Origin of the sequence: Hymenobacter sp. GOD-10R, assembly GCF_035609205.1 — a bacterium.
Taxonomy (GTDB): Bacteria; Bacteroidota; Bacteroidia; order Cytophagales; family Hymenobacteraceae; genus Hymenobacter.
The window spans coordinates 2682916-2740586 of sequence record NZ_CP141184.1; the positions used below are offsets into that span (position 1 = coordinate 2682916).

Annotated in this window: 45 protein-coding genes (2 of these 45 only partly in view); 9 read left to right on the forward strand and 36 right to left on the reverse strand. The window is 56.9% G+C overall.

The window, feature by feature from the left end:
• The 7 genes from SD425_RS10795 to SD425_RS10825 form a co-directional block, all read right to left on the reverse strand.
• On the reverse strand, positions 1-272 hold the 5' portion of the coding sequence (locus tag SD425_RS10795; RefSeq protein WP_324678343.1) for a hypothetical protein. 139 nt of this gene lie to the left of the window's left edge; only the first 272 of its 411 coding nucleotides appear in the window; its start codon is at positions 270-272; its stop codon lies off the left edge, out of view.
• 437 nt (positions 273-709) lie between these two features.
• Entirely contained in the window at positions 710-2230 is a 1521-nt protein-coding gene (locus tag SD425_RS10800; RefSeq protein ID WP_324678345.1) for a glycoside hydrolase family 32 protein, read from the reverse strand.
• 105 nt (positions 2231-2335) lie between these two features.
• The gene (locus tag SD425_RS10805) at positions 2336-3232 is read right to left on the reverse strand and encodes a carbohydrate kinase (protein ID WP_324678347.1); all 897 of its coding nucleotides are present in this window, start codon (positions 3230-3232) and stop codon (positions 2336-2338) included.
• A gap of 83 nt (positions 3233-3315) precedes the next feature.
• Positions 3316-4653 carry a sugar porter family MFS transporter gene (locus SD425_RS10810; protein WP_324678349.1) on the reverse strand — a complete coding sequence of 446 codons (1338 nt, stop codon included), beginning with the start codon at positions 4651-4653 and terminating at the stop codon, positions 3316-3318.
• 225 nt (positions 4654-4878) lie between these two features.
• The gene (locus tag SD425_RS10815; protein WP_324678351.1) at positions 4879-6600 is read right to left on the reverse strand and encodes a RagB/SusD family nutrient uptake outer membrane protein; all 1722 of its coding nucleotides are present in this window, start codon (positions 6598-6600) and stop codon (positions 4879-4881) included.
• A gap of 21 nt (positions 6601-6621) precedes the next feature.
• Entirely contained in the window at positions 6622-9798 is a 3177-nt protein-coding gene (locus SD425_RS10820; protein WP_324678353.1) for a TonB-dependent receptor, read from the reverse strand.
• Between the two features lie 700 nt (positions 9799-10498).
• Positions 10499-13288: a substrate-binding domain-containing protein gene (locus SD425_RS10825; protein WP_324678355.1), complete on the reverse strand. Its 2790-nt coding sequence runs from the start codon at positions 13286-13288 to the stop codon at positions 10499-10501.
• A 202-nt stretch (positions 13289-13490) separates the two neighbouring features.
• On the opposite strand from SD425_RS10825, the gene SD425_RS10830 reads away from it, so the two are divergent.
• From SD425_RS10830 to SD425_RS10840, 3 genes are read left to right on the forward strand one after another with little or no spacing between them, the layout of a single operon-like run.
• On the forward strand, positions 13491-14663 hold the full coding sequence (locus tag SD425_RS10830; RefSeq protein WP_324678357.1) for an acyl-CoA dehydrogenase family protein: 1173 nt from the start codon (positions 13491-13493) through the stop codon (positions 14661-14663).
• Complete coding sequence (locus SD425_RS10835; RefSeq protein ID WP_324678359.1) at positions 14656-15411, forward strand: PIG-L deacetylase family protein; 756 nt, start codon at positions 14656-14658, stop codon at positions 15409-15411. The genes SD425_RS10830 and SD425_RS10835 overlap by 8 nt, the downstream gene beginning before the upstream one ends.
• Before the next feature lie 11 nt (positions 15412-15422).
• On the forward strand, positions 15423-16022 hold the full coding sequence (locus tag SD425_RS10840; RefSeq protein WP_324678362.1) for a class I SAM-dependent DNA methyltransferase: 600 nt from the start codon (positions 15423-15425) through the stop codon (positions 16020-16022).
• 38 nt (positions 16023-16060) lie between these two features.
• Here the strand turns inward: SD425_RS10840 and SD425_RS10845 are convergent, their stop codons facing one another.
• From SD425_RS10845 to SD425_RS10880, 8 genes are all read right to left on the reverse strand, one after another.
• Positions 16061-17272 (reverse strand): glycosyltransferase, encoded by a 1212-nt coding sequence (locus tag SD425_RS10845; protein WP_324678363.1) that lies wholly within the window; start codon positions 17270-17272, stop codon positions 16061-16063.
• A gap of 348 nt (positions 17273-17620) precedes the next feature.
• Positions 17621-18067, reverse strand: coding sequence for a nuclear transport factor 2 family protein (locus tag SD425_RS10850; protein ID WP_324678365.1), 447 nt, complete (start codon positions 18065-18067; stop codon positions 17621-17623).
• 667 nt (positions 18068-18734) lie between these two features.
• Positions 18735-19592, reverse strand: coding sequence for a DUF4097 family beta strand repeat-containing protein (locus tag SD425_RS10855; protein ID WP_324678367.1), 858 nt, complete (start codon positions 19590-19592; stop codon positions 18735-18737).
• Positions 19589-20461, reverse strand: a complete 873-nt coding sequence (locus SD425_RS10860) for a hypothetical protein (RefSeq protein ID WP_324678369.1) — start codon at positions 20459-20461, stop codon at positions 19589-19591. The genes SD425_RS10855 and SD425_RS10860 overlap by 4 nt, the downstream gene beginning before the upstream one ends.
• On the reverse strand, positions 20409-21317 hold the full coding sequence (locus SD425_RS10865; protein ID WP_324678371.1) for a HEAT repeat domain-containing protein: 909 nt from the start codon (positions 21315-21317) through the stop codon (positions 20409-20411). The genes SD425_RS10860 and SD425_RS10865 overlap by 53 nt, the downstream gene beginning before the upstream one ends.
• Before the next feature lie 9 nt (positions 21318-21326).
• Positions 21327-21851 carry an RNA polymerase sigma factor gene (locus SD425_RS10870; protein ID WP_324679523.1) on the reverse strand — a complete coding sequence of 175 codons (525 nt, stop codon included), beginning with the start codon at positions 21849-21851 and terminating at the stop codon, positions 21327-21329.
• Between the two features lie 293 nt (positions 21852-22144).
• A complete protein-coding gene (locus SD425_RS10875) occupies positions 22145-22513 on the reverse strand; it encodes a DoxX family protein (protein ID WP_324678373.1) in 369 nt (122 codons plus the stop codon).
• A 161-nt stretch (positions 22514-22674) separates the two neighbouring features.
• Positions 22675-23121: a helix-turn-helix domain-containing protein gene (locus SD425_RS10880; RefSeq protein ID WP_324678375.1), complete on the reverse strand. Its 447-nt coding sequence runs from the start codon at positions 23119-23121 to the stop codon at positions 22675-22677.
• A gap of 273 nt (positions 23122-23394) precedes the next feature.
• On the opposite strand from SD425_RS10880, the gene SD425_RS10885 reads away from it, so the two are divergent.
• Both SD425_RS10885 and SD425_RS10890 read left to right on the forward strand, forming a co-directional pair.
• Entirely contained in the window at positions 23395-24018 is a 624-nt protein-coding gene (locus SD425_RS10885; protein WP_324678377.1) for an FMN-dependent NADH-azoreductase, read from the forward strand.
• A gap of 356 nt (positions 24019-24374) precedes the next feature.
• The gene (locus SD425_RS10890) at positions 24375-24776 is read left to right on the forward strand and encodes a hypothetical protein (protein WP_324678379.1); all 402 of its coding nucleotides are present in this window, start codon (positions 24375-24377) and stop codon (positions 24774-24776) included.
• Positions 24777-24855: 79 nt separating this feature from the next.
• On the opposite strand, the gene fabF is transcribed toward SD425_RS10890, so the two are convergent.
• The 3 genes from fabF to SD425_RS10905 are packed head-to-tail and all read right to left on the reverse strand — an operon-like array spanning position 24856 to position 28348.
• Complete coding sequence (gene fabF / locus SD425_RS10895; RefSeq protein WP_324678381.1) at positions 24856-26109, reverse strand: beta-ketoacyl-ACP synthase II; 1254 nt, start codon at positions 26107-26109, stop codon at positions 24856-24858.
• A 33-nt stretch (positions 26110-26142) separates the two neighbouring features.
• Positions 26143-27702, reverse strand: coding sequence for a DHA2 family efflux MFS transporter permease subunit (locus SD425_RS10900; RefSeq protein WP_324678383.1), 1560 nt, complete (start codon positions 27700-27702; stop codon positions 26143-26145).
• A gap of 49 nt (positions 27703-27751) precedes the next feature.
• A complete protein-coding gene (locus tag SD425_RS10905; RefSeq protein ID WP_324678385.1) occupies positions 27752-28348 on the reverse strand; it encodes a TetR/AcrR family transcriptional regulator in 597 nt (198 codons plus the stop codon).
• A gap of 349 nt (positions 28349-28697) precedes the next feature.
• Between SD425_RS10905 and SD425_RS10910 the strand changes: the two genes are divergently transcribed.
• Both SD425_RS10910 and SD425_RS10915 read left to right on the forward strand, forming a co-directional pair.
• Positions 28698-29510: an SDR family oxidoreductase gene (locus tag SD425_RS10910; RefSeq protein WP_324678387.1), complete on the forward strand. Its 813-nt coding sequence runs from the start codon at positions 28698-28700 to the stop codon at positions 29508-29510.
• 6 nt (positions 29511-29516) lie between these two features.
• Positions 29517-30428: a helix-turn-helix domain-containing protein gene (locus SD425_RS10915; protein ID WP_324678389.1), complete on the forward strand. Its 912-nt coding sequence runs from the start codon at positions 29517-29519 to the stop codon at positions 30426-30428.
• A gap of 138 nt (positions 30429-30566) precedes the next feature.
• Here the strand turns inward: SD425_RS10915 and SD425_RS10920 are convergent, their stop codons facing one another.
• From SD425_RS10920 to SD425_RS10955, 9 genes are all read right to left on the reverse strand, one after another.
• Positions 30567-32426 carry a HAMP domain-containing sensor histidine kinase gene (locus SD425_RS10920; protein WP_324678391.1) on the reverse strand — a complete coding sequence of 620 codons (1860 nt, stop codon included), beginning with the start codon at positions 32424-32426 and terminating at the stop codon, positions 30567-30569.
• 136 nt (positions 32427-32562) lie between these two features.
• The gene (locus tag SD425_RS10925) at positions 32563-33726 is read right to left on the reverse strand and encodes a sensor protein KdpD (protein ID WP_324678393.1); all 1164 of its coding nucleotides are present in this window, start codon (positions 33724-33726) and stop codon (positions 32563-32565) included.
• Between the two features lie 205 nt (positions 33727-33931).
• Entirely contained in the window at positions 33932-35044 is a 1113-nt protein-coding gene (locus tag SD425_RS10930) for a porin (protein ID WP_324678396.1), read from the reverse strand.
• A gap of 7 nt (positions 35045-35051) precedes the next feature.
• On the reverse strand, positions 35052-35618 hold the full coding sequence (gene kdpC, locus SD425_RS10935) for a potassium-transporting ATPase subunit KdpC (RefSeq protein ID WP_324678398.1): 567 nt from the start codon (positions 35616-35618) through the stop codon (positions 35052-35054).
• 225 nt (positions 35619-35843) lie between these two features.
• A complete protein-coding gene (gene kdpB / locus SD425_RS10940) occupies positions 35844-37889 on the reverse strand; it encodes a potassium-transporting ATPase subunit KdpB (RefSeq protein ID WP_324678400.1) in 2046 nt (681 codons plus the stop codon).
• Between the two features lie 195 nt (positions 37890-38084).
• Positions 38085-39785, reverse strand: a complete 1701-nt coding sequence (kdpA, locus tag SD425_RS10945) for a potassium-transporting ATPase subunit KdpA (protein WP_324678402.1) — start codon at positions 39783-39785, stop codon at positions 38085-38087.
• A gap of 37 nt (positions 39786-39822) precedes the next feature.
• Positions 39823-39903, reverse strand: a complete 81-nt coding sequence (gene kdpF, locus SD425_RS29995) for a K(+)-transporting ATPase subunit F (protein ID WP_086595640.1) — start codon at positions 39901-39903, stop codon at positions 39823-39825.
• A 546-nt stretch (positions 39904-40449) separates the two neighbouring features.
• Positions 40450-40803, reverse strand: a complete 354-nt coding sequence (locus tag SD425_RS10950) for a DUF7674 family protein (protein ID WP_324678404.1) — start codon at positions 40801-40803, stop codon at positions 40450-40452.
• A gap of 133 nt (positions 40804-40936) precedes the next feature.
• Entirely contained in the window at positions 40937-41272 is a 336-nt protein-coding gene (locus tag SD425_RS10955; RefSeq protein ID WP_324678405.1) for a DUF7674 family protein, read from the reverse strand.
• Positions 41273-41930: 658 nt separating this feature from the next.
• Between SD425_RS10955 and SD425_RS10960 the strand changes: the two genes are divergently transcribed.
• Entirely contained in the window at positions 41931-42227 is a 297-nt protein-coding gene (locus SD425_RS10960) for a hypothetical protein (protein ID WP_324678407.1), read from the forward strand.
• An 18-nt stretch (positions 42228-42245) separates the two neighbouring features.
• Here the strand turns inward: SD425_RS10960 and SD425_RS10965 are convergent, their stop codons facing one another.
• Positions 42246-43604: a sigma-54 dependent transcriptional regulator gene (locus tag SD425_RS10965; RefSeq protein ID WP_324678408.1), complete on the reverse strand. Its 1359-nt coding sequence runs from the start codon at positions 43602-43604 to the stop codon at positions 42246-42248.
• 341 nt (positions 43605-43945) lie between these two features.
• On the opposite strand from SD425_RS10965, the gene SD425_RS10970 reads away from it, so the two are divergent.
• Positions 43946-45181 (forward strand): cysteine desulfurase-like protein, encoded by a 1236-nt coding sequence (locus tag SD425_RS10970; protein WP_324678410.1) that lies wholly within the window; start codon positions 43946-43948, stop codon positions 45179-45181.
• Positions 45182-45308: 127 nt separating this feature from the next.
• On the opposite strand, the gene SD425_RS10975 is transcribed toward SD425_RS10970, so the two are convergent.
• From SD425_RS10975 to SD425_RS11010, 8 genes are all read right to left on the reverse strand, one after another.
• Positions 45309-46343, reverse strand: a complete 1035-nt coding sequence (locus tag SD425_RS10975; protein ID WP_324678412.1) for an aldo/keto reductase — start codon at positions 46341-46343, stop codon at positions 45309-45311.
• Between the two features lie 153 nt (positions 46344-46496).
• Positions 46497-47603, reverse strand: coding sequence for a serine hydrolase domain-containing protein (locus SD425_RS10980; protein WP_324678414.1), 1107 nt, complete (start codon positions 47601-47603; stop codon positions 46497-46499).
• 136 nt (positions 47604-47739) lie between these two features.
• Positions 47740-49017: a YeiH family protein gene (locus SD425_RS10985; RefSeq protein ID WP_324678416.1), complete on the reverse strand. Its 1278-nt coding sequence runs from the start codon at positions 49015-49017 to the stop codon at positions 47740-47742.
• Between the two features lie 26 nt (positions 49018-49043).
• On the reverse strand, positions 49044-50495 hold the full coding sequence (locus tag SD425_RS10990) for an NAD(P)/FAD-dependent oxidoreductase (RefSeq protein WP_324678419.1): 1452 nt from the start codon (positions 50493-50495) through the stop codon (positions 49044-49046).
• A 204-nt stretch (positions 50496-50699) separates the two neighbouring features.
• Positions 50700-52394, reverse strand: coding sequence for a hypothetical protein (locus SD425_RS10995; RefSeq protein WP_324678422.1), 1695 nt, complete (start codon positions 52392-52394; stop codon positions 50700-50702).
• A gap of 150 nt (positions 52395-52544) precedes the next feature.
• Positions 52545-53945: a DoxX family protein gene (locus tag SD425_RS11000; RefSeq protein ID WP_324678424.1), complete on the reverse strand. Its 1401-nt coding sequence runs from the start codon at positions 53943-53945 to the stop codon at positions 52545-52547.
• A 274-nt stretch (positions 53946-54219) separates the two neighbouring features.
• Complete coding sequence (locus tag SD425_RS11005) at positions 54220-55620, reverse strand: RagB/SusD family nutrient uptake outer membrane protein (protein ID WP_324678426.1); 1401 nt, start codon at positions 55618-55620, stop codon at positions 54220-54222.
• Between the two features lie 54 nt (positions 55621-55674).
• Positions 55675-57671: the 3' portion of a TonB-dependent receptor gene (locus tag SD425_RS11010; RefSeq protein ID WP_324678428.1), read on the reverse strand. 1048 nt of this gene lie beyond the right edge of the window; only the last 1997 of its 3045 coding nucleotides appear in the window; its start codon lies off the right edge, out of view; its stop codon occupies positions 55675-55677.

Genomic DNA, 57671 nt, shown 5'->3' on the forward strand with positions numbered 1-57671 from the left:
TTCAGAAGCCGAGTATAATCGTCGGCAATCTGTACATAGTTGACGCCCGTGTACCGACGCAGCAAAAAGTGGTAGCGTACTTTTACGGCATCGGGGTTCCGGAATATCACTGCTACCGAGTCTTGGGGAGGGCCGTATTTGGAAGGCACAACGAGCTGAAGACGATTGGTAGGCGTTGTGTACCAGGTAGGATCGATCTTAGGGTTGTTGTTGCCTTTCGAGCAGGCACCCAGCAGCGCGCAAAGAAGGAGAGAGGAGAGCAGAAGCTTCATATGAGATTAGTGAGAAATAACCAGGTCGGAGAAACGAAAAAAACAGCGCTTAAGTACGAATGAATGATGCAAACCTTGGTACTTAATGACAAGATAATATAAATATTTTGATTAGAGTGCATCTAATTGATAGGTCATAGAATGATTACTAGACCTTAGCGGGGGTATAGTGAAAAAAATCAGATGTTTATCTTTTGGAAAGAATATCCTACGCTTAAGCTTGCTGTGTGAGAAAATAATCATGCGCTTAGAATCAAAGTGTGCACCGGTGCTAATACGAAGGTATATGAATATAGTTTAAATAAGATTAAATTATTTCAACGCACTGGCTCAAGCAGCTTGAGGCTAAAACAGATTGCCCCACTGCTACGGACCCCGATTCTTAAGAATTGGGGTCCGTAGCAGTGGGGCAAAGTACCAGGAGGAGACCAGTAAGCTTATTTAAGCGGCGGCGTCATGTTGGTATAACCTAGCTCTTGCACCGTGAAGGCGCCAGCCGATTTTAGCTTGAGCGTAGATAATATCTCTGAGGGGAAGAATAGCTCGCTCATCACCGTTAAGCCTTGGTCAGCAAACAATTCCACCGAGCTAGCATCGAAGAGGAGGGTGAGGTCGGTGCCGGGCGTGGTGGCGAGGCGTGGGGCCGTATGACGACCCGCAAACTTGTTGCTGAAGCCGCTTTGTCCGGCCTTGGTGCGGTCGATAAAATACTGGTTCTTCGCCTTGTCGTAGCCGATGGCCAGTTCCTCTCCCTTGCTGTTCGATAGTACCAACGAGAAGCTAGCCAGCTGCTTGGTGCTGAGCTTTAGCTGAAACTTGTCGCCTGTATTCTTGATTTTCGAGGCTAGGTCGTACTCCTTCGATACCGTAACATCCTTCAAGGTAACGCTGGGCTGGGCTAGCTTGCTAAGCTCCTTTACGGGTTGTGAGGTCAGGTAAATATCCTGGCCTACTTGCTGCAAAGCTAGCTCGCGGGGCACGGTGGTGGCGTTGCGCCAGGGTGACGTCGGTACTTGGTTGGCGTACTCCCAATTGCTCATCCACCCCAGAAAAATGCGGCGGTTGCCGGTGTTGTTCCATGTTACGCCGGCGTAGTCGTCGGGACCATAGTCGGCCCACTTGGTTTTGGTGCTGCTCGGAGTGAATGTCTTGCCGTCGAAGTTGCCGACGAAGTACTGCGTAGCCGAGCCACCGTTAGGCCCGCCGGGGTTTAGGTTGACGATGAGTACCCAGTGGGTTTTACCGTTGAGCGTAAGAGGAAATAAATCCGGGCATTCCCACACGCCGCCGTGGGCCCCCAGCTTCTCGCCAAACTCGCTGAGCTTGGTCCAGTCCTTCAGGTTTGGCGAGGCATAGAATGTTATACGGTCCTTCGTGGCAAGGGTCATCACCCACTTTTTACTGGCTTCGTGCCAGCTCACTTTTGGGTCGCGGAAATCCTGAATGCCAGGGTTCTTGAGCACCGGGTTGCCGGCGTATTTCGTCCAAGTTTTGCCCGCGTCGAGGCTGTAGGCTAGGCTCTGGTTTTGGTGTTTGTTGGTGCCCTTCTTCTCCTCCTTCGGGTCGTGGTGGGTGAAGATGGCTACCAGTGGCGTTTGGCCGTTTTTGCCAAAGCCCGAGGTGTTCTTGCTGTCCACCACGGCGCTACCCGAGAAGATGTAGCCTAGGCTATCAGGATAAAGCGCAATAGGTTGTTCCTGCCACTTCACCAAATCGGTGCTGGTGGCGTGGCCCCAGTGCATGGGCCCCCACACCATAGCACCTGGGTAGTACTGAAAGAACAAGTGATAGGTGCCCTGGTAGAATACCATGCCGTTGGGGTCGTTCATCCAGTGCGCGGCCGGGCTGAAATGGTAGGCCGGACGGTATTGGGGCGTAGCAGGAGGCGTGGCGTTTTGCGCGTGACTACGCGACGCCAAGCCTGCGAAGGCCAGCGCCAACAAGATTGTCTTTTTCATGGGTGGGCGGAGTATCGGCGAGTAGCTGTCGATTCGCAGTTGCTATCACCGGCTGTAACCTGTCAGAAAGCACTGCCGCAAGTGGCAGCTGGGACTCAGCAATTATTAGCTATTTATGGTCGATTGAGTCAACAACTGAGTGACGTCGGCTTCGGAAAGGACGGGCGTGGCACCTTGGTAGGTAGCTACTAGTGCGCCCGTAGCGCAGGCGCGGCGCAGACATTCTTCCGGCGCAAGACCAGCTTGCCAGCCCGTAAGCAAAGCCGCTAGAAAGGCGTCGCCGCTGCCAATGGTGTCCTTCACCTCCACGGAGAAGCCGGGGCTGTGGTACAGTTGGCCCTTGGTCCAGAGCTGGGCGCCGTCGGCACCTAGGGTCACGCACACGGCCTGTAAGCCGAAGCGTTGCGCCAGCCACTCCAGTGCCGAGTCGTCATCGGCATTCTTCCCAAACCACGCCAGAATTTCGGCTAGCTCGTGGTGGTTCATCTTTACTAAGTCGCAATGCTCCAATAGGTATTGCACTACTTCGCGGGTGTAATGCGGCGGGCGCATGTTCACGTCGAACACCTTGAACTTAGCTTGCTGCAACAAGCGGTAGAGCGTTTCGCGCGTGGCAGGGGTGCGGGCGGCTAAGCTGCCAAACACGAACATATCGGCCTCGCTGACAAGGTCGCTCAGCGTCTCATCGTACTGAATATAATCCCAGGCGACGGGCTGTACAATTTTGTAAACCACTTCGTTGCGGTCATCCACGTTGGCTTTCACCACGCCCGTGAGGTGGGTATGGCCTTGTTGCATGAAGTTGGTGTGCAGGCCGCGTTCGTGCAGAAAATCTACCAGTTCCTTGCCTAGGTCGTCGTCGCCGATCCGACTGATAAGCTCAACCGACTGGCCAAGCTGGTGCAAATGAATGGCTACGTTGAAGGGCGCGCCGCCGGGCTGCTTGCCGGTGGGGAGCACGTCCCAAAGGGTTTCACCAAAACAGACGATGGTATTAGGCATAAGATCTCAGTTTGTAGAAGGCTTGAACATCACGCTTCGCGGGGCGGACGCCAGATGAAACATGACGTTCAAGTTGTTTTATTCTAATGAATTACCAACGTTTTTTCCAATTGCTCCAGACTAGTGCCTTTCGTTTCGGGCATGATGCGCCACACAAACAGCAACTGGAGCACCATCATCGCGCAGAAAAAGGCGAAAGTGTTGCCGCCGCCTAGCTTCTCGGCAAAGTAGGGGAAGGTAAACGTGATGATGGCCGCCATCACCCAGTGCGTTGAGGAACCTAGGGCCTGACCCTTGGCACGCACGGCATTCGGAAAAATCTCGGAGATGAACACCCAGATAACCGCGCCTTGCGAAAAGGCGAAGAACCCGATGTAGACAAACAGTAGCATCGGCACCAGCATACCGCCAAACTCGCCGAATTCCTTCAGGTAGAACGCTCGAGCCACTAAACCTAGGGTAGCAATCAGGCCAAAGGAGCCCACGAGCATCAGCTTGCGTCGGCCAAACTTGTCGATGATGTTGACGCCAAGCATGGTGAAGATCAGGTTCACCAACCCCACGCCCGCCGACGACAGCAGCGCCGAATCCTTACCGAGCCCAGTCATTTCGAAAATGCGCGGGGCGAAGTAGATGATGGCGTTGATGCCCGACACCTGGTTGAACACTGCGAACAGCACAGCCAGCATCATGGGCTTGCGGTAGGAGCCCGCCAGCAATGATTCGCCGCCACCGTCGGCTTTATCGTTGGCGTTGGAGGTCAGGATGGTCGTCACGTCTTGGTCGGCGGTGGTAGGGTCGATGCGGCGCAGCACGTCGCGGCCTTCCTCCACGCGGCCCTGGCTCAGCAGCCAACGGGGGCTTTCGGGTACTTTAAACAGGAGCAGGAAAAAAGCGAGGGCAGGAGCGGCTTGTACGCCGAGCATCCAGCGCCAAGCATTGTCGCCGAGGTTAACCAACAGATAGTTAGAAAGGTAGGCAATGAGGATACCGAACACCACATTGAATTGGAACATGCCCACCATGCGCCCCCGGTTAGCCGCCGGGGCCACTTCCGAAATGTACACCGGCGCCGTCACCGACGAAGCGCCCACCCCGAGGCCACCTAAGAAGCGGAAAGCCATGAAGGCGTACCAGTTGGAGGTAAGGGCTGCCCCCAAGGCCGATACCAAGTAGAACACGGCAATCCAGATCAGCGTCTGCCGCCGGCCTAGCTTGTCGGAGGGAATACCACCGAACATGGCGCCGAATACCGTCCCGATCAGTGCAACGGCAATGGTAAAACCGTGCTCTAGCAGGTTCAGGCCCCAGAGCTGCTGAATGGCTTTCTCAGCCCCGGAAATAACGGCCGTGTCGAAGCCAAACAAGAAGCCGCCCAGCGCGACGACAATGGACCAGAAGAAGACGTTGCGGTTTTTCATTGTAAAGGGATTCTGAAGTATTGCTTTGGAAGCTAGGATTAGAACCTAGCTCCCCTCCTCAGATGAGGAGGGGCTGGGGGTGGTTGACCACGCGTGAGAACTATTTATTATCTCTAGTATTCTAGCTCTAGTGTTTCAACCACCCCCAACCCCTCCTCATCTGAGGAGGGGAGCTAGACCTAGCTTTTTAGTTTGGGTAGCTGGTAGCAATTGGGAATGAGTTGTTTACCAGCCATGGTTCTGCTTGTAAACGCCTTTGCTGAAGTTGATTTGGTTCAGCGGAATCGGGAGGTACTCGTCGCGGCCCTTGGTGAAGCGGGCATCTTTCAGGTGCGGACGCTTCACTTTCTCCTTGTCGAAGTAGGTGTTCAGATAGTCGCCGGCGATGCCCCAGCGCACCAGGTCGAAAAAGCGGTAACCTTCCAAGGCAAACTCCAAGCGGCGTTCGAAGCGCAGGGCCTCGCGGGCGTACTGCTGATTCCACTGAGCGGCGCTGTAGAGGCCGATTTTATAGTTGGAAATGGGCTGTCCGCTGGTGGTTTTTAGGCGGGCCGTGCTGTTCTGGGCACGCTGCCGGATTTGGTTGATGATGGGCAGGGCTTCCGTTTGGCGACCTAGCTCAATGAGGGCTTCGGCCTTCCACAACAGTACATCGGCGAAGCGGATGATGGTCCAGTTTTTCGAAGTGCTCATGAACGGCGGCGTCTTCTGAAAGCTAGGGTCGGAAGGCAGCACGTTTTCCTTCATCGACATGAACACGCCATAAGTATTCTGGTCGCGCAGCCACGAAGTTTGGAAGATGAACGCGGGGTCGTACTTGTAGGGGTGCGACGGGATGCCCACCGAGTGGTCGAGGCGTGGATCGACGGTATTCCTCTGAAAATCAACGGCGGCGCTTAGGTCCGAGTTGTTGAAAGTGGTGAACAGCGGCAAGCCCTGAGCATCCGTCTTGAAGGCGTTGACTAGATTCTGGCTAGGCTGGTGAAAGCCGCAGCAGCCGTAGTCCGGATTCATGGGGTAGTTCAGCTGATTGCCGCGGTCAGTGCGGCCTTTGGGCGTACCGTCATTGCGCGAAAACTGAATGGCGAACACCGATTCCACGCCGTTGTCACCGGCCGTGAGGAAGTTGGTGGCAAAATCAGGGTGCAGCGAGTATTTGCCCGAGGCAATAACTGCATCGGTGAGCGTCACGACTTCTTGGAGCTTCGCCGGGTCGGTGCCCGTCACGGTGTTGTTGTCGCTCTGCTTGTAGGCCTGGAATAGCAGCGTCTTGGCTAGGTAGGCCTGGGCCGCTGACTTATTAGCGCGGCCGATTTCGGGCTGCGTAGCGGGCAGGTTAGCCACCCCAAAGCGGAAATCCTCGGCAATCTTATCCCATAGCTGGTCGCTGGTCAGGGCCACGTTCGAAACGGTATTGTACTGGTCGGTGGGCACCGTTTCGTCGATGTAAGGGACCTGCTTGAACAGCTCCTTCAGCAAGAAGTAGAAGTGCCCGCGCAAAAACCGGGCTTCCGCCTGCCGAATAGCTTTCGTGGGCATGGCTGCTTCGCTGACCGCGTCGAGGCGGCGCAAGGCATCGTTGGCGCGGGAAATGCCGATGAAGAGCAGGAACCACACCTGGTCCGTATTGCCAATATCGACGCGGTTGAAGGAGAAGGTTTCGTAGAAGTGAAAGGCATCTACGTCGGCCGTACCGTTGCCGCCTTTGTAGGCGTCGCCGCCGCGCACGTTGCCGTAGGGCCACATCGATGTGTAGGGAGCGGTATACACATCGTTGCCAAGCTGCGAGTACGCCGCAATGACTTGTTTATCAATGTTGGCGGGCGTGTTCAGGTCTTCGTTGGTGAGGGAGCCTTTGGGGTCCACCTCCAGGAATTTTTTATCGGAACAGCCGAAGGAAAGCGTTAGGAGCGAAAGCGCCAGCACGCCGGATTTGATCGTTTTCATGGGAGTAGGGCTAGCTGGTAATTAGAAGGATACGTTGAGGCCAGTAGTGAAAATGACCGGGATGGGGTACTGGTAATAGTTGGTCAGCTCCGGGTCGGGGCCGCTGAAGGATTTGCTCTTGGCGGTGAACAGGTTCTGACCCTGCACGTAAATCCGCACGGCTTGGAGCTTGGCTTTGCCGATCAAGTCGGTGGGCAGCGTGTAGCCGAGCTGAATGTTACGCAGCTTCAGGTAAGAGCCGTTTTCGACGAAGTAGCTGGAGGCGCGAGCTTCGTTGTTGCTGTTGATGAGCGTGACGGCTGGGATAGAAGAGCCCGTGTTTGTCGGCGACCAAGCGTCGAGGGTGCGCTGACCCCAGTTTTCGCCCGAGGCAATGGAGGCGAAGTCGGTGCGGAATTTTACGTTGTTGTACGCGTCGAGGCCCTGCACGCCTTGCAGAAACACTTGCAGATCAAAGCCTTTGTAGCTGGCACCTAGGTTCAGGCCATAAGTGAAGTTGGGCACTCCTTCCGTAATCCAGGTTTGGTCGAAGTTGTCGACTTTGCCGTCGCCGTTCAGGTCCTTGTACCGAATGCGGCCGGGGGCAGCGCCCACTTGTGTGGCGTGGCTAGCTACTTCGCCTTCGTTCTGGTAGATTCCATCGGCTACGTAGCCGTACACCGCGTTGATGGAGTGGCCTAAGCGCGTGACATCCTGGCCATTACCGCCGTAGGCGTTGATCACTTCGTCGGGCAGGAAGGTGAGCTTGTTGCGATACGTGGAGATGTTGCCGGTGATGTTGTAGGCAAACTTGTTACTCAGCTCATTCTGGTAGCTCAGCAAGAATTCCCAGCCTTTGTTCTGAATGGAAGCGCCGTTCACGTACTTGTCGCCGCCTTCGCCCACTGCCCCTAGGTAAGGCAGGTTCACCAAGATGTCCTTGGAGTTCTTCACGAAGTAATCGACGGAACCAGTAATCTTATTCTGGAGAAAGCCGAAGTCGGCACCTAGGTTGGTCTGGGTAGTGGTTTCCCACTTCAGGTTCGGGTTGGGCTGCTGAATGCGGCGGTAACCGGAAGGTAGGCCGGTGTCGTTGCCGTTGATGTCGTAGGCTGTGCCCTGGTCGTAGTTGAAGTTCGGATCGAGCGTACCGAGCAGCGACTGATACAGACCACGCGAGGCGAAGTTGTTAATCTCTTGGTTACCCGTCTGCCCCCAACCGGCGCGCAGCTTGAAGTCCGTCATGGCGGGCACTGTTGTCTTCAGGAAGTTCTCCTCGCTGAGGCGCCAGCCCGCCGATACGGCCGGGAACACCCCGAAGCGGTTATCGGCACCAAAGCGGGACGAACCATCACGGCGCAACGTGCCCGAAATCAGATATTTATCGGCGAAAGAGTAGTTGACCTTGCCGAAGAGAGAAGCTAGCTTGTAAGCCGTGGCGGAGCCGCCGTTGTCCTTGTTGGCCGCGCCGGCGTCTAGGTACATGTAGTTCGGGTCTTCGCTGGCAAAGTTGGTGCGCGAGGCGTAGGAGCTTTCTGAGTAGTAGCTGATGCGCTCACTGCCCGCTAGGAAGCTCAGCTGGTGCTTGGTACCTAGGGTTAGGTCGTAGTTCAAGGTGTTCTGCAACACCCAGTTACCATAGAAGCTGTTGGTCTCCGTCAGGCGGTTGTTGGCCTCCGATAGAAAGCCAGACGTGTAGGTTTTGTAGATGTTGCGGTACTTGAACAGCGAGTAGTCGATGCCGAAGCTGCTGCGTAGGTGCAGGCCTTTTATCACTTCCAGGTCAGCAAACACGTTGCCGAAGGCCCGGCCAGTGTTGGAGCGGTTCTGCTTGTTGTCGTTCAGCACCCGCAGCGGGTTGTCCCGGTCGCTCATGCCTGCCACGGGGCCGCCCCAACCCACGCCGTCCACGGTGTGCACGGGCACGATAGACGGCAGCTGGCTCGACCGGTCGCGTACGAAATCAATAGCCACTTCCGACTGCCGAGACTTCACCAATGTGAAGTTTTCGCCGATCTTCAGCTTGTTGTTGAAGAAGTTGTAGTCGGAGTTGAGGCGGGCCGTGATGCGGTTGAAGCCCGTGTATTTCAGCGTGCCCACATTGTCGTAGTAGTTCACCGACAGCAACATGCTACCCCGCTCGCCACCGTTGCTCAAGCTGAGGTTATACGACTGAATCAGGGCAGTTTGCTGCGTCTCCTTAAACCAGTCGGTGTTGGCCGAGCGCTGGGATTTGGCCGCGTCTATAAATTCCGGCACAACGACTTGGTCGAGTACGGGCCGGCCGTCGGGACCTAGGTGCTGCTGGAAGGAGTAGAATTGGCTGGTAGGATTGAGGTTGCCGTCGTTCACGGCCGCCTGCCAATACACCCGGCCGTAGTCCTGGGTGTTGAGCATCTTCAGGCTCTTGCCAGGCTTTTGTGCGGTGAAGAAGGTCGAGAAATCAACCCGGCTAAAGCCCTTCTTGGCTTTCTTGGTCGTGATGATAATCACGCCGTTACCAGCTCGTGAACCGTAGATGCTAGCCGCCGAAGCATCCTTCAGCACCTGTATCGACTCAATGTCGTTCTGGTTGATCTGGTTGATGCCCTCGCGGGTGGGGATGCCGTCGATAACGTAGAGCGGGTCGTTGTTGCCGAGGGTGCCGATGCCGCGGATGCGAACCGTAGGGGTGCTGGCCGGCGAGCCGGTACTCGTAATGCTGACGCCCGGCACCCGGCCTTGCAGGTTACTGACGGGGTTGGCCGCCGGCATGTCTTTGATTTGGTTTACATCGACTACCGCCACCGCGCCGGTCAGGTCAGCTTTGCGCTGAGTCTGGTAGCCGGTTACTACCACTTCATCTAGCGCTTTCGTGTCGGGGGCCAGCGAAATGGTGATGTTCGTGCGACCCGCCACGGCTACTTCTTGGCTTAGGTAACCCACGGAAGAAACGACCAGCGTAGCGTTGTCGGCCATGGTGAGAGCGAATTTGCCGTCGCCGTCGGTGGAGGCGCCGTTGGTGGTGCCTTTCACGACCACTGTCACGCCAGGTAGGCCCGCGCCCTTCTCATCCGTGACTTGGCCAGTCACTTTAATATCAGCCCAGAAATCGTTTGCAGCACCAGCATTTGCAAGCGCAGTTCCCGGCCCGGCGGGATGCGCAGCCACGATCATAGGCGTGGTAGCTAGCAGCGTGGGTAGCAAAAGCCGCCGCGCTAAGAGTACACTTTTTTGCATGGGAATTGGAGAAAGGAAAATGAGGGAATGGATGTGTTGGAGTGTAGCGCCCGTCGTGGGAGCTAGCTTGAAATGCCAGAAGAAGCGTCTGTGCAAGTGCCCCGAAAACGATTGCAGCCTGTGAGTAGTAAATAGGCTACAGAGGCGAAAGCAGGAGAGGAGCAGAGCAAGTGCGACTGGTTCATGGTTCAAAGGTCAGCCGAAAGTACCCCGGCAGGCTAGCTCGATTATTTCAAATACTATAACAAATAGTTCACGCTGGATTATTTATGTAATTATCTGTTAATAAGCGAGTTGTTGTTTTATATGTTGAATTAATGATAGCCGGAGTATCACTAATGATACCTCACTTTAGAAATTGATACAGCGGAAAGCTCCTAGGTAATAACCTGATAGTACCAAAGCCAGAACCTAGCTTACCTTAAGCAAGCCGAATGGGTGATGGTCTAAACAACAATGGGCCTACGACACCAAAGTCGTAGGCCCATTGTCTCTATAAGCTAAGCACTGCATGCCTGCTGGTCGGACGCGTTAGGCGTCCGACCGGTTGTCATCTGCACCAAGCTAGGAGCATCGTTCTATTAGTTTGTTCTGCCGACAACTGGTCGGATGCTAGGGCGCCCGACCGGCAGGCAACACATGCTGGCTGCTTGTGCAACGCTATCGGCCGTACATCTAGCTAGTGGACCGGGGCGGAGCTTTACACACTCGGTGTGGTGTGAAGCGCCCGGAACTCAGATGGGGAAATCTGGTACTTGCCCTTGAAGCTAGCCGAAAAGTAGGAGGGCGAGGTGAAGCCCAAGCGGTAGGCCACCTCGGCAATCGTCAGCTCGGAGTCGAGCAGCTGCTGGCGGGCTTTGGTAAGGCGGATGCCCTGGATGAAATCCGTTACGCCAGTGCCGAGCAAGGCTTTCACCTTGCGGTAGAGCTGCACCCGCGAGATGCCGAGGCTGCGGGCGACATCCTCCACGCTCAGCTCCGAGTTAGCTAGGTTCGCTTCTATAATAGCAGTAAGGTCGGCCAGAAACTTCTGGTCCACACGCTGGGGCGCCACGGTAGCGGTATCCACCGACAGCTCGCGGCGGAAATGCTCACGCTGCCGCTCGCGGTTACTCAGCAGCGTGCGTAAGTTTTCGAGCAGAAAAGTGGGGTTGAAGGGCTTTGTGAGGTAGAGGTCGGCGCCGGCTTGTACTCCTTCTACCTGCTGCTCGGGCGCATTGCGGGCCGTGAGCAGCACGACCGGGATGTGCGACGTGCGCCAATCACCTTTTAACTGAGCTACTATTTCCAAACCACTGATTTCCGGCAGCATCACGTCGCAGACAATCAGGTCGGGAATGGTTTCGGCGGCCAAGCGTAAGCCAGTGGCGCCGTCGGTGGCCGTTTTTACTTGAAAGTGCGTGCGGAGCTTCTGGGCCAGAAAGGCATTTACCTCCACATTATCCTCAATCACCAGCACCAGCGCTTCGTTTTCTTTGCCGCTACTGAGCACCAGAGGCGCATCTTCAGGGATCGAAGGCACGCCAACTTCTTCGGTCAGGGCGAGGCTAGGAGACGGCAGCGAAGAGGCACTGCGTAACTCGGCCGGTAGCTCCAGCGGCAGCGTCACAGTAAAGGTGCTGCCCTGGCCGGGTTGGCTCGTGAAAGATAGCTCGCCCTGGTGCAGACGCACAAGGCCCGTGGCCAAGGCTAGCCCCATGCCCGAACCCTTTGCCACTTCCTGCTGCCCCTGGTAAAACCACTCGAAAATGTGAGCTTGGTCCTGCTCGCTGATGCCACTGCCGGTATCCTCCACGCTGATACGCACACTGCGCTGGGCTGGCACCCGCTGAAGGCTGACCGTGATTTGACCGCGCGCCGGCGTGAATTTCAGTGCGTTAGATAACAGGTTGAACAAGACCTTGTCCAGAATATTGACGTCAAACCACAGCATAAGGCTCGGCTCAGCGGGCAAAAAGCGCAGAGCAATACCGCGCTGGCGGGCGGGCTTCTCAAATACATCCATAATCTCGCGCACGAAGGCCACCACGTTACCCTCGGTGGCGCGCACGGGCATCTTGCCCACGTCGATTTTGCGAAAATCCAGCAGCTGATTCACCAGTTGTAACAGGCGCTGGGTGTTGCGCCGCACCAAACCTAGGTCATGGCGCTGGGCGGCGGAGAGGTCGGCGCCATTGGTGAGCAGCTCTTCCACCGGTCCCATGATGAGGGTAAGGGGCGTGCGCAACTCGTGCGAGAAGTTGGTGAAGAAGCGCAGCTTGGCTTCGGTCTCCACTTTGGCGCGGTCGGCAAAGGCTTGAATTTGATTGCGCTGGGAAAGTATCTCTTGGTTTTGATTGCCTAGCTGCTGCGTGATACGGCGATTGACCCGAAATGCCCGCCACACCACAACTCCAAGCACCATCGCACCGAGCAACGCCGCCGCCAAGATGTACAGCACGGTTTGCTGGCTGGTGTAAGTCGCCAATTGGGCCTGAAGTAGGCGTTGCTGGCGCTGAATATCCTGCTGCTGACTAGCTAGCTTTTCGGTTTGCATCTTCATCGTCAGCACGTTGGTCGAGTCGATAACCATGGTGCTGAGGATGTTCTCTTTATCATAAGGCTGCTTACGCAAGACCTTCATCGCCGTGCGAATAGCCTCTTCGCCGCCGGGCGAATACAGCATCGTGGCGTTGATGATGCCATCTTGTACCAACTGAATACCACCGCGCGTGCCTGGTAGGCCGTCCACGCCGATAATCTTGATATGGCGGTCGAGGCCTAGCTGCTTGCAGATTTGGTAGGCACCGAGGGCAAGACGGTCGTTGTGGGCGAAGATGAGGTCGATGTTGGGGTGGGCGCGCAGCACGGCAGGCAGGCGCTCTAGTACCGACGGCCGCTCCCAGTCGCTATTCATCTGGGCGGCAAGCCGAAGCTGGGGATAGGCTGCCAGCGCTGCGGCGAAGCCGCGGTGGCGGTCGATGGCCGGCGAGCTACCGGGGGCTCCTAGCACTTCTAGCACGTTACCTTGGCGCCTGAGCAGGTTGGCGGCGTAGTTGCCCGCCGTCTGGCCTACCTCCACGTTGTTGCCGCCCACGTAGGCCGTGTACAGTTTGGAGGTAGTGCGGCGGTCGAGGATAACCACTGGAATACCACGGTTGTACACTTCCTCGATGATAGGCGTAACGGGCTCGGTTTCGTTGGCCGAAACAATCAACAAGTCAATGCCTTCGCGCAGAAACTCCTTGATCTGCTGCTCTTGCAGGGCGCTGCTATACTGCGCGTCCTTCATCTGAAAGCTGACCTCGGGGTGAAAGCTCAGTTCCTTTTTCATCCCGGCCAGCATGGCCAGGCGCCAAGCGTCGCCGTTGGTACACTGAGAGAAGCCGATCCGGTAACGATGCACTGGGGTAGCAGGCGAGCAGGCGCTGACTAACAACAGCAAGCTCAAATAGATACACTGCGCCAGGAAAGAAAATTTGCTCTCCCAAATGGCAGCAAGGGATTTCATAGCGGAAGGTGGGCAGTTAGAAGCTGAGCAGTAGGCAAGATCTGGTAGCAGATCCTAGCTTAGCCGTAGGGCAACCTACGAAAGTAAGCAAGCTGAGCGACATTCGGCCGGTTGATGCTCGAAGAGGGCACGCCATAATCATGTACGGATGAGCTAGCCTCAACGAGTAACAACTACCTTACTGTTCAGGTTAAGGGAAGGTATGCTATCTGTTACTGCCCTCCAACAACCCTCCACGCCCCCTCTCGTTGCTGCTACAACCCCCGAGCAAGCAGCTGCGGAGCTGGCGCCACGCCTGGCCGCACACGCCGCTTTCTCCGACCAGGAAGGAGGCTTCCCCGCCGACGAAATCGACTGGCTACGCGACGCGGGCTTGCTCGTAGCACCGTTGCAGGCGCAATGGGGTGAGAAGCCGGCAGCCCTCGGAGCTCAGCTGGAAGCGCAGCTAAGGACGCTGAAACACGTGGGCCGCGGCAACCTAGCTATCGGCCGCGTGTACGAAGGCCACGTCAACGCGCTGCAACTCCTGCAACGCTTTGGGCGCCCCGAACAGATAGCCCGTTGGGCTGCCGATGCGGCCGCCGGTCATTTGTTTGGCGTCTGGAACACTGAGGCTCACGATGGCGTGCACCTCGAGCCGCTGCCCGACGGCCGTTATCGGCTACGCGGCAGCAAAACGTTTGCTTCGGGGGCGGGGTACGTCACGCGGCCCTTGCTCACGGCAGCGTTGCCCGATGGCGGCTGGCAGATGATCGTACTGCCCGCGGATCAGCAGGTGCCAGCCCTCGATAAGTCCTTTTGGCGCCCTCTGGGTATGCGCGCCTCTGCTAGCTTTCGAGCTGATTTTACAGGTCTTGAATTAACAGCCAGTGACTTACTCGGCCAGCCTGGCGACTACTACCAGCAGCCCGGCTTTAGCGGCGGAGCCATTCGGTTTGCAGCCGTGCAGCTAGGTGGGGCAGAAGCGGTATTCAACGAAACCCGTCATTTCCTGAGTAAGACGGGCCGCACCGACGACCCTTACCAACGCATGCGCCTCGGTGAGTTAGCCGTGTTGATAGAGAGCGGCAACCAATGGCTGCACGGCGCGGCTACGCACGCGGCCCGGCCCGCCGCCGATACCGACGCGGAAGCTACCGTGGCTTACGCCAACCTGACGCGCACGGCCATTGAGGGAATCTGCTTGCAAACGCTGCAACTCGCTGAGCGGTGCGTAGGTGCCCGCGGCCTGTTGCGCCCCGAACCATTTGAACGCCTGCACCGCGACCTGACGCACTACCTGCGCCAGCCTGCCCCCGATGCTGCCCTCGCCGACGCTGGCCGGTTTGTGTTGGCTAAGTCCGCTAATCCAGCTCATACGCTGTGGGATGAGTAAGGTGGAACTCTTGTCCTTAGAGACACTGCCGAACCAGCCGGTAGCTTTTATTAAATCGCTGGGACGTACTGTTGTCATAGCGCCCCACCCCGATGATGAGTCGTTGGGCTGTGGGGGGCTGATGGCCACGTTGCGCGCAATGCTGGTGCCAGTGGCGGCGGTGCTCATCACCGACGGTACCATGTCGCACCCCCATTCACGCAAGTTTCCGCCTGCTGCCAGGCGAGCATTGCGCGAAGCAGAGTTTGCCGAAGCCCTAAGTTTGCTGGGGGTAGAAGCGGATGCTAGCTTACTGCTCGGGCTGCCCGATGGCGCGGTAACTGATCTACCACCAGCTGCCTTCGAGCAAGCAGTAGCCAGTCTAACAAAGTACCTAGAAGATTGGGCTCCCGCTACCATCGTGGTGCCATGGCGCCGCGACCCGCACCCCGACCATCGGGCTACCAGCAAGCTGGTACAGGCGGCAGTAGCTAGGTTACCTATAGCACCGCGGGTGCTCGAGTACCTAGTATGGGCCTGGGAACGCGCCGCCCCTGACGACTTGCCCCGCTCTGATGAGGTCACCGGCTGGCGCCTCGATATCAGCACAGTACTGGCGCAAAAGCAGCAAGCTATTGCGGCTCATCGGTCTCAAATCGATGGCATTATCGACGACGATCCTACGGGCTTCCAACTGGCTCCGCAGATGCTGGCGCACTTCGCCCGCCCCTACGAAGTGTACGTGGAAGCCCTTCCTTCACTACAATGAAAACCTAGGGCATGAACCAGAACCAACCCAATACGTTGCCGCCCACCTATTTCGAGCAGGTGTACCAAGCCAATGCCGACCCGTGGCAGTTTGAAACTAGTCCGTATGAGCGTGAAAAATACGCCACCACGCTCGCCGCTTTGCCCCGACCTAGCTATGCGCACGCGTTTGAAGTAGGCTGCTCGCTGGGCGTGCTCACGGAGAAGTTGGCGGCTCGTTGCGCGCAATTGTTGTCGATTGATGTGGCCCTGGAGCCCTTGGCGCGCGCCAAAGCCCGGTGCGCTAACTTACCGCAGGTCACGTTTCAGCAGATGTTTCTGCCGCAGGAGTTTCCGGCACAACACAACTTCGATTTGGTGCTCCTCTCGGAAGTGGGTTACTACTGGAACCTCGCCGACCTAGGTCGGGTGGCCGATGGTTTGCTTGCCCGCATGGTGCCCGGCGCGCACTTGCTGCTCGTGCACTGGACGCCCGTGGTGCACGACTATCCCCTCACCGGCGATGAAGTGCACGAGTTTTTTCTAAATCGCGCTACGCCAGAAGGGCCTTTGCAGCACCTGCACGGCGAGCGGTACGAGCAGTACCGCCTCGACTTACTAGAAAAGCGTTAAGCACCGTTTACTTGATTAAGCCAGGCTCAGGCAGGTGGCTACGCCTGGGTCGGGTGTAGCCAATCGTGCTGGCGCAGGAGCTGGCGCACTTCTGCTAGGGCTTCTCGCAGCGGAACGGGCGGCCACCGCTCCAGCCATTTTCCTGCTTCTTGCCGCGTTTGCTCAACCCAATGCCAAAGCTCCCCAAAAGTCTTGGACGCTTGCAGAAAGTGGGTGAGAGCTGCCTGCGGCACACCGAGCGTGCTGGCCACTTCCTGAATCATCGGCGCGGCAAAGCTAGGTTCTGGAATCTGTTGCCAGACGTGGCGGAGTTGGCGCCGGGCAGTCCATTCTTGTTGTAACCCGCGCGGGCACTCCACGCAAGGCTCCTGCTGCTGTTGGTGCAACAAAGCCCACTGGCGCAGCTGCCACGAAAGCCCTACGGCCACGCGCCCCGTGAGGCGATTCGACGTAACTACCTGTACGGCTGGACTATGACGCACGCGCAGGTCGTGGTGGCGCAGGGCTTGGTACAAGGCTTCATCTTCCAGGTAAGGCACCACGGGCAGGCCACCCACGCGGCGGTAGGCTTGCGGCGTAAGCGCCAAGCTAGCACCAAAGTGTTGGTGGTGGCGCGGCCACGGGTCAGCAGGGTCAGGGTCGACTAAGCTTTCCAAGCGGGCCCGCAGAATGCGGTACGTGGCGTCGCGCAGGTGCTGGTAATGCACCGCGCACCTAGTTGCCGGGCTGGCATTCGTCAGGATGCGGCCTCCCACGGCATCGTTGCCCGCGCCTAGCTCCGCCTGAATAGCAGCCAACCAGGTAGGGGCTACGTGCGTGTCCGCATCGGTACTTGCCAGGAAGGTGTTTGCGTTGCGGGTGTGCTCAAGGCGGCGACAAGCTTCGTCCATAAGCAAGCGGCGCGCCCACCCAATATGAGCTTCGGCAGGCGGCAGTGTTACTTCTACCACGTGCACCGCCACATGCGGGTGCGCTTGGGCAAAGCTCCGGGCCGTGGCTGCCGTGGCATCGTCGCAATTATTAGCCAGCACGATTACCTCGTAGCAGCGCGGGTCGAGGGGACGACCAGCGAAGTCGACTTGCGCGGCCAGGGCTGCCAGCGTTTGTGGCAGGCGCTCCGCCTCGTTTTTGGCCGGAACAATCACGCAAGCGAGCAGCTGCGGTGCGGGCGTCGTCTCAATAACCAAACTAGTTGGTATTTCCACCGCATCAGTCAGCGTACTGACCCGAGAAGGCGTATCCTGTTGCATTAGCAGAGCCCAGAATTAGGCCATCTGCAAGCGCTACGGTAGGCGGAGGAGGGGCTAGTGGTAGGAGTGGGTGAGGGGAAGCTACAGGTCATAGGTGCTACTGCCTGCTGCGAAAGGAGAGGCAATAAAGAAACTGAGCTGTAGATAAAAAGTTAAGTAGAATTAATCTAATGAAGCTCAACCTTTATACAAAAGCCTAACCAGTCTGTACTGTCTAGCTTCCTTCGGACGAGCTAGGTGCTACTTTCGGGAGGCAAAGCAGCAGATTATCAAGGGGGACTTTAACGCAAAAGCACCTAGCTCCAACGGCTTGCCGTCAGAGCTAGGTGCTTTTGTACTTTCGAAAGACTACTTAAGCGTCAGCGCGGGGCTTTCGGCGTAGGAGCGTACTTGGTTGACCACCTTCCACTCTCCATCGATTTGCAGCAAGCTGACAAAGTCAACCACATGGCCATTCGACGACTCTCGTTCGACGCGAGCTACAGCGGCGGTGCCTTGCAGGTCGATGTAGGCGATACGACCGGGTTGCTGAAAGTCAGTGGTTTTGGCAGAAGCTAGGGTAGGCTCTGCTGCATTCTTCGTAACCAGGGTGCCGCTTTGCACTTGCATAGTTTGGGCGGAAGGCAAGTAAGCTTGGCTTGCAGCGCCGGCATCAGCGTTGTTAAGTAGCTGGCTTGTAAGCGTTTCCTCAATGCGGGCTATCTGGTATTTAGTTTTTGCAGAAAGGCGCTGAGCGAAGGAAACAGAAGCGAAGCTGATGAACAGAAGGGCGAGGAAAAGGACTTTGGTTTTCATGGCTTGGAAAGGCTGGAAGGAGAAAGGAAAAGGAAGGAAGAGTGGTAGAAAGGAGCGTAAAGGGGCTGAGGGAAGCTCAGCAATAGGAGAGCAGAAGGAAAGGACGAAGGAGCGAGGAAAGGAGGCCTACGGGGTCATCGAAGTGGAGCTTGCGTTGAACTTATCGGGCAATAAGGAGCTGTTCCAGGCGGCCGCGGTTCCGCTGGGTGCCCTCGTGCGAGGATGCCTTCAACTGTGGTAGGAATGCTCGGCTAGTGAGCATCGGTGCAACGTCGGGATAGATACCGGCAGGCGGTCAAGGGTTGTCTGGAGTTGCAAAAAAATGCGGACCGACTTACCTGCTTCTGGTGACGTTGGCGCCTGGCGGGCGTCGCCCCGGTTGGGCGGCTACGACGGCCAGGACGTTGTTCGAAGTAGTGATACAAATGTAGTGGAAGGTACTATGTGACGCAAGGTACCTTGGATATATTTTTAAATTTTCTTGCAAATATTTTTGGGCTTGCTTTAAGGTGTTGTGTAAATATCTGATTTATAGAAGTTTATAAATAAATAACTTGCTATGCTTCAGGGCTTTGCTCATCGTCTAATTGCGTAGCAAAGGTGATCTTTATCCGAATACCTAGCTGAGTTTCCGGATTATGAATAGGTTACTATGTTGTTAGCGGACCTATTTAGCCTTGCGGATATAGATATTCCCGTTCAAGGTCTTCATCATCACTTCCGATCCGCCACCGTTGAGCTTGCCGTACGTCCAATTGTCGACGTTCACACGGTAGGTGCCGCCTTCGTTCGTACGGTTTATTTTGGCAGCGCTTTTCTCCGTCACCAGATCAAAGTCGCTGTAGATTTCGCCCTGGTCGGATTTCAGCTTCAGTGCCGCTTTGGTGTTGCTAGGGAAGGTCACATCAATAGCGCCATTTACGCTCGAAAAAGCCATGGGCGTGCTGGTGGTCACGCTTCTGAATGTGGCCGTTACGGGTCCATTCACCGTGTTGGCCACGGCCGAGCCGCTTACGTCTTTCAGCTGAATACCGCCGTTCACGTTGCCTACCTCTAGCTCGCCCGTCACGTTCTCCACCACAATGTTGCCATCCTGCACGGTGCTAATCTGCAAGGAGAAATGTTGCGGCACCTTGATGACAAGGTTGACGGGGTGACGATACGAGTCGGTTTTCACGTTGATGCGGTTGTCGTTTTCGTCCACAGTAAGCTCCACGCCCGAGTCGTTATCGATGCGCCGTAGGCCATTGGCATTGGCCGGGATAGGTCGGGTAGCAGTGCGCTTCCCTTCACGGGAGCCTGCATCGATTATAACATCTTTGCCCGAATAGCCCACCACATTGATGGAGCCGTTCACGAGCTTCACGCGGAGCATGCCGGGTTTGCCAGGCGAACTGAGTGGGACGACGAGCTGGTCTTTGTCGCCAGATTGGGCTAGGGTGGGGAGCGAGGCGCCTAACAGCGCCGTGAGCAAGCTAGCTCGGAGCAAATGGCGGGTAGCAGTAGGAAGAAAGGTCGTTTTCACTTGGTTTGCTGTTTAATCGTTACGTCGCCGTTGAGGGTCTCGAAGCGGAAGTCTTTTCCGCCTTTGCCGAGTCGCATGGCCGTATCCTTGTTGAGTTTATACCGGGTGCCGTTGCCGCTATTCTGCTTGTTTTGCGTGACTTGCGCGGGCAGCGTTTCTGCGTTAGGAAAATCGGTGAACAGCTCGCCGTGCATGCTTTTAAAGTGCACGTCGGCCGAAACATCCTTGGGGTAGCTCACGATAATTTGCCCGTTAATGGTGTGGTAAGACGAGGCGCCCTCGGGATTTCCCACGTACGAAGCTTCCACATTGCCATTCACTGTGTGGGCCTTGGTAGTGCCGCGGACGTTGGTGAGGGCAATAGCACCGTTCACGTTGTAGGCTTCCAGCTTCCCGGTCACATCTTGAATCGTGAGCTTGCCGTTATTCACCGTCGACACGTGCAGATTCAGCTGGCGCGGCACTTTTACCACGTAGTTGAAGGTGTAGTGGTAGTCGATTTCCTTGTGGTTCCAGTTGCCACGGCCGTTGTGCGGGCGCGAGTCGTACGGAGCGGCCGTGTACGCCACGATGCTGTCGCCGCGCTGGAGAAAACCGAGTTGCGCTTCCTTCTTGCCTAACTCCAAGGTTTGTGGGTCGTCGGCCCGGATGATCTTGGTGGCTTCAATCACTACTTTGTTGCCGTCGTAGCCCTGTATGCTCACGGCACCGTCGATGTTGTAGAGTGCTAGCACAGTGCGGCTGGCGTCGGAGGTGACGGTGAACTCTTTGCTGATCTTTTCGGTGGCTTCGCGGTCTTGGGCCATCGCTTGGCAGCTAGACAGTAGTAGGAAGAGTCCCGTCAGTTGGGGGAGAATGGAAGGTTTCATCGTAGGGTTGGTTGGGAGTGGAAGTGACCGGCTGGCCATTCGACAAAGACTTAAGGCTTTCCTTGATTTTACCGCGCACCGCTTCGTTCAGCTCCGGGTCTTTCAGCAAGCGGCGCAAGGGTTTCACCGAACGCTTTTCCTGCAACTGTACCATCACATCGGCCAGCGCCGATTGCACCAGCGGCGACTCCTGGTGGGTCAGTGACTGCACTAGCCCCTGGCGCACAGCTGGTTCTTGGGCGAGCTGGGTGAGGGCTTCGAGGGTGGCGAGGCGCACGTTCACGTTTTCGTCGTGGTTCAGCGTGCTCAGCAGGGCTTCCACTACTTTGGGGTTGGCGGTGCTCAGCTCCTTGGTGTAGCTCACCGCCCGCAGGCGCTCGGTGGCGGAGGGGTTGTCGATGAGGGAGAGGAGCATCACCTGCCGCATGTCGGCTACCTGCTTGGTGAGGGTAGCGAGCTGCTGGTTATCGGCAGTCGGCGCGGGCTGTTGTTTGTTCAGCCAAAACCCGACGGCCACGCCAACCCCAACCAACGCTAGGCTATACGCCAGCCGTAAGGCCTGCTGGGGCGTGAAGACGTCTTGCAGCCACTGCCACACGGCGGCCCAGGAGCTAGGTTTGGTTTGCGTTTCTTCCTTATAAGAGGCAAGCATGGCGTAGAATGCCGGCCGCACATTTTCGCTAGGCTCCGGTACGGGCACTCCGCTCATGGTGTACCATACTTTCTGCATGGCTTGCAGCTCCTCGCGGCACTCAGTACACTCCTCCAGGTGGGCCGCCACGGTAGCGCGTTCCACCTCGGGAAGTTCGTGGTTCAGGTAATCGATAAGCTGCTCTTGGGCGTGTTCACAATTCATTATCTATCGTCAGTTTTCAATTCGTAAGTAAATGGTCTTCAATTCGTTCATCGCCCGGTGCACCCGCACTTTCACGGCGCCTTCCGTGGTGTTCAGCACCCGGGCAATCTCCTCATACTTCAGCTCCTGAAAACGGCTCAGCACCAGCACTTCCCGGTAGTCGTCGGAGAGGTGGGCTAGGGCCCGATGCAGGGTTGCTACTTCCTGTTCCCGTTGCAGCTTCTCGTCGGCCCCGGCGCCCCCGCCAATCTTCTCCGTCCAATCGGCTACATCGGTGTGGCGCGCGTTGTGGCGGTTCTTCTTCACGTGGTCGGCCAGCACGTTGCGAGCTAGGTGGTACATCCAGGTGCGAAACTCGCCTTCCCCCGTGTAGGTGTGGCGGTATTTCAGCATCCGGTAAAACACGGTTTGTACCAGGTCCTCGCTGGCTTCTGCCTGGCCGAGCATGTGGTAAAGAAAGCCGAACAACTTCCGGTGGTAGCGCTCGAAGAGCAGGCCCATTCGGTCGACATCGCCGGCTTTCACCCGGAGCATGAGCGCATTATCAGTAAGCGTATCCAACCGGGAGAGAAGGTTTGGTGGGGGTGATTTTGATGTGGACACCGCCCTGCGGCAGAGAGGTTACAGCTAGGTGCAAACTTTTTTTCAAGTCAGCTAAAATGCCAATAGCGCGAAGCTCCGGCTTCGCGCATCGTTGAACGATTAAAGCTAGGTTCGCCCTGGGCTCAAATCGTTCAACGATGCGCAAAGCCGGAGCCTCGCGCTACATACTATGATACTATAACTGTTCGGCTAGGTCCTAAACCTGGCCAAGCCACTGGGTTACCCTAGGCCACTACCGAAGCCGGCCGCCGTAGCCAGAGTACCACGGCCAGCAGTGCCAGCAGCACCAAAGCGGGTAAACCGCCGGCCAGTCCACCCGGAATCTTCGTGGCGTGCATAATGACCGCGCCCACCATAATAATGATTAGTCCGATGGCTGCTAAGCGGGTGAAGCGTGGAACCAGCAACCCGATACCACCGAGTAGCTCGGCCGCCCCAACAACATAAGCCAGCGCACCGGGCAGCCCCATGCTGCTGAACATCCCTACGGTAGCCGTTAGGTCGGAGAGCTTCTTGAAGCCCGAAGCAATGAATGCTAGGCCTAGCAGAACCTGTAAAATCCAGGCAATGATGTTGCGAGTGGAGGAAGACATAATAACTAGAATAACGGTGAAAAGAAGACGATTCAGCCCGGCTGCTCTAGCGGCCGTTCAGTAGGCGCAAAGGTGGAGGCTAGGTGGTTTATTTCGACTAGTAGTTTACCAAAGGATACCGGTATCCTTCGGTAAACTACTCTGATAGCTAGGCGTTTGCGCTAGCCTGCTTTCTTCACTTCCGCTGCCTTGTCCGGGTGTTCCTTGGTTAAGCGTAGTACCGAGTCCGGTTCATCGGCTGCTGTCGACGGGTGCATGATGTGGGCGCGGTGCAGCTGTCCCCACATGCGCAAAGCATCAATAACGGGGAACAGGTTCTCGCCATAGGGCGCCATAGTGTAGGTGACGGCCACCGGCACCGTTTCGGCCTCCACGTGGCGGGTGAGTAGGCCATTCACTTCCAGCTCCTTGAGCTCTTTGCTGAGCATCTTGGCGGTGATGCCGGTCACGTCGCGTTGCAGCTGCTTGAAGCGCTTTGGGCCATCGATGAGGCCGACGATGATGGGAAGCTTCCACTTGCCGCCGAGCAAGTCGAGGGCGTCGCGCACGGAGCGCATGGCGCCGTTGCATTCTTGGGAATTTGCGGGTCGATGATAAGGCTGTAGCATGCCCTAAAGGTCGCTCTAAATCAGGTTTGTATCCTAGAGGATACCGGTATCCTTTGGTAAACCACTAGCCGAAATAAACCACCTAGCCTCCACCTTTGCTCGCACCAAACCAACACGAGTAGCCACTCTGAGCAGGCCTGTTGCGCGCAGGGTCTGCCCACGCTTGGCACCAACGGTTGGGATTGGGTTTTCACTAGCAGCAACCTAGGTATCCGACCTAGCCCAGCCGCACGGCACGTTGCGCTTTCTACTCTTCATTATTCCCTTTCGACCATGCACATTCTGCATATAATCTCCAGTCCCCGCGGCAACGCCGCATTTAGTATTCAACTATGCAACGCCGTGATTGACAAACTGTTGGCAGCTAACCCCGGTAGCACAGTGCAGGTATACGACCTCACCAACAAGTCCTTCCCGCACATGGAAGAGGTGTACCTGCAAGCCATTAACACGCCCGCCGAGCAGCACACACCTGCCCAGCAAGACGCCGTGCGCCACTCCGACGACGCCATTGCCGCTCTGCAAGCGGCTGATACCATCGTTATTGGCGCGCCCATGTACAACTTCGGAATTTCGTCCACGCTCAAAGCTTGGCTCGACCACATTGTGCGGGCCCGCGTCACGTTTCGCTACACCGAGCACGGGCCGCAGGGGTTGGTGGAGAACAAGAAAGTGTACATAGTTACTTCGAGTGGAGGCATTTACTCCGAAGGACCCATGGCGAGCTATGACTTTGTGGTGCCCTATCTACGGGCCGTGCTAGGCACTCTCGGCATGACCGACTTGACGGTGGTACGGGTAGAAGGCACCGCCATTCCCGGCGTTCAGGATACCGCCATGGAGAAGGCCCTAGCTAGCATCGACGTATCATCTGCCCCTTCGCTGGTAGAAGCGTAGTAAGCTGCTTTCCCAACCAAAACGGCCTGCCACAGACCAGTATTCTTGCTGGTTTGCGGCAGGCCGTTTTGGTTTTAGCGCTTGCCCAACTAGGCCAGATTTTTCCCGCTGGTCGGAATGACGTTCTTGTTTCCAAGGTCTATTGACATAGATTCTTACGCTATTATGCGCTCAACAATGATAACCAGCTTTTATACGTTGACGCAAAATGACTAGGCCGTTGCGTTAATCCTAGCTTTTCCATTCTAGTCTTCGCTATGCTAAAGTCTATCCTGTTGAATAGTAGTGCACTCGTCGCAGTAGCAATCCTGTGTAGTACTGAGGAAGCACTGGGTCAAACCAACTGCTCTGCGCCCATGCTTAAAGTATTAAGTAATAACCAGGAAATACCTGCTACGGGCAGCGCCTTGGTACCTAGGGTCAGATTGCGCGTGACGTCGCCCGACGATTGTGCTGAACAGGGGCACTACCGGTTCCGGAACGCGTTGATAACAGTGGTGCGCCGCGGTCGTCCTGTTATTCCCTCGATGATCGTAAATCAACCGGACGTGAACCTGGTGCCGTGGACAAAGTATTGCCAGCCGGGCGACCATATTACCTTCTTCATTTCTTACCACGACATAGCGGTAGTAGCTGCTGATGGCTCGCTACAGCCTTACTCACTGCCCAAACGTGGAGAGATCAAAGGAGAGAAATTTGACATTCGTACTGATCAAGCGAAGGGCATCAGCTTCACGTGGCCTCTGCTGAAGCCTTAGATTACAAGGGAGTGTTTGCTTGAAATAGCTTCACTAGTAGACGCGCATGGAGGAAAGAGCTCAGTCTGGTGACTGCGTATTAATAGGTGAACTTCTTGAGGATCAATGTAGCTGTGTGACCACCAAAGCCGAAGGAGTTACTCATAGCATATTCCACCGGGCCGTAGTAGCTTTCGTTCAGCGTTAGGTTCAGTTGGCTGGCAAAGCCTGGATCTACCTGCGTCGTGTTGATGGTAGGCGGTATCACGTCTTGCTGCACAGCTTGCACGCAAGCAATAGCCTCCACCGCACCAACAGCTCCCAGCAAGTGACCCGTCATAGATTTAGTGGCACTAATGTGGAGGTGAGGCATAGGGCCAAATACTCGCTCCACGGCCCTCAGTTCACTGGCATCACCTAGCCCCGTAGAGGTAGCGTGGGCATTTAGGTAGTCGATTTGGGCCGCTTGCAGTCCGGCATCCTCCAGGGCGGCCAGCATGCTCAGGTAAGCGCCTTCGCCTTCGGGGTGCGTGCCCGTGAGGTGGTAGGCATCTGCCGCCATGCCGCCACCTACCACTTCGGCTAGGATAGGAGCACCCCGGCGGCGAGCATGCTCGTACTCTTCCAACACCAGTGCCCCTGCGCCTTCACCCACCACGAACCCGTCGCGACTCACGTCGAAGGGACGGGAGGCGGTGGCGGGCGTGTCGTTACGGGTGGAAAGGGCGCGTAGCGCGTTGTAGGTGCCGATGCCGGTTTCGTTGATCGGTGCTTCCGAGCCACCGGAAATCAGCACGTCGGCCTTGCCCCAGCGGATATAGTTGAAGGCATCAATCAGAGCCGTGGTGGAAGTGGCGCAGGCCGACACGGTGGCGTAGTTCAGCCCCCGCAGTCCGTGCTTGATGGAAATCACGCCCGCGGCAATGTCCACAATCATCTTGGCGCCGAAGAAGGGATTGAAGCGCGGTGTGCCGTCGCCTAGGGCAAACTCACTGATCTGCTCCTGTAAGGTGAGCAGCCCGCCCGCGCCCGACCCCCAAATCACGCCGATGCGGTTGCGGTTCAACTGTTCGAAAGCTAGCTCAGCATGGCGAATGGCCTCATCGGCAGCCACCAGCGCGTACTGCGTAAAAGGGTCATACTTACGGATTTCAGCGCGCTCAAGGTAATTGAGCGGATCGAAGCCCTTTAGCTCGCAGGCAAAGCGGGTTTTGAATTTCGTCGCATCGAAGTGGGTGATTGGGGCGGCCCCGCTCACGCCCGCTATAAGGGCGCGGCCAAAGCTAGCGGCATCGTTGCCAATGGGCGTTAGTGCTCCCACCCCCGTCACGACTACACGTTTTAAATCAGGCATATATATGCACGTAGAAAAGGAAAAAATTGGCTCTTAGTGGTCCGACAAGCTGACTTTCACTGGTCCGCTGCTTGGCCCTCGGCGCAACACGAGCAGCAGCAGGGGCATGGCCGCCAGAAAAAACAGGCCTACCAGCAGAAAGGCGTCGTTATAACTCTGAATGCCGGCTTGTTGATTTACAGTTAGATCCAGCAACTGGTAGGCGCGCTGCTGTGCCTCCAGTATGGGCTGCCCCAATCGGGCAACTACCAGCTGTGTGCCGCTGGCTAAGCGCTCCGACACGGGCAGATCTGCCGCGCTCAGGTGCGTGACCAACGCGTGGCGGTGTTCGGCGAAGCGCGTCGCAAGGTAGGTATTGACAATGGCAATGCCGAACGAGCCGCCGAGCTGGCGCATCATGTTGTTCAGGGCTGCCCCCTGGGCAATATCCTTCAGCGCCAGCCCTGATACTGCCAGCGCCGTGAGTGGCACCGTGAGCAGCGCTAGGCCCGCCCCGCGCAGAATCAAGGGAAAGTAGAAATCGTCCTTACCCGCCGTTCCATTCAGTTCGGCCATGCGCCAGCTGAAAGCGAAAAACAGCACAAAGCCTAAGGCAATTACCACCGGAATTGGCACGCCTTTTTGCAGCGCACGGGCCGTGAGCATGAGGCAGAAGATGGCGAGCACCGCACCCGGTAGCAGTAGTAGGCCCGTGTCGAGCACCGGGAAATGTAGCAGGCGCTGGGCAAATACGGGAGTGAGGTACACCGAGGTAAATAGCCCCATGCCCGTCACGAAGGTGAGCAAGGCTGCCACCGCGAGCGTCCGGCTTTTGAGCACGCGCAGATCCACGATGGGGTGTTTCGTCGTTAGCTCCCACCAGATGAAGGCAGTCAATCCTACCACTGCGGCCACGCTCAACTGCGTGATGTAAGGCGTTTCAAACCAGTCTTCTTCCTGTCCCCGCTCCAACACGATTTGCAAAGCCCCCACGCCCACCACTAGCAGCAGCAGACCAAGCCAGTCCATGCGCAGGTTGGCCCGGGTGGTAGCCGCCGGCTCCGGCACCAGCAGAAACGCCGCAATAGTGACTATAATCCCAATCGGTACATTGACCAAGAAGATCCAGTGCCAGCTCGTCACGTCCAGAATGTAGCCGCCCAGCGTAGGCCCAATGGTTGGCCCGGTGAACACGCCGATGCCGAACAAGGCACTCGCTACCCCACGCTTCTCCGGGGGAAATGCTTCAAATACAACCGTCTGGGAAGTTGACAACAAGGCCCCGCCTCCTAGGCCCTGCACGAAACGGAAGGCCACTAAGGTCCAGATATTGGTGGCCGTGCCGCACAGCGCCGAGGCGATGGTAAACAGAATGATCGAGCCAATAAAGTAGCGCCTCCGACCTAGCCTTGCCGCCAGAAAGCTGGTGATGGGAATAATGATGATGTTGGCAATGGCGTACGAGGTGATAACCCACGACGTGTCGGCCAGCGTGGCACCTAGGTTACCGCTCATGTGCGACAGCGCCACGTTCACGATGCTGGTATCAATCAACTCCATCACGGCCGCCGCAATGACTGTGGCACACAGCAGAAAAAGGCGCAGAATACTCATGGTGAAGTTGTATTTTATACCAATCGGTATATTTTAGAAGAAAAAAATGTCAGACAGCTAATTCGCTGTTGATCAAGTGCTCGATGTGGTCGAGGGTAGTCATAAGCGCAGTAGCATCGCCAGTGGCTTTTGCCACTAGAATGCCGCCTTCCACCAGCGCGATGAAGAGCGTAGCGTAGCGTTCGGCTTCGGTCGCCGGCTTTAGTTCGCCGGCCTGTTTTCCTGCTTCGATGATGCGAACAATATTGCCCCGCCAACTCCGCAAGCTCTCCTGCACGCGCTGGCGCAGGGCAGTCGGTGGGGCATCGTCTACTTCCACGGCCGTGTTGAGAATGGGACAGCCGCCCATGCCCCGCAGTTCGGAAAAGGTTTTTCGGTAGAAGCGCGGCATGGCGAGCAACTTCTCGCGGGCAGGGGCGCTGCTCTCCGCACCGGCCCGAAGCCCGTCCCGCACCAGACCTAGGTTGTAATCGAAAGCAGCCAGCGCTACTTCTTCTTTGTTCTCAAAATTGCCGTAAATGGCGCCCTTCGTCAAGCCCGTGGCGGTGGTAAGGTCGTTCAAGGACGTGCCGGCGAAACCCTGCTTGTTGAAAATAGGGGCTGTCTGCTCGATAATGAACTGGCGCGTACGTTCGGCTTTAGACATGGTCATGTACGGAAACGGTGCAAATATACCGTTTGGTATTAAACTGTCAACTCGATGAAAAAGTTAACGGCATTTTCATTTTATGGAGTTTCCATAAAATGAAAAGACTAGAGTTTACAAAACCTCGCCTTGGTGATGGCGGCCAGAGTCTCGGCTGGTGATGCTCACTGGGACTTATAGAATGACGCCATCTGCCCCACATGGATTTCGGTGGTATTCTGTTCCAAACTGGGCCACCACTTCCTCGGATACTCCTAGCCGCCTTTTGAACACAAAGAGCCGCCTTTTGGCTACAAGCGGTTCCTCCAAGCTAGAGTTCTTTGCCTGCTCAACTTCAGCAAATAAGAATATGACCTACACGCTAATAACCGGAGCCTCCGGAGGGATTGGGCAAGCCCTGGCCAGTAAATTGGCCGCGAAAAAACACAACCTCGTCTTAGTAGCTCGCAGCGCGGAGAAATTGGCCCTACTTAGCCAACAGCTACAGGCCGACTACGGCGTTCAGGTCACGTTCATCGCCGCCGATTTGTCTAAGCCAGATGCTCCGCACCACATTTATAGCAAGACCCAAAAGCATAACTGGGAAATTGACCTGCTAGTGAATAATGCAGGCATTGGCTCAGGAGGAGAGTTTGCCACGCTGTCTTTGCAATCGGAGCTGGATTTGCTGCAACTCAATAATGCTTCGTTGGTAGCCATGACTCATCTGTTCCTGCAGCCTATGCGTGAACGAAGAAAGGGGCAGATCATAAATGTTGCGTCGATGACGGCCTTTATGCCGGTGCCGTATATGGCGACCTATGCCGCTAGTAAGGTGTTTGTACGCTCGTTTACGGAGGCTCTAACGGAGGAGTGCAAGCCGTACGGAATTGATGTACTGTTATTTGCGCCTGGGCTGACCAGAACTAACTTCAATGAAGCTGCCGGTATTAATAATGAAAAGGCCGTCGGGCTAAGTTCTGACTACAAAACAGCTGATGCCCAGACGCCCGATGAGGTTGCGCAGGAGTTAGTGGAGGCTCTAGCTGCAAAAAAACGTTTCCATGTGGCAGGAAGCAAAAATCGTTTTGGGGCTCGTCTGCTCACCTTATTGCCCAATGCTATGATTGCCCAATATATGGCCAGCTCTTACCAGAAGAAGCTAGCAAAAACAGCTAATTAGGGGCTTATGGAACCGATCAGCACCGTTCACATTCAGTCGATCAAGCAGTTGCATCAGCTCTTGCAACTGCCCAAGCCCACGCATCCACTGGTCAGTCTGATCCAGTTTGAGCACTTTCCTAAAATCGCCATTGAACAGCGGACGAGGCTAATCACGGATTTCTACCAGATAACGCTCAAAACGGAATGCCCTTGTCGACTACAATACGGACAAAGTATGTTCGACTTCGACGAAGGGGTGATATCCTGCTTTGGGCCCAAGCAGGTGAGCTTTCTGGAGAAGGATTTTCGCTTCGCCACTGCCGGCTGGCAGCTATCGGTCCATCCAGATTTCTTGCGGAACTTCCCCTTGGGGAGCAAGATCAAATCCTACGGCTATTTTGACTACGCCGTCAATGAAGCGCTGATTCTGTCCGAAGAAGAGCAGCAAGCCGTGGAAGCCATTTTTCTCCAATTGCGAAAAGAATCCATGCGGCCGATCGACAATTTTAGTCAGGAGGTATGGATTACCAATATTGAACTGCTGCTGACGTACTGCAATCGGTATTACAACCGGCAGTTTATCACCCGCAAAGCCGTGAACAGCGAATTGTTAGTGAAGGTGGAGCAGGTGCTGAATAACTATTTTGCCGCACCCCACCCAGACCTAGGTTTGCCGACTGCTCAGTATGTAGCGGATAGCTTGCATTTATCGTCCAAATATCTGAGTGACTGCTTAAAACAGCTCACCGGCAGCACAACCCAGCAGTTGATCCACGAACGACTCATTGAGCAGGCAAAAGAGAAACTGTTGACCACGACGCTTTCCGTCAGTGAAATTGCGTATGCCTTGGGGTTCGAGTATCCACAGTCCTTTAGCAAGCTCTTTAAAGCCAAGACCCAGCAAACCCCCTTGCAATTCCGAGCAGATTATAATTAGAAGGTCGTGCCTGGTAGTCCTGGCGGCAAGTCAGCGCATCCAATCAGGAATTGGCCCTCTGCTTTGTTGCTGATCAAGTTCTTCATCTGCGTTCGTGTGCTCGGCCGAACTGTATTGCTGGCGCATTGCTAGGTTTGGCTAAGCGACTTCGTTTTGACTAGCTAGCGCCAAGGTAAACCCGAATGTGCTGCCCGTACCTAGCTCGCTCTCCACCCACAACTGCCCACCCTGGCTGGTGATAAACTCGCGGGCGATGCTCAAGCCTAACCCGGAGCCGCCTTTGTAGCCGTTTTTGTCCGGAATCTGGACGAAGCGCTGGAAGATTTTTTCCTGGTACTGCGGCGCGATGCCAGGGCCGCGGTCCTGTACCCGTACCTGCACTTGCTGCCCATCGGGGGCTAGGTCGGCGCGGATGCGAATGGCTTCTTGCTCAGGCGAGTAGCGGATGGCATTGGCCAGCAGGTTGAGCAGCACCCAGGTCGTTTTCTCGATATCGGCGCGCACGGCGGGCAGCGTTTCCGGTACTTGGATATCGAGCGTGAGCTGCTTGGGTTGGAGCTGAAGCTGGATGGTGTCGGCGGCAAACTGCACGATGTCATGGATGCGGCTGGGCTGGAAGTTGAGCTGGATGTTGCCCGATTCCAGCCGCGACACGTCGATTAGCTCGCCTACTAGCTTCAACAGGCGCTGGTTTTCGCGGTTGAGGGTAGCCAAAAGCTTCTGCTGCGCCTCGTTGATCGGGCCCACCCGCTGATCTTGCAACAGCATGAGGCTGAAGTTGATACTCGATAGGGGCGTTTTCAGCTCGTGCGATACCGTGGCCAGAAAGTTAGACTTGGCTTGGTCGAGCTTCTTAAAATCAGATACGTTGCGCAGCAGCAAGATCGAGCCCACAAACGCCTTCTTCTCCAAGGCCTCGTTGTAGGAAACCACGTCGTGCACGATGAGGCGGTAATACAGTTCCTCGCCGCCTTGAGCTAAGGTAAGCAGCGGTGGGTCAGCCTCGCGACGATTGGCTGGCAAATCGAGGTGGCGCAGCATCTCACGGAGCAAGTCGTTTTCCTGCGCAACTTCGTCGGCGGCGCGGTTTTCAAGCTGTCCGAGCGGCAAGCCTAGCAAGTTGCTTACTACGGGATTCGCCACAATTACGCGGCGGTTTTGGTCAATCAGCAGCAGGCCTTCATCCAGGCTATTCACGATACTGACCACGCGGTTGCGCTCCGTAATTAGTTCGGCTAGGGTGGAGGTGCGGTAGTCGCGGAGTTGCAGCAGCATCTGGTTGAACGAACGCGCCACTTGGGTAAATTCGTCGTTGCCTTCTTCGGGAATGGAGGCGGTGAAGTCGTGGCGGGCGGCATTAGCGAGGCTAGCTGTTAGCTGGCGCAACGGGGCTACCGTCGCCTCAGGCACGCTGAAAATGAACATCATCGTGAATAACACGCTGAAGGTCAGTAGGGCCACGGTGTAGCGGTTGGCTTTGGTGGCGGTTTGCTGGGCAACGACGTTCTTGCGCATCAAGGCCTGCATGTTGAGCTGCACCATGCGCGCCGTTTGTGCCCGCAGCAGTTGGTGGCGCGGTAAGATCTGTTCGAGGTAAAAGGCCGGCGTAGGGGCATTGCTGGACTGCGGATCGAGCAATAGTTGATAATCGGCAAAGGCACGCGTGAGGCTGTCTACTATTTGGCGTTCACCTACTTCGGTGATGTTGCCGGCTTCGCGGGTCAGGTTCTGGCGAAACCGTTGCAGCCCATTTTGCAGGGCAGGGGCGTAGTTGATAGATGCGGTGCCACCTAGGTAGCGCTGCTGCTCGAGAGGGGCTAGGTCGTCGAGGGCGGCAAACATCCGCTGGCCTAGCTGCACCGAGTAGAAGTTGTCTTGCAACACCATGGAGGAGGAGCGTTCCAGGCGCTTCACCGAGTACAACGCGTAGGCACTCACCCCGATGAGCATGGCCAAAACTGCCAGAAAGCCGAGCGTAATCTTATTTTTTAGGTTCATGCTGCTGAGCAGGCAAGATGTAGAACATTTAGGTGGTGTATGCCACAGGTCAAGTAGTGACGCATTATCTCACAACTGATTGTTGATATAAAGATCATGCTTCGATTAGTTCAGCATGACGTCCTGGGTTACATAATCAATAGGTTATCAGATAAATATCCACATCCCGGTTTCCGGCAGCGACGCGCCGCACGAGTTCGGCCGTTACGCTGCGGCGGGCGAGCTTATCCAGCCAACTTTTCTCGCTCGTAACGCCACAAATCAAGAGCGACACGTTTTGTTCGGCGGCCACGCGTAGCACTTCGGCTACCACGTCGGTGCCCTTCACCCGCAGGATCTGCCCGCCTAGCTCGGTAGCGAGCTGAAGGTTGTTGATGAGGTGGCGTTGCGTGGCCAGTCCGATGCGGTCCGACGATTCGGCGGGCGTTTGCACGTACAGCACCGCCCAACGGGCCCCGCCGAGGCGGTCGGCTAGGCGCGAGGTTTTGCGGATGATTTCTTTAGCGGCTTCCGCGTTGGTATTCACGCAGGCCAGCAGGCGGTCGGCGTTGCGGCGCTGAGGCTGCACCGTGGCGGCCGCGCCAGCATCGATCTGATGGCCAAGTTGATTGGCCACTTCTCGCAAGGCTAGCTCGCGAAGCTGCAACAAGTTTTGGGGTTGGAAGAAGTTGCGCAGGGCTGCCGGCACTTTCTGCGGATCGTAGATCTTGCCTTCCTCCAGACGCGTCCGCAACTCATCTACCGTCAGGTCGACGTTTACCACCTCATCGGCTTGCTTCAGCACTTGGTCGGGCACCCGCTCGGTCACGTCGGTGCCGGTGATTTTCAGTACTTGGTCATGTAGGCTTTCCAGGTGCTGCACGTTCACGGCCGTAATCACCGAAATACCCGCGCGCACAATGTCTTCCACATCCTGCCAGCGCTTCTCGTTCTTGGAGCCCGGCACATTGGTGTGGGCTAGCTCATCTACGACCACTACTTGCGGCCGACGCTGCAACACGGCAGCTAGGTCCATTTCCTCCAACGCCCGACCCTTGTAGTACAGCGTTTTACGCGTCAGCAGGGGCAAGTCGCGCAGCTGCGCCACGGTGCCGAGGCGGCCGTGCGTTTCCACGTAGGCTAGCACCACATCCACGCCGTGATGGTGCAAGTCGTGGGCTTCTTGCAGCATGCGGTAGGTTTTGCCCACGCCCGCCGCCAGTCCTAGGTACACCTTGAGCCGGCCCCGCCGCTTCTGCTGCACCAAGCGCAGGAAGCGCTCAGCAGATTGGTCGCGCAGGTCATCTTCGGCCGGAGGCATGAGGTGAGGTGGTGAAATAGTGTGAGATGGTGAGTGTCTCTACGGCCTCGTGGCCGAAGCCAGAACGGTGTAGAGACGCATACTTGCGTCTCCTCGTTGAACGACTGGTGCTAGAACGACCTAAGTAAACAACATCAGCAACGATTGAGACGCAAGTATGCGTCTCTACATCAGTAAGGAGCCTGTAACGCGGCTGGTAAAGAGACTAAAACGACAGGGCAATGCTCGACGTCACGTTGCCGTAGCTGTCGGAGGTGCGGCCGTCTTTCTGCTGGAAGATGTTGCTCTTGGCATCCAGCAAGCGGCCTTCCACACGAAAAAGCACGTTGCTAGTGGGGGCGTAATCCAAATTGAGCGAACCGCCTTTGAGCTTTACGTCGGCGTCGGTGGCGGCGGGCATAATGGAGTTGATAATCACCCCATGATCAGCGTTGTAGTACTCGACGCGGGCGGCGGCGGTCCACTTATCGGCTAGCTTGTAGCGCACGAAGGCGGCGCCCGTGTGCCAAGTGTCGGCTTTGGTGCCATCCTGGGCTTTTTCCTGCTTGCCCACGTCGAACACCAGGGCTAGGCTCAGACGCTCGGTGGCCGTATAACTCGCGTAGAAATTATGGTAGTAGCGACGGCGCTTCACCGAGTCGGTGGGCTGCTCGTTGCCGTAGAAGGTGCTCGAGTTGATGAGCAGCTTGTCGGTGGGTTTCCACTGAATCTGGGTGCCGAGGGCTTTGCCTTGGTTGTTCTCGCGGATGTTTTGCCAGCCGTTCAGCGCCAGCGCCGTCAAGGTCAGCTCGGGGGCAACTTCGTAGGTGAAGCGGGCGCCGGCTTCGTAGTAGGGTGAGTTTTCAGCCATTAGCGAGCGGGTCAGCGTCCAGTTGTCCTTGCTCATGGCCGATTCGAAGCCGATGTGCGAGGTGAAAATACCTAGGTCAAGCCAGACTTTTTGGAAGGGCCGAAAACCGGCGTAACCCTCGTAGATGTGCTTGAAAATCTGATCTTCAGCAGCGTAGTTGGCCGTTACATACGTACCCGCATGTAGGGCGAAAGCTCCGCGCACCTTCTCATCCTGGTAGCGCACTCCCACGATGCCGTTGTTGATGGTAAACTCGTTTTGGCGGTCGTGGGAGTAGAGGAAGCCGGGGCGGTCGTGGGTGTTGGCGTGCTTGAAGTCGTAGCCGTAGTAGCCATCGACGAAGCCGTAGAAGGTGAGGAAACTAGCACTTGGGGCTTTGATAGAATCAGCGGCGGCGGGCTGCTCCTGGGCTACGGCAGACAAAGTGGGCAGCGTAAAGCCAAGGGCGAGCAGCAAAGAGTTTTTCATGGGGAAATTAACGACTAGCAGAAGCTAGGTTATCAAGAGCTAGGTTAAGGCGGAGTACGTTGACCCGGTCGGGGTTGATGATGCCTTTTTCTAGGTTGTTGGTAATTAAGTTTTTGATGGTATTTGGGTCGATGTTACGGGCTTTGGCAATGCGCCCCACCTGCACGTAAGCACCCTGCGCCGACAAGTGCGGATCGAGGCCAGAGCCCGACGCGGTAACCAGCTCGGCGGGCACCTGGGCTTTCGTCACGCTAGGATTTTGCAGCAGAAAGGTATCGAGGCGGGCCTTCACAGTAGCTAGGTACTCCGGGTTCGAAGGGCCTTTGTTGGAGCCAGCGGAACCTGCTGCGTTGTAGTCCACCGCCGAGGGGCGCGAGTTGAAGTACTCGGGCCGGTCAAATTTCTGCCCCACATTGTCGTAGCCGACCACGCGGCCGTCTTTACTCACGGTTACCCCTAGGCCTTGGCCCGGTGCGAGTTGTGCCCCAGCCCACACGAGGGCCGGGTAAATAAGACAGCACACCACCAGCAGGACTAAGGTGAGGCGGATGGCTGGAAGCAGTTGGTTTTTCATTTTTAAAGAAGCTAAAAGCTAAGGTTAGAGCTAGTTCCCCTCCTTTTTTCAAGGAGGGGTGCCCAAAGGCGGGGTGGTTATTCGTTGAACGACTTGCGTATGACCGTTCTGGCTTAGTCGCTCTTTATCAACAACATCAGCAACGACGGTCAACCACCCCAGCGGCGCCTGCGGCACCGCGTCCCCTCCTCATCTGAGGAGGGGAGCTGTCGTTCTTTTTGTCAATTACATAAATACGCCTACCAGCAAGTCAATCAGCTTGATGCCGATGAAGGGCACGATTACGCCACCTAGGCCATATACGAGCAGGTTGCGGCGGAGCAGCGCCGAGGCGCCGATAGGCTTATAGGCCACCCCGCGCAAGGCCAGCGGTACCAGCGCCGGGATGATGATGGCGTTGAAGATAACGGCGCTCAGAATGGCCGACTGAGGCGATTCTAAGTGCATGATGTTCAAGGCACCTAGGCTCGGAATGGCGACCATGAACAAGGCCGGCACGATGGCGAAGTACTTGGCCACGTCGTTGGCGATGCTGAACGTGGTGAGCGTGCCGCGGGTCATGAGCAGCTGCTTGCCGATTTCCACCACTTCGATGAGCTTGGTGGGGTCGTTGTCGAGGTCGACCATGTTGCCGGCTTCCTTTGCGGCTTGCGTGCCCGAGTTCATGGCTACCCCCACGTCGGCTTGGGCGAGGGCGGGGGCGTCGTTGGTGCCGTCGCCCATCATGGCTACGAGCTTGCCACTTTGCTGCTCGGTGCGGATGTAGGTCATTTTATCCTCAGGCTTGGCTTCGGCAATGAAGTCGTCGACGCCCGATTTTTCGGCAATGAACTTCGCGGTCAGGGGGTTGTCGCCGGTTACCATCACCGTTTTGATGCCCATTTTGCGCAGGCGCTCGAAGCGCTCCTGAATGCCGGGCTTGATGATGTCTTGCAGTTCGACTACGCCCATCACGCGGTCATTTTCGCTGACAACCAACGGTGTACCGCCGTTCGAGGCCACGGCTTCGGCGCGCTGCGTTACTTCCTGCGGGAAAGGCTGATTGGCCTTGTTGGCGAGCTGACGAATAGCGTCAGAAGCGCCTTTGCGAATGTGGGTACCGTTAGCGAGCGTCACACCCGACGAGCGAGTTTCGGCGGTAAACTTGATCAGCTCAGCACCTTGCAACCTAGCTTGGAGCGGCTGCGGGTCCACGTTTTGCTCGCGGGCTAGCTCCACAATACTCTTGCCCTCGGGTGTTTCGTCGGTGAGCGAGGCGGTGGTGGCTAGCTCGATAAGTGTGCGTTCGTCGACGCCAGGGGCGGGCCAGAAGTGAGTGGCTTTGCGGTTGCCGATGGTGATGGTGCCGGTTTTGTCGAGCAGCAGCACGTCGATGTCGCCAGCGGTTTCCACGGCTTTACCCGATTTGGTGATGACGTTGGCCCGTAGCGCCCGGTCCATGCCGGCAATGCCGATGGCCGAGAGCAAGCCGCCGATGGTGGTCGGAATCAGGCACACAAACAGCGCAATGAACGAGGCAATGGCAATGGGTGTCTTGGAGTACACGGCGAAGGGTTGCAGCGTGACGCACACAATCACGAACACCAGCGTAAAGCCCGCCAGCAGGATAGTGAGGGCAATCTCGTTCGGCGTTTTCTGCCGGGCGGCGCCTTCTACCAGGGCAATCATCTTGTCGAGGAACGACTCGCCGGGTGCCGTGGTCACGACTACCTTGATGCGGTCGGATAACACCTTGGTGCCACCCGTCACGCTGGATTTATCGCCGCCGGCTTCGCGAATTACGGGCGCCGATTCGCCCGTGATGGCCGATTCGTCAATGGTAGCTAGGCCCTCAATGATTTCTCCGTCGGTAGGGATGATTTCGCCGGCTTCCACCACGAACATCTGGCCTTTCTGGAGTTGGGAGGAGCTAACTGACGAGATGTTGCCTTTCTCATCGATGACGCGAGCGGGCGTTTCCTCGCGGGTTTTGCGCAAGCTTTCGGCTTGCGCTTTGCCGCGCGCCTCGGCAATGGCTTCAGCGAAGTTGGCGAACAGCAAGGTCAGTAGGAGCACCAGAAAGACCACGAAGTTGTAGGCAAACGAGCCCTGCGCTGGGTCGGGGTTCACCAGCAGACCTAGGGTCACGAAGAGCATGACCACCGTGCCGAGCTCCACGGTGAACATCACTGGGTTGCGGTACATCAGCCGCGGGTCGAGCTTCACGAAGGACTGCTTAAGCGCTTCCTTCACGAGCTGGGGCTGAAATAGGGATTGAGATTTGGGAGACATAGAGTTGTTGTGCTAACGTGCGCCTCACCCCTAGCCCCTCTCCGAAAAGGAGAGGGGAACTAGCTCTAGTTTTTAGAAGGCTAGCTTGAAGAGGTTGAACAGCAAAGTTTTAAAGCTAAAGGCCAGGCTAGTTTTCCGCAAGCGCTTGATGCGCGCTACCTTTTCGGAGAGGGGCTAGGGGTGAGGCGACTAGAACTAGTAGAGCGAGAAATGCTCAGCAATAGGTCCCAGTGCCAGCGCCGGGAAAAAGGCTAGGGCGGCGATGATGACAATAACCGCCAGCACCATCACGCCGAAGGTGGCTGTGTCGGCGGGGAGCGTGCCGGCCGATTCGGGCACGACTTTCTTGCGGGCGAGCAGGCCGGCAATGGCAACCGGGCCGATGATGGGCAGAAAGCGCGAGAGCAGCAGCACCACGCCTGTACTGATGTTCCACCATGGCGTGTTGTCACCGAGGCCCTCAAAGCCGGAGCCGTTGTTGGCGGAGGCAGAGGTGAACTCGTAGAGCATTTCCGAGAAGCCGTGGAAGCCGGGGTTGGCGAGCCAGCTCGCGTATTCGGTGGGGTTGCCGGCATAGAGGTGGGCCGTCATAGCAGTGCCGGCTAGGATGAGCAGTGGGTGCAACAGCGTCACGATGACGGCAATCTTCATCTCGCGGGCCTCAATCTTTTTGCCTAGGAACTCCGGCGTGCGGCCCACCATTAGGCCGGCAATGAACACGGCAATGATTAGGTAGGCGAAGAAGTTGAGCAGGCCCACGCCGCAGCCACCGTAGAAGGCGTTGGTCATCATGCCCAGCATTTGACACAGGCCCGACAGCGGCATGAATGAGTCATGCATGGAGTTGACGGAGCCGCAGGAAATGATGGTGTTGGTGATGGACCAGTAGGCCGAAGCCGCCGCGCCGATCCGCATTTCCTTGCCTTCCAATGCACCTAGACTCTGGTCAACGCCCAGTTGAGAAATAACAGGGTTGCCGTGCATTTCATAGTAGACGGTGGGAGCGAGCAGGGCCACGAAGCCCACGGTCATCACCCCGAAGATCATCCAGGCCAGGCGCTTACGCTTGAGGTAGAAGCCGAGGGCGAAGATCATGGCCAGCGGAATCAGCATCAGCGCCACGTTCTCGACCACGTTGGTGAGGTAGTTAGGGTTTTCCAGCGGGTGGGCCGAGTTGGCGCCGTAGAAACCGCCGCCGTTGGTACCTAGCTCCTTGATGGCCACCATTGCGGCCACCGGCCCGCGGCTCACGGCCACCGAATCGCCTTGCAGTGTAACGAGTTCCTGCTTGCCAGCCAGCGTCATGGGCGTGCCGTTGAAGGCTAGGATGAGGGCAATGACCAGCGACAAAGGCAACAGCAAGCGCGTCAGGCATTTGAGGAAGTAGTTGTAGAAGTTGCCGAGCTTCTCGGTGGTGCGGGCTTGCAGGGCGTTGAAGATGACCACGGCGGCTGCAATGCCAGTAGCCGCCGACACGAATTGCAAGAAGGTAATTACCACCATCTGCGACAGATACGACAGGCCCGATTCGCCGGAGTAGTGCTGCAAGTTGCAGTTCACCAGAAAGGAAATAGCCGTATTAAAAGCTAGGTCCGGCGACATGCTCGGGTTGTGGTCGGGGTTCAGGGGCAGCACGCCTTGGGTGCTTAGTACGGCCATGGCCAGCACAAACCACACAAGGTTGATGATGAGCAGCGCCACCAGGTGCTGCTGCCAGGTCATTTCGCGGTTGGCATCGATGCCGGCGAGGCGGAAGATGCCGCGCTCGATAGGAGCGAGGAAATCCAGCGCGTTTTTGTCGCCGCGAAATACATTCGCCAAAAAGCGTCCGAGCGGCAGCGCCAGCCCCAGCGCGAGGCCAAACATGACGAGGACACCTAGCAAATCTTGATTCATAACACGAGAGAAATAGAAGGGAGAACTCAGAAGGCGACTAGAAGCGCTCAGGCTTCAGCAGCACGTAGATCAAGTAGCCAAACACGGCCAGCGACAACAGAAAAAGGGCAATCATCATGGCGCAAGGGGCGTTAGATGTGGTCGAAGTATTCCACGGATTTATAAAAGAGCCAGAAGCCAGCGAGGCCAGCGGCAGTGAGCAACGGAAGCATGAGAGCGGGTGCCATCGGGCAAGGTGTTGTAGTGAATGATTGGATATGCCAGGTAGCTTGCGAAAGTCAGCCCAACCGGAAAGAATTTGGTGTGGTGGATTGTAAATGCTTGGTTAATAATATTTTGTGATGATAAAAAGCGGAAATGAACGGACCATTAGAATAGGGGGCACTAGCGTTTTGCTAGGGTCGGTTTGCTAGAATGCTAGTGTTTTAGTAGGAGCTTGGGCCGCGAACAAGCATGTTGCCGGACGTGGAGTCGGTAAAGCGCAAGCGGTATAGGCTGCCGCACCAGCTATTCTTCATTGCCTCAGGTTGCGCCCGACTAGTACTCGGCTGCACTTTTTTGCCCTGCGCTAGAAAGGCGCGGGTAGTACGAAGGGGCTGAAAAGCAAAAGGCGGCTTCTCAACCAGAGAAGCCGCCTTTTGCGGTGAATGGAAGTGGAACAGGCCTAGGCCAAAATATCGGCGCGCTGGTGCTCGTAGGCTTGGTAAAGGCGGGCGGGCATGAGCTGGCGAGCTAGGGCCATGCCTTCGGGCGTATCATCGAGGTGCAAGTCGGGGAGGTAAATGGTTTCCATAGCCGCGGCTAGGTACGCATTGCCGCGGCGCAATAGCTCCTCGGCCACGGCGAAGCACTGGCGCAAGCGGGTGAGCTGATTCGCCAAGATTGCCTGGTGGGTGTAGAGCGCAAACTGACCCAGTGGGCGGTAAAAGCCGCCGCAACGTGGAACGGGCTGAAGCTTCAGCGCCAGATCAGGGAAATTGGAAATGAGCAGTTGGATGGTTTCGTTGGGGGTAAGCATAACCGTAAGCATTAGGAACATGGAAGAGAAGGCACGAGCGGAACCAATCAGATAACCAGTTCAATAGCTAGCCAGAGTAGCAGCAAAAAGCCGAGAACGTATTTCATATAAGCAGCGGGAGGTGAAGCAAAATCTAGCGCCGGGCGCACACCTGCGACAACAGGCGGGGCATGAATTGCTCTAGCAATTGCGGATCTTGGGGAAGCTCGGCTAGGTGCAGCGCGGGCAAGTAGCTGTGTAGGACGGCCGCCGTCAGGGCTGGGTCGTTGAGTTGCAGCAGCTGGTTGGCCAGAACCAGGCAGGCACGTAGCTGCGGCAGGCGGCCGGTGAGGGCCATGTGGCGCGTATAGGTGGCGAAAGCCGCCAGCAGGTCGGGAAGAGCGGCGGGCTGGTCGTAGTGCGACAGCTCATGTTCGAGGGCCGGAATGTGCTGCACCAGCAGCGTCGAGAGTTGAGAGGAAGCAATCATAGCCAGCAAAAAAGACCGTGAAACAGACTGACTGCGCAGTTGCTGCGAGGCGAGTAACCGCATATGCCAGAAGTTGACAAGGCAGGTGCCAGGCGCCGGGTAATTGGCTAGAATGATTGCTAAGTAATTGTGAATGAATCGAAAGTGCTTGATAGATGCAATTGTAGAGCAGTCTAAAAGGCCAACGGCCCCTAGCGTTCTGCTACAGGTGCTCTACGCTTTTGCATAGTTCTGAATGGCATATCAACTGTCCTGGGTGTTGCTGGCAATGCTGCTAAGGCTAGGAACTGCTCGGCCCGGATTTATAATCCGGTCGTTAAGAGCTGCGGATTTGCAATCCGCCCGTCTGCGCCATTAGGTGTTTTTGTTCTGGTGCAGTTGCCCGTTTTGCGGGCGGGGATTGCAAATCCCCATCTCGCAACAGCCGGATTACAAATCTGGCAGAGCAGCTAGAGCGGCCAGAGCAGTACATGGTGTTCTTTGCACCTGCTGGCCGTAGACTCACCATAGTAAAATGAAAGGCGGGGTAATGGGGTAAGTGGCGCTTACGGAGCCAAAACCTGTTTGGGAAAGCAGTGGCACCTAAATGGCGGGGTGATTCTGCGTGAGGCTAGCTCACCTATCACTTTCATGTACCCAGATCGTCACTACGTCACCTATGCCTGATTTACTCACTGAAATAACGCAAGCCGCACGCGCCTACTACCAACAACTCCAACAGATTAGCTGCACGAAAACTGACTTTCGAGATTGGCTACAGGCGTTGCCAATGACTGAGCGGGAGCAGATGTCGGCGGGTGGGTTTGCTATTGCCTCTACCCGCCGCGCGTTTCAGCGTCACTGCTTGGAGTGGCGTGGCTACTCGATGCGCGAGTTTATGCGCGCCCACTTGTCGGTTGCCGCTTTCGACTTGTGGGAAGCGCACCGTGAGTTCAATGGCGATTTGCCGGCCTAGGTTCCGCTAGTTAGGTAATCAGAGTTCGTACTCTTGCAGCTTGCGGTAAAGGGTCGTCAGGGCGATACCTAAGATGCGGGCCGTTTCGGTTTTGTTGCCGTGCGTTTCGAGCAGAATGCGGCGAATGTGGCTTTTTTCTGCACTGCGCAGCGTGCGCTCGTCATCGACTATGCCAGGAGCCTCGGACGAGGGTTGGGGCTGATCGAACTCGGCGGGTAGGTATTCGGGCGTCAGCACGTCGCCGTCGGCTAGGATAACGGCGCGCTCTAGTACATTTTTGAGCTCGCGCACGTTGCCGCGCCAGTTGTAGTGCGTGAGATAGCGCAAGAAATCGGCGTCCATGCCGCGCAGGCGCTTGCGGAGCTTGGCGGCGTAGAGGCGCAGAAAGTGGTTGGCCAATGGCTCAATGTCTTCGCGGCGAGCATTCAGGGGCGGCACGGCCACCGTGAACACGGCCAGACGGTAGTACAAATCGGGGCGAAAATGGCCGGCGTCGGCTTCTTGGCGCAGGTTGCGGTTGGTGGCGGCCACAATGCGCACGTCGGCGGAGCTAGGTTTGGTCGCGCCGATTTTGGTGAACTGCTGAGTTTCCAGCACCCGTAGCAGCTTGGCTTGCAGCTCCAACGGCAGCTCCCCGATTTCATCTAGGAACAGCGTGCCCATGTTGGCTTCTTCCAGTAGCCCTTTCTTATCGGTGAGGGCACCGGTGAAGGCCCCTTTCTTATAACCAAACAGCTCCGATTCCAGCAAATCCTTTGGAAAAGCGCTGCAATTGACGGCCACAAACGGCTTGGTGCGGCGCGGGCTAGCCTCGTGAATGGCCTGAGCAAACAGCTCCTTGCCGCTGCCCGTTGGGCCTTCCAGCAGCACGGTGCTGTCGGTTTGCGCCACGCGTTGGGCGAGGCCTTTGGCTTGGTTGAGCGCCGCCGAGTGCCCAATCATGGCGTCGAAGGTATAAGGGAGGGCCACGCGCTTTTCGAGCTCAGCTACGCGGCGCTTGAGCTGGGCTTTATCGACGGCGCGACTTACCACCGCCACGAGCTGGCGGTCGGAGTCCCCCTTGGTCAAATAGTCGAAGGCGCCTTGCTTCATGGCCTGCACCACATCGGGTATGGTGCCGTAGGCAGTCATCAGAATGACCTCGGCCAGCGGAGCCTTTTCCTGATAGCGCGGCAGCAGCGCTAGGCCATTGCCGTCGGGGAGCTTGACATCGGAGAGGATAACGAGCAATTCCTCAACATGTTCCTGCAAGAGCTCCAGGCCACGGTAGGCAGTGGCAGCTTGCAATACGGTGTAGCCTTCTAGCTCCAGAATCTGGCTGAGCAGTTGACGTAAGCTGGGCTCATCGTCGATGAGCAGCAAGGTGCCGGTAGGCATAGTAGGAGTTGTTCGGAGAAAACGAGCCGCAAAGTACGGCGGAATGGTTGAGTGCGGGTGCTAGCTTTGTGGCTTCGTTGCACGATGTAGAGACACATACTTGTGTCTCCCCGTTGAACGATTCGCATGAACTAGATAGAGCACAGTAGTTTGCATCTGCTCATTGAGCGACTACAAACTGTACATGTGAGTTCTACAGGTTAGCCGAATAGGTGGTAGTGACCAACGAAATGACATTCTAGATAGAGTCGCTCTTAAAAGCAGGTAAGGCAAACAACATCAGCAACGACGAGACACAAGTATGTGTCTCTACAAGCAAACCGATTATCATTTAACTATCCATGCCCCTCTTTTCCTCCGAATCCATCCGTGCTTCTTTCCCCGCCCTGCGCGAGCACGCTGACCGTAAGCCCTTTATTTTCTTCGATGGCCCTGGTGGTAGTCAAATGGCGCAGCAGACCATCGACGGCATGCTCGGTTACATCACCGGCGGCATGGCCAACCTGCATGGCACCTTCTCCACCAGCCAAGCCACCGATGAACTGCTCGAAGCAGGCCGCCGTGGCATGGCCGATTTCTTGAATTGCCAACTTCAAGAAGTAGCCTTTGGGCAAAACATGACCTCATTGGCTTTCGCCATTGCGCGCAGCCTAGGTTCGTTCATCCAAGCCGGCGATGAAATTGTGGTGACGGAACTCGACCACCGTGCCAACGTGGACCCCTGGGTAACACTTGCCAAAGACCGCGGCGCCGTGGTGAAGTTCATCCCCGTGAACCCCGAAACCTACACGCTAGAGCTAGGTGGGCTCGATGAACTGATTACCCCTAAAACCAAGCTGGTAGCCGTCACGATGTCGTCGAATGTGGTGGGCACGGTGCCGCCGGTGGAGCAGATTATTCAGCGGGCAAAAGCAGTTAGGGCCTTGGCGGTGCTGGATGCGGTGCACGCCACGCCCCACTATCCTATTGATTTTCAGAAGCTAGGTGCCGACGTGCTGTTTTGCTCGGCTTATAAGTTTTTCGGACCGCACCTCGGTATTGCGGTGGTGTCGGCGGGACTGTTTGAGAAACTGCCCGTCTATAAGCTCGCGCCCGCCCCCGCGTACATCCCCGACAAGCTCGAAACTGGCACCCAAAACCACGAGGCCATTGCCGGCTTGCTGGGCACTTTGGCCTTCATCGAAACGCTGGGGGAAGGCAGCACCCGCAAGGAACGGTTGCGCACCGCCATGCAAGCCGTTGAGGAACAGGAACAACGGCAGGCGCAGCAGCTAGAAAAGTTTCTAAAAGGTCTGCCCCACGTACGCGTATACCGCGCGCCGGCCGATACGCGCAAAACGCCAACGGTCGCCTTCACCTTGGAAGGCGTCAACTCGCGGGAGGCGTGTGCGTGGTTCTTCGAGCACTACAGCATGAACATCGCCGACGGCCATTTTTACGCTTCCACGCTGGCCGAAAAGCTAGGTATCATGGCACAAGGCGGCTGGATTCGGCTGGGCCTGGCTCCTTATAACACCGATCAGGAAATTGAGCTGTTCAAAACCGCGTTATTGGCCTTTATAGACAAAACGTACTAGACCCGAAAAGAAAGAACGTCATGCTGAGCTTGCCGAAGCATCTCTACCGCAATGGTAATCATCTACTTTGGCGCTAGAGATGCTTCGGCAAGCTCAGCATGACGTTCTTTTGTTAGCTAGCTTCCGCCTAGAAAATCTGCACGGGCGGTGGGTTTAGCTCTGGCCGCTGGCGCTGGTGCCAGTAGGGGTAAACGGGTGGCGTGTCGCTGACCTTATCTAGCCGTTCTACTTGCGCTGGTGTCAGGTTCCAGCCCACGGCACCTAGGTTTTGGCGCAGTTGCTCTTCGTTGCGGGCACCGAAGATGAGGCTCGTTACCGTGGGGCGCTGCAAAAGCCAGTTCAGCGAAATTTGGGCGATGGTTTTACCGGTTTCTTCAGCTAGCTCGTCCAGCACGTCCACGATGGCAAATTGCAGCTCATCAGGCACATCGGGGCCTTGGCCACCGCCTTGCTGCAAGCGGCTGCTTTCCGGAATCGGCTGACCCCGACGCACTTTGCCGCTCAGGCGTCCACTCGCCAGCGGCGACCAGATAACCGCGCCCACGCCCTGGTCGATGCCCAGTGGCATCAGTTCCCACTCGTACTCCCGGTTGATGAGCGAGTAATACACTTGGTGACCGATGTAGCGCGCCCAGCCGTGGCGCTCCGACACCGACAGCGACTTCATCAGGTGCCAACCCGAGAAGTTGGAGCAGGCGATGTAGCGTACTTTGCCACTCTGAATTAGGTCGTCGAGGGCGCGGAGGGTTTCCTGCACGGGCGTGCGAGAGTCGAAGCCGTGCATGTAGTACACGTCGATATAATCGGTGTTGAGGCGCTTCAAGCTATCCTCGCACTCCTTCACCAAGTGCAGGCGCGAGGAGCCGAAATCGTTCGGACCGTCGCCCATCGAGAAGGTGGCCTTGGTGCCGATCAGCACCTCCTGGCGACGGTCGCCGAGCGCTTGCCCAAAAATTTCTTCGGCCATGCCGTTCGAATACACGTTGGCCGTGTCGAAGAAGTTGACACCTGCTTCTAGGCAAATGTCAATCAGGCGGCGGGCTTCCGCTACGTCGGTGCTGCCCCAGGCTTTGAAGAACTCATTGCCCCCGCCGAAAGTCGCGGTGCCGAAGCTCAACACGGGCACGTACAGGCCCGAGGCCCCTAGCTGTCTGTATTCCATAAGTTGTTTTGGTTGGAAGGAGAACCTAGCCACAACCGAATAAGAAGCAGTCTGGTTATAGTTGAGGCGCTGACTACTCGATTAAAATGCCCTGAGAAACTATCTCAGGAATCGTTAATGGTCTGATTGATTACACGTTGTGTAGACAACACGTTACTTGTCTTCCGCTAGCCATTGCATTGCTTGGTACTGACCAGGCCCTAGGAACAGCTGCAAGATTTTATCCGTCATCTTTAGGCCATTAGCGCTGTTGGTCAGGAAAACGATGCTTTCCTGTTTTCCAGGAAAGGCCATAAAGAAGCCTTGAAAATCACCGTTGTCGCCCCACTGCCAGATGGCCGGACCGTGGCTGATATTTGCCAGGCCCAGCCCGCAAGCCCATGCAATAGCCGCATCAGTAGGAGTAGTGGGCACGCGGCAACGGTTGGCTGGGTTGGCCTGAGTGGTCAGTAGCTTAGCTGTGGCAGGTGCCAGCCCCCGACCTGCTAGCAGTGCCTGCAAAAAGCGGCTGTAGTCGCTGGCTGTTGAGAGCAGGGTGAAGGCTCCGTAAGGGTCTATAAAGTGCAGTTGCTGTGTAGGTTTGCCCGTAGCATCATGGCCAAAACAGGCGTTAGCGGTAAAAGCATCGCGCCAGACGAAGCTGCTATGTGCCATCTGTAAGGGGGTAAAGACCTCCCGCTGTGCCAATGCCTGGAAGGACTTTCCCGTCAGGTGCTCCAGCGTTTTTTGCAGAAATACATAGCCTTCGCCGGAGTAATTCCAGCAGCTATCAGGCGCGTAGCGCAGGTGTAGGGGTGAGGTACTCCAAGCGGTGCTCAGAGGGTTTTCTGCCCAGTTGGGCAAGCCGGTGGTGTGGGCCAGCACCATGCGGGCCGTGATTTTGGCTGCGGGGGGGTCCTGTTGTAGCCGCGGATACGCGTAGTAGGTGAGCAAAGGCGTATCCAGCGTTAGAACGCCTTGGTCGCACAAGCGAAGGGTGAGATAGGCGAGAACCACTTTGCCGAGCGAGGCCGCTTGAAACGTGGTGTTGTCATTAACAGCTTCCGTAGTGCCCTGTTTGCGCCGACCTAGGTTGTAGGCAGTTGCAGTGCCTTTCTGGCTGTAGATCAGTTGAATACCTGGAACGTTTTCTTGCTTCAGCAGTGCCTCTAGCTGTGTTTGTTTTGTCGTCTTGGGGCTCGGCACCGCGCGATGCGGTGAGGATTGAGCCGCTGCAACCAGTGCAGTACACCACAGGAATACAAGTAGAAGAGCTTTCATGTAAAACGGATTAATAGGTGGTGCAAGCTAGATGCAAAACACAACTCATCCGTTGGCTGAACGGGTAGATAGCCAAAACAAAAGCCTCGGCGTACGCCGAGGCTTTTGTTTTGGGATTGAGCAACCTAGGTTTATTTTACCGAAACAGCAGATACGCAATGCCCAACGTCACGAAAATGTTGAACGTCTGAGCAATCAAGAAGGCGTAGAGTGGTTTCTTGTTTTCCTGCTTGAATAAGTCGTTGAAGTTGGTTTCCAGCCCGATACTAGTGAAAGCGAGGGCAAACCACCAACCTTGCGCGCTCTTCAAACCGCCTTTCAGCGCGTCGGTAGTTTCTGGGGCAAGGAAGAAAGAGAACAGCAGCGAAGCAGCAATGAAGCCGAGCACGAACTTCGGGAACCGCTCCCAGATAACCCCTAGGGTCGGCTTGCCTTCGGGCTCGGCAGCGTTTGGGTGATTGGTGTACGTCCAGTATACTGAGATGGCGAAGGCAGCTAGGCCGAGCAGCACATTCTGGGAAAACTTCACGATGGTGCTGATTTTCAAGGCCGTTTCTCCTACCAATGTACCCGAGGCCACTACGGCGCCGGTCGTGTCGATGCTGCCGCCGAGCCAGGCGCCCGTTACTTCCTGCGATAAACCTAGCCAATGCGCGGCGTAGGGCATGAAAATCATCATCGGGATGGCCGTGATGAGCACGAGCGAAATGACGTAGGAAAGTTTTTTGGGGTCGCCTTTGATAGCACCCGCCGTGGCAATAGCCGCCGACACACCGCAAATAGATACGCCGCTGGCAATCATCATGGTAAGCTCGTCGTCTACTTTCAGCTTGCGGCACGTCCAGAAGGCGAAGTACCACACCGATAGCACCACCACCAGCGCCTGCACTAGCCCGAGTGAACCGGCTTTCAGGATATCGCCGAAAATGACGCTCGTGCCCAGCAGCACCAACCCAATCTTCACAAACAGCTCCGTGGTGAGCGTGGCCCGCAGCCAGTCGGGCAGGCCAAACACGTTGCTAACGATTAGCCCCGCCAACAAGCTGAAAATAACGGCCTCTAGACCTAGCCCCCGCGCCTGCGGGCTACCGGCCACAATCAGTGCCAGCAGCGTCAGCAAATACACCAGTGGAAAACCCAGTGCGAAGTTGCGTACCGACTTACCCGTGAGCCGCGCCCCGATGCCTGCTACTGCGGCCAGGTAAATGAACTGCGCCAGAATGAGTTGCAGGTTAGCAGCGCTGAAGACTTTGCCGGTAAGCTCGGCCGTATTGTTCCAGTTAAATACCGGCACCGCAAACGGCAGACCTAGCAACGAAAGCCCAATAAGCAAGCCGCCGAGCACGACGACCACCCAATCTTCGTGGAGGGTAAATGCTCTTCTGGTGAGAACGGGGGAAACAGTGGTGGACATAGAGGAAAGAATAGAAGATGGGAAAGTTAGTCTTGGTAAAGTGGTGGGGCTTTGAGCTTGAACACGTCACGTAAGGCGCGGTTGGCGGCGTGGTAGCCGCACATGCCGTGCACGCCCCCGCCAGGCGGCGTGGCCGAGGAACAGATGTAAAGCCCTGATTTAGAAGTACGATAAGGCGAAGCTCGCAACGCCGGCCGCGTGTACAGCTGCGCCGCATTCAGCAAGCCGCCGTTAATGTCGCCACCCACGTAGTTGGGGTTGTGCTCCTCGATCTGGGCCGTGTCGAAGGTGTGGCGGCCGATAATCCGTTCGCGGAAGCCAGGGGCAAAGCGCTCCACTTGCCGCTCGATGATGTCGGTCATATTAGCACGGGAGCCATTCGGGACGTGGCAGTAGGCCCAGGCGGTGTGCTTGCCGGCGGGGGCGCGAGTGTCGTCGAAGAGGCTTTGCTGGGCCAGTAGCACAAACGGCTTGCTAGGGTGCTGACCATTAGCAGCGGCTTTTTCGCTGGCGGCAATTTCGGGCAGCGTACCCCCTAGGTGCACTGTGCCGGCTTGGTGGCAATCGGCCGCCGTGAATGGAATCGGCCCGTCCAAGGCCCAATCAATCTTGTACACGCCCATTCCATATTGGTAGCGTCGTAGCTGCCATTGATAAATGGTCGAGAGGCTATGGCCTGCAATCTGAAGGAGTTGTGCCGGCGTGACATCGAGCAGCACGGCGCGGGCCTTCGGCAGCTGCGCCAGCGAGCGGACGAACGTACCCGTTTCCACCTTGCCACCTAGGGCCACAAAGTGCGCCACCAGCGCATCGGCAATACGCTGGGAGCCACCTTTTGGCAGCGGCCAGCCTTTGCGGTGGGCCGCCGTGAGTAGCACCAAACCGATGGCCGCCGTGGTGATATTTTCGAGCGGCTGAATCGAGTGGGCTGCCATGCCAGCGAATAAGCCCTTGGCTTCTTTGGTCTTGAAGCGGTTGGTGAGCGTGGTAGCCGGCAGCAGCGCCGACAAGCCAAACTGCGCCATATTAATAGGGTGCTTCGGAATGTGGAGCGGCGCCAGCACGTCGTTGGCAATGCTTGGCCAATTGGCAACCAGTGGCTCCATCAAATCGCGGTACGCCTGCTCATCCGAACCTAGCTTGCGAGCCGTTTCGGCCAGAGAATTAAGCACAACGGCCGCCGTGCCGTCATCAAAGGGGTGCGCTGCCGCGACGGGAGGTGTGATGTATTCTAAGCCATACTGCGCAAGCGGCAGCGTTTGGAAGTAAGGCGAAGCCGCCGCCAGCGGGTGAATGGCGGAGCAAATGTCGTGGTGAAAGCCCGGTAGCGTCAGCTCAGCCGTGCGCAGACCGCCACCTAGGTCCTTCTTGCCCTCAATCAGCAACACCGACAAACCGGCTTGCTGCAACACAATAGCAGCGGCCAGCCCATTCGGCCCCGAACCAACGACAACGGCATCATAATCAAAGTTATCCATGGAGTGATGAAGAAGCTCTGCGGCTGTTTTTTAGCGCCGAGCTTAGTAGAGTGAGAGAGTTGAACGGCCCGGTCCGACGCTCTAGGCGTCCAACCGGTTTTCGCTGCGAAGGTCCGCGCCCTATAAACAAGGCAACTGCAACATTAGCACGAAGCTCGTTCAACGACGACCGGTCGGACGCCTAGGGCGTCGGACCGGGGCACGTTAGTACTGCCCGGCCGACAACGTCGACTCCGATAAGGTGTACTTACGGTCAACTCGGTCGAGAACGACGTAGAGCGAATCTTTTTTCTCGTTGAGGCCACGCAAGATGACGTGCTTGCCGCCGTCGGTGGTCTGGTAGGTCAGAATCATATGGTTGCGCTTTTCGGGGCGTTGCTCGGCCTTGATGCCCCGCACCCGACGCGTGCTGGAGGCGCTGGGGTTAATCTTGGCGGTTTCGTCGCCGATGTGGGCTAGGGCCGTGGGGCTGATCCACTCAGCTAGGGAGGCTTGGTATTTGGCTTGGCGCTCCGCGTCGTTGCTACCTAGGTAGCTGCCGCCGAAGTCGCCGCCGTAGCCGTTGGTGTGGGCGGCCGCAATGCTACTGCCTTTCGGGGCGCGCCGCTGGGCAACGGCTTCGTCGCGGTTGCGGCGGCCACGGCGGTCGTTGCCGGTGCGGATTTTACTTTGCAGGTACAGTGTGTGGTCGATGGTATCGGCATCGTAGTAGAACACGCGCTGGCCACCGGCCAGACCGGTCGTTTCGAAAGTGCGGTTGATGTCGCGCATGGGCGAGCCGCCGCCGTTTGAGAGGTCTAGCTTCAGGGGACGGTTTACCTTGTAGGTCAGCGTAGTCCACTTCTCAAACGTGGCCTGCTGCCACCGCACGCTGTCGAGGGGCGAGTAGGGGATGCTTTGGCCGTTGAGGCGGAACTCCGTCACGTTGTAGAGGCCGCGCAGGGCCGCCACGCCTCTTTGGGCGGGCTGCTTGTAAGGGTCGTAGGTGAAGTTCTCGTATTCGAGGTAGGTCAGGTATACCAGGAAAATACCGATGGTCGCCGTTTTCAGACCTAGCCTGGTGTAGCGCAGCCACGCCTCGCGGAACCTAGGGTAGTAGTGGTGCGGCACCGTGTACCGCTCTTTGATGAGCAGGTTATACAGGTTCGGAATATCCTGAATCATCAGAAACGCCGCTAGCAGCACGAAGTAGGAGCTATACACGTGCACGCCGCCATCATACGCAAAGTTGACGAATACAATATCGCCAAGGGCGCCGAGCAGCAAAGCCGCCCCTAGGAAGGTCGTGCGGCGGAAGAACAACAGCACGCCAGCCAGCGACTCTACTAAGCCTGTAAATACCTGATACCACGGCACGATGCCGATCTGAAGCCAAAAGATTTTCTGCGCCGTCATGTCGCCGAAGTCACTGTTCAACAGACCAATGGAAGGGTAGGGCATCTGCGTGGGGAACACCTTTGTGAAGCCAAAGCCAATGATGCCGATGCCCGCCCGGAAGCGCACAATTACGCGCAGCCAGTAGTATAGCACCTCGTATTCTTCGCGCTTGCGGTCAACCAGCGTCCAAATGATACCAATGACCAGCGCAATACCTAGGGCCACAAACCACTTGTCGTAGCCGAGTAGGGCCGGGGCGCCACCCTCCGTGCCGCCTGGGAGAAAGAACGTGGGCGAGAAGCGGGCAATGTCGTACACGTCGCGGTAGTGTCCGTGCAGCCAGTCAATCGTGAACAGGTTTTTGTACCACCCAAAGTCACTGGGGAGCGACATCAGCACGAAAAACGGAAAAGCAATGCGGAACAGAACGCGCTGGTACGGCTTCCAAGGGCGGCGCACCGGAGCGTCGGTGGCAGGTGCCGCAGTAGTTGGCAGCGGCGCAGTGAGGAAAGTAGGAGCCATTAGGATAAGAGTCTAATCAGATTTGATACTACCATCGTGTCATGCTGAGCGTGTCGAAGCATCTCTGCAGCTTCGTTGCAATACCATTGATTAGCATTGCGATAGAGATGCTTCGACACGCTCAGCATGACGGTCTATTTTATCAGTGCATCACAGCTTCGAGCCAGCGCCGCGGCCCGTCTTGCTGGCTTCTTCGAGCAGGTATTTCTTGTTTCGCTTTTCTAGCACCACATACAGGTCTTGTCCTTGCACATCGGTGCCACTGAGGACGAGGGTATTCGCATCGGGGCGGGTCAGGTGCAGTGTCAGCTTATCAGGGCCTTCCAGTTTGTTGCGATTTTGAAGGTTGAGCGTCTGGCCGTCAGCGCTGAGCGTGTAGCCGTAATAGTGGCGACCGGCTGCGCCAGCAAATTCGTAGTTGCGGGCTAGGTCGTCGGGGTGAATGATTTCCGTATTGCTTTGGTCGAGCACGACGGGGCTGTTAGATCGAATGCTCAGGGTGGCCCATTTTTCAAACACCACGTCTTGCCAGCGCACCGGGTCGGTAGCCGAGTAAGGATGCACCTGGCCGTTCAGCCGAAACTCGCGCACGTTGTACAGGCCCGCCGCATTCGGCAAGCCGGCTGCCGCTGGGTAGTGGTAAGGCCCCGCGTGATACGCCGCGTAGGTTTTAGCACCATAAATCCCTACAAAGAAGAACACGAAGCCCACCTTCATCGTCAATTTAGCCGTGCGTGGCCACCCTGCCGGCAGCACCAAGCGGAAGCGGTTCGGTTGCGTGGGTTGCTCCAGGGTGAGCAGGTTGTTGAGACGGCGTAGGTCGTACCAAAGAACCAGCAGCCCTAGGGTAATTAGGTAGAAGCTGTACACGTACTCGCCGCCCTCGTAAGCTAGGTTCGAGAGGAACACGTTGCCCAAAAACGACAGCACGATAAATGCCCCGACGCTCGCCGTACGCCGATTGAGCAGCAGCAGCGCCCCCAGGATTTCTACCAACCCCAAAAACGATTCGTACGAAGGCGTGATACCTAGGCTCAGCGAGAAGATTTTCCAGTCGCTGAGGTCGCCGTAGTGCGTGTTCAGGTGGCTGAGCGAGGGCAGCGGCGACTGCATCGGGAAGAACTTCAGGAAGCCGTACGCCAGTAGCCCCGCCGCCAAGCGGTAGCGCGCCAGCACCCGCAGCCAATAATATAAGGTGTCGTAGTTCGTGCGAGTTTGGTCGCGCAGGCCCCACACGGCCGCTCCGACGGCCGCAATAGCCGCTATAATAGCCCAGTTGACAAAGAAATCAGGGCCGTCAAAAAAGCGGGGCGAGTAGTGCGCCAGCCGGAAAATATCACCGAACGAGAACCCCGCCCAATTGCTAATAACGTCGCGGTAATACTTCCAATCGAGCGGCACGATTTGGAGGAAGAAGTACAGGAAAGCGAAGCGGAACAGCCCTTTCTCGAAGCTAGACCACCGATCCGGCGTCTGCGTCGGCACTGCGGACGTCGGCGCCGCTGGGCGCTCCTGCACCGGCGTAGTTTGGAAAGACAAAGTGGTGCTCATGGGTTCGAAAGAATGAGTGGAAGGAAAGGGAGTGGGTTGTGTAGAGAGGTATCGAAGCAATTTGCGTGTAGTTGGAAGGTCGTTCAGGCGGAGCGCCTCACCCCCCAGCCCCCTCTCCGAAAAGGAGAGGGGGAGCCTGTACCGGTTTTATTGGCTATTCGCCCTAGTTTCGCAAAAGCCAACTGCTAGTAACCAATAGCTTAATCGACTGGCTCCCCCTCTCCTTTTCGGAGAGGGGGCTGGGGGGTGAGGCGCTCCGCCTGAACGACTACGCTTAGTACCCAGCGTTTTGTGTCAGCGCGGCATCGACTTGAATCTGGCTGATCGGGATGGGCAGCAGCAGGCGAAAGGAGGGCAGCGCGGTTGTGTTATTCAATGGGTCTTTGAAGACCGCCGTGGCGCGGCCCGTGCGTGCTAGGTCGAACCAGCGGTGCGGCTCCAGAGCAAACTCCAAGCGCCGCTCGTTTTCAATAGCTAGCAAAATGTCGCTTTGCGAAGCGGCGGTGCTGGCAGCTAGGCCAGCGCGGGTGCGCACGGCGTTCAGGTCGGCTAGGGCGCCGGAGAGCTTGTTCTGCTGAGCCCGCGCCTCGGCCCGAATCAGGTACAACTCGGCGATGCGGAAGATGTAGCTAGGGTCGGACCCGGGGCTGCGGTAGTAGAGATTACCGTACCAAGTGGTGCTGTTCACGCTGGAAATGAGCGTGCTACGGCCGTTCGGCGTGTTGTTGGGCGCCGTAGTCAGCAGGTTCACCAACTCATTATTGGGAGCCCACTGCCGGGTGCCGCCGTTGGCCGTGGGTTGCCACTGCCCCCGGTGGCCGTTTACCTCCGTGGTGCCATTATAGAAAAGCTCAAACACGGACTCACGCGTGCCGCGGACGTTGTTGGCAAACCACGCGTTAAAAGGCGCTACCAACTGGTAATTAGCATTGTCGCTGATGAGGCGGGTGGCGTAGTCTTCGGCCGCGGCCCAGTTACCCTGGTACAAATACAACCTAGCTTTCAGTGCCCACGCGGTTTTGCGAGTAGCTCGGTAGCGGTCAGCGGTTTGCACCGTGGTTGGGTTGGGCAAAAGCGGCTCGGCGGTTTCTAAGTCGCTGAGCGCTTGGGCATAGGTTTCGGCTTGGGTAGCGCGGGCAATGCCTTGGTTGGAAGTGGCCGTGAGCGTAGGCTGCGTGATAATCGGAACCCCGCCGAACGTGCGAGCTAGGTCGAAGTAGGCCAGGGCCCGGATAAAATACGCTTCGCCGAGGTACTGATTGCGCAGCGCATCCGTCAGCAGCGGGTCGCTCACCTTAGGCACGTTAGTAATGACGTGGTTTGCCCGGTTGATGGTCACGTAAATGGCCGACCACACGGTACTGATCGTTGAGTTGTCGGCCCGCACGTTGTGGGTGATGAATTCCTGCACCTGCGATTGGGTGCCGGTCCACTGAATATCGCCGCCCCCTAGGTAGCCAATCGACTGAAAGCTGGTGCCGTAATAGCCACCGCTCGCCAACGCGCTGTACACGCCATTGAGTGCTGTACTGGCCGATTTCTGGTCTACAATCGTTTGGTCATCGGCAATGGATTCGCGCGGCGCCACGTCCAAGAACTGCTCGCACGCGCTCAGACTTAAAACCAAGGCGACGGTGGAAAAAAGCGAGGCTATTTTTAGGTAAGTAAGTGACATAGAAGTGGCTGAGTAGCTGAGTGACCGAGTGAATAACTGGTCACTGATCATTGACTAGAAAGTGGCGTTGATGCCCACTTGCAGACTGCGCGGCTGGGGCGGCGTACCTAGGTCGATGCCTTGCTGGTTGGCGTCGCTGCTGGACGCTGATTCGGGGTCGAGGCCGGTGTATTTGGTCAGCAGGAACAGGTTGGTGCCTTGGGCGTACACCCGCACCGAGCCGCCGAGTAGGCGCTTGGTCAGGCGCTCGGGAATGGTGTAGCCGAGGCTCAGGCTGCGCAGGCGCAGGAAAGAGCCGTCTTCGAGCCAGCGGCTGCCGCCGTCGAGGTAGTTGTTCACGTTGATGCCGTCGGGCTTGGGCACGTCGGTGACGTCGCCGGGCTTCTGCCAGCGCTTTAGGTTGCTGGCGAAAATGACGCGCGCCTCATCCCGCGCCCCACCACCCTCGCCGAAGAAGCGGTTGTGATTGTATACTTTGTTGCCGTACTGGAAAGAGAGCAACACGTTGGCATCAAAGCCTTTGTAGGTAATAGAGTTGGTGAGGCCACCGAAGAACTTCGGCCATATATTACCCACAATGTGGCGGTCGGCGGCTGTGATCTTGCCGTCGCTATCTACGTCGCGGTACACGGCGTTGCCGGTTTGCGGGTCCACATACAGTTGCTCGTAGAGCCAGAACGAGTACAGCGGTGAGCCTTGCTGCTGCAAAATCAGGTCGCGGCTGCCGAACTTAGTCGGGGTAGCTAGCTTCTCAATATTATTGACGTTGCTAGCAATGTTGAAGTTGGTGTTCCAAGTGAACTGCTCCTTGCGAATGTTCACCGAGTTCAGCGCAAACTCCACCCCTTTGTTGCTGACCTCCACCGCGTTGGCCCAGTAAGAGCTGAAGCCCGTCGTGGCCGGTTCGGTCAGCTGAATGAGGCCGTTCTTGGTGTATTTGCGGTAGGCATTGAACTCCAAACCTAGCCGCCCATCGAAGAAAGCCACGTCTAAGCCGATGTTGGCCTGCGAGGTTTGCTCCCATTTCAAGTCAGGGTTGGAGAGCTGCTGGGGCGCAATGCCTGCTGAGCCTAGGTAGTTCGAGCCGCCGTTCCACAGCCCGCGGGCCGCGAAGTTGCCGATGCCGTTCTGGTTGCCGGTGAGGCCGTAGCTGGCGCGCAACTTCAAGTCGCTCAGCACGTGTACGTTTTGCAAGAAGTTCTCCTGCTTGATGCGCCAGGCCGCGCCCACGCTCGGAAAGTAGCCCCACTGGTTCGACTTGCCGAAGCGCGAGGAGCCGTCGGTGCGGAAACTCACGTTGAGCAAATACCGGTCGTTGAAGTTGTAGTCGGCGCGGCCGAAGAAGGAAGCCAGCCGATAACCCGACCAGTTTTGGGTGCTGCTCGTGACGGAAGCCGCCGAAATTTCCTTGAAAGAGTTGTTCGGGAAGCCTGTGCCCTGGGCAAACGTGCGCCCGTTGGTGTCGCTCTGCAATCCATTGCCCACCACAATACCCAGGCCGTGCTTGCCAAACTGCTGGCGGTAGGTCAGCGTGTTCTCGTTGAGCAAGGAAGTGTATTGCGAGACGCTGGACGTAGCTAGCCCACCCACGCCAGCGCCTGCAATCAGGAACGTATTCCAGTATTCCGACTCGTCGTAGTTGTTGTAATCAACCCCAAAGCTGGTGCGAAACTTCAGGTTCGGCAGCAGCTGCACGTCGCCGTACAGGTTGCCGATGTAGCGCAGGCTGGTAGAGTTGACATCGTAATTATTAACGAGTAACTCGACATTGTCGAAGCTAGCCCGACCTACGAGCTGCCCATTAGCATCGTAGGGAGAGAGCAGGGTGGGCGTGTGCAAAGCCGCTTGCAGCAAGCCGCCCGCCGGACCATCGCCCGCCCGGCCTTCATTACGGTAGGTGCGCGAAAACGAGTTGCTCACTCCAATCTGCACCTTGTCGGAAATCTGCTGATCGAGGTTGACCTTGAAGCTAGCCCGCTGGAAATCAATGGGACGCAGAATAGACTCCTGCTTCGTATAACCACCCCCAATGTAGTAGCGCGTGCTAGCGC

Excerpts from the sequence above, each read along its gene's own strand:
- SD425_RS10885 (WP_324678377.1), top strand. The coding sequence starts at position 23,395 with ATGCACATTCTGCATATAATCTCCAGTCCCCGCGGCAACGCCGCATTT.
- SD425_RS10805 (WP_324678347.1), bottom strand. The coding sequence starts at position 3,232 with ATGCCTAATACCATCGTCTGTTTTGGTGAAACCCTTTGGGACGTGCTC.
- kdpF (WP_086595640.1), bottom strand. The coding sequence starts at position 39,903 with ATGATGATTGCCCTTTTTCTGTTGTCGCTGGCCGTGTTTGGCTACTTG.
- SD425_RS10960 (WP_324678407.1), top strand. The coding sequence starts at position 41,931 with ATGCCTGATTTACTCACTGAAATAACGCAAGCCGCACGCGCCTACTAC.
- SD425_RS10930 (WP_324678396.1), bottom strand. The coding sequence starts at position 35,044 with ATGAAAAACTCTTTGCTGCTCGCCCTTGGCTTTACGCTGCCCACTTTG.
- SD425_RS10890 (WP_324678379.1), top strand. The coding sequence starts at position 24,375 with ATGCTTAAAGTATTAAGTAATAACCAGGAAATACCTGCTACGGGCAGC.
- SD425_RS11005 (WP_324678426.1), bottom strand. The coding sequence starts at position 55,620 with ATGTCACTTACTTACCTAAAAATAGCCTCGCTTTTTTCCACCGTCGCC.
- SD425_RS10975 (WP_324678412.1), bottom strand. The coding sequence starts at position 46,343 with ATGGAATACAGACAGCTAGGGGCCTCGGGCCTGTACGTGCCCGTGTTG.
- SD425_RS10955 (WP_324678405.1), bottom strand. The coding sequence starts at position 41,272 with ATGATTGCTTCCTCTCAACTCTCGACGCTGCTGGTGCAGCACATTCCG.
- SD425_RS10875 (WP_324678373.1), bottom strand. The coding sequence starts at position 22,513 with ATGTCTTCCTCCACTCGCAACATCATTGCCTGGATTTTACAGGTTCTG.
- kdpA (WP_324678402.1), bottom strand. The coding sequence starts at position 39,785 with ATGAATCAAGATTTGCTAGGTGTCCTCGTCATGTTTGGCCTCGCGCTG.
- SD425_RS10840 (WP_324678362.1), top strand. The coding sequence starts at position 15,423 with ATGAACCAGAACCAACCCAATACGTTGCCGCCCACCTATTTCGAGCAG.
- SD425_RS10990 (WP_324678419.1), bottom strand. The coding sequence starts at position 50,495 with ATGGATAACTTTGATTATGATGCCGTTGTCGTTGGTTCGGGGCCGAAT.
- SD425_RS10910 (WP_324678387.1), top strand. The coding sequence starts at position 28,698 with ATGACCTACACGCTAATAACCGGAGCCTCCGGAGGGATTGGGCAAGCC.
- SD425_RS10965 (WP_324678408.1), bottom strand. The coding sequence starts at position 43,604 with ATGCCTACCGGCACCTTGCTGCTCATCGACGATGAGCCCAGCTTACGT.
- SD425_RS10925 (WP_324678393.1), bottom strand. The coding sequence starts at position 33,726 with ATGCCTCCGGCCGAAGATGACCTGCGCGACCAATCTGCTGAGCGCTTC.
- kdpB (WP_324678400.1), bottom strand. The coding sequence starts at position 37,889 with ATGTCTCCCAAATCTCAATCCCTATTTCAGCCCCAGCTCGTGAAGGAA.
- SD425_RS10845 (WP_324678363.1), bottom strand. The coding sequence starts at position 17,272 with ATGCAACAGGATACGCCTTCTCGGGTCAGTACGCTGACTGATGCGGTG.
- SD425_RS10860 (WP_324678369.1), bottom strand. The coding sequence starts at position 20,461 with ATGAAACCTTCCATTCTCCCCCAACTGACGGGACTCTTCCTACTACTG.
- SD425_RS10905 (WP_324678385.1), bottom strand. The coding sequence starts at position 28,348 with ATGTCTAAAGCCGAACGTACGCGCCAGTTCATTATCGAGCAGACAGCC.
- SD425_RS10850 (WP_324678365.1), bottom strand. The coding sequence starts at position 18,067 with ATGAAAACCAAAGTCCTTTTCCTCGCCCTTCTGTTCATCAGCTTCGCT.
- fabF (WP_324678381.1), bottom strand. The coding sequence starts at position 26,109 with ATGCCTGATTTAAAACGTGTAGTCGTGACGGGGGTGGGAGCACTAACG.
- SD425_RS10870 (WP_324679523.1), bottom strand. The coding sequence starts at position 21,851 with ATGCTCCGGGTGAAAGCCGGCGATGTCGACCGAATGGGCCTGCTCTTC.
- SD425_RS10915 (WP_324678389.1), top strand. The coding sequence starts at position 29,517 with ATGGAACCGATCAGCACCGTTCACATTCAGTCGATCAAGCAGTTGCAT.
- SD425_RS10810 (WP_324678349.1), bottom strand. The coding sequence starts at position 4,653 with ATGAAAAACCGCAACGTCTTCTTCTGGTCCATTGTCGTCGCGCTGGGC.
- SD425_RS10800 (WP_324678345.1), bottom strand. The coding sequence starts at position 2,230 with ATGAAAAAGACAATCTTGTTGGCGCTGGCCTTCGCAGGCTTGGCGTCG.
- SD425_RS10825 (WP_324678355.1), bottom strand. The coding sequence starts at position 13,288 with ATGAAATCCCTTGCTGCCATTTGGGAGAGCAAATTTTCTTTCCTGGCG.
- SD425_RS10835 (WP_324678359.1), top strand. The coding sequence starts at position 14,656 with ATGAGTAAGGTGGAACTCTTGTCCTTAGAGACACTGCCGAACCAGCCG.
- SD425_RS10980 (WP_324678414.1), bottom strand. The coding sequence starts at position 47,603 with ATGAAAGCTCTTCTACTTGTATTCCTGTGGTGTACTGCACTGGTTGCA.
- SD425_RS10820 (WP_324678353.1), bottom strand. The coding sequence starts at position 9,798 with ATGCAAAAAAGTGTACTCTTAGCGCGGCGGCTTTTGCTACCCACGCTG.
- SD425_RS10920 (WP_324678391.1), bottom strand. The coding sequence starts at position 32,426 with ATGAACCTAAAAAATAAGATTACGCTCGGCTTTCTGGCAGTTTTGGCC.
- SD425_RS10950 (WP_324678404.1), bottom strand. The coding sequence starts at position 40,803 with ATGCTTACCCCCAACGAAACCATCCAACTGCTCATTTCCAATTTCCCT.
- SD425_RS10985 (WP_324678416.1), bottom strand. The coding sequence starts at position 49,017 with ATGTCCACCACTGTTTCCCCCGTTCTCACCAGAAGAGCATTTACCCTC.
- SD425_RS10995 (WP_324678422.1), bottom strand. The coding sequence starts at position 52,394 with ATGGCTCCTACTTTCCTCACTGCGCCGCTGCCAACTACTGCGGCACCT.
- SD425_RS10865 (WP_324678371.1), bottom strand. The coding sequence starts at position 21,317 with ATGAATTGTGAACACGCCCAAGAGCAGCTTATCGATTACCTGAACCAC.
- SD425_RS10830 (WP_324678357.1), top strand. The coding sequence starts at position 13,491 with ATGCTATCTGTTACTGCCCTCCAACAACCCTCCACGCCCCCTCTCGTT.
- kdpC (WP_324678398.1), bottom strand. The coding sequence starts at position 35,618 with ATGAAAAACCAACTGCTTCCAGCCATCCGCCTCACCTTAGTCCTGCTG.
- SD425_RS10970 (WP_324678410.1), top strand. The coding sequence starts at position 43,946 with ATGCCCCTCTTTTCCTCCGAATCCATCCGTGCTTCTTTCCCCGCCCTG.
- SD425_RS10900 (WP_324678383.1), bottom strand. The coding sequence starts at position 27,702 with ATGAGTATTCTGCGCCTTTTTCTGCTGTGTGCCACAGTCATTGCGGCG.
- SD425_RS10880 (WP_324678375.1), bottom strand. The coding sequence starts at position 23,121 with ATGCTACAGCCTTATCATCGACCCGCAAATTCCCAAGAATGCAACGGC.
- SD425_RS10815 (WP_324678351.1), bottom strand. The coding sequence starts at position 6,600 with ATGAAAACGATCAAATCCGGCGTGCTGGCGCTTTCGCTCCTAACGCTT.
- SD425_RS11000 (WP_324678424.1), bottom strand. The coding sequence starts at position 53,945 with ATGAGCACCACTTTGTCTTTCCAAACTACGCCGGTGCAGGAGCGCCCA.